Source organism: Aliivibrio sifiae (genome assembly GCF_002954705.1).
Classification (GTDB): Bacteria; Pseudomonadota; Gammaproteobacteria; order Enterobacterales; family Vibrionaceae; genus Aliivibrio; species Aliivibrio sifiae_A.
Window position 1 is genome coordinate 928,033 of the sequence record NZ_MSCO01000002.1, and the last position, 57,671, is coordinate 985,703.

General features: G+C 38.0%; 53 protein-coding genes, 1 tRNA gene and 1 riboswitch (1 of these 55 running past the window's edge). Of the genes, 25 read left to right on the top strand and 29 right to left on the bottom strand.

Annotation, left to right across the window (positions count from 1 at the left end):
* From BTO22_RS15160 to pspA, 9 genes are all read right to left on the bottom strand, one after another.
* Nucleotides 1-695 (bottom strand): ABC transporter substrate-binding protein (locus tag BTO22_RS15160; RefSeq protein ID WP_105056193.1); only part of this gene is annotated, 695 nt, incomplete at its 3' end.
* Between the two features lie 28 nt (nt 696-723).
* The gene (locus BTO22_RS15165; RefSeq protein ID WP_105056194.1) at nt 724-1,542 is read right to left on the bottom strand and encodes an ABC transporter permease; all 819 of its coding nucleotides are present in this window, start codon (nt 1,540-1,542) and stop codon (nt 724-726) included.
* Nucleotides 1,535-2,281, bottom strand: coding sequence for an ABC transporter ATP-binding protein (locus tag BTO22_RS15170; RefSeq protein WP_105056195.1), 747 nt, complete (start codon nt 2,279-2,281; stop codon nt 1,535-1,537). Before BTO22_RS15170 ends, BTO22_RS15165 begins: the two co-directional genes overlap by 8 nt.
* Nucleotides 2,282-2,284: 3 nt before the next feature.
* Nucleotides 2,285-3,139 carry a bifunctional hydroxymethylpyrimidine kinase/phosphomethylpyrimidine kinase gene (gene thiD / locus BTO22_RS15175; protein ID WP_105056196.1) on the bottom strand — a complete coding sequence of 285 codons (855 nt, stop codon included), beginning with the start codon at nt 3,137-3,139 and terminating at the stop codon, nt 2,285-2,287.
* 101 nt (nt 3,140-3,240) lie between these two features.
* Nucleotides 3,241-3,338, bottom strand: a riboswitch (TPP riboswitch).
* 63 nt (nt 3,339-3,401) lie between these two features.
* Complete coding sequence (locus BTO22_RS15180; protein ID WP_105056197.1) at nt 3,402-4,439, bottom strand: YcjF family protein; 1,038 nt, start codon at nt 4,437-4,439, stop codon at nt 3,402-3,404.
* Entirely contained in the window at nt 4,436-5,833 is a 1,398-nt protein-coding gene (locus tag BTO22_RS15185) for a YcjX family GTP-binding protein (RefSeq protein ID WP_105056198.1), read from the bottom strand. Before BTO22_RS15185 ends, BTO22_RS15180 begins: the two co-directional genes overlap by 4 nt.
* 105 nt (nt 5,834-5,938) lie before the next feature.
* Nucleotides 5,939-6,325 (bottom strand): envelope stress response membrane protein PspC, encoded by a 387-nt coding sequence (gene pspC / locus BTO22_RS15190; protein ID WP_017021854.1) that lies wholly within the window; start codon nt 6,323-6,325, stop codon nt 5,939-5,941.
* Entirely contained in the window at nt 6,325-6,549 is a 225-nt protein-coding gene (gene pspB, locus BTO22_RS15195) for an envelope stress response membrane protein PspB (RefSeq protein WP_012551815.1), read from the bottom strand. Before pspB ends, pspC begins: the two co-directional genes overlap by 1 nt.
* Before the next feature lie 33 nt (nt 6,550-6,582).
* Nucleotides 6,583-7,248 carry a phage shock protein PspA gene (pspA, locus tag BTO22_RS15200; RefSeq protein ID WP_023603015.1) on the bottom strand — a complete coding sequence of 222 codons (666 nt, stop codon included), beginning with the start codon at nt 7,246-7,248 and terminating at the stop codon, nt 6,583-6,585.
* 184 nt (nt 7,249-7,432) lie between these two features.
* On the opposite strand from pspA, the gene pspF reads away from it, so the two are divergent.
* The 7 genes from pspF to BTO22_RS15235 all read left to right on the top strand — a co-directional run bounded on the left by pspF (nt 7,433) and on the right by BTO22_RS15235 (nt 14,161).
* Nucleotides 7,433-8,449 carry a phage shock protein operon transcriptional activator gene (gene pspF / locus BTO22_RS15205; protein WP_060992268.1) on the top strand — a complete coding sequence of 339 codons (1,017 nt, stop codon included), beginning with the start codon at nt 7,433-7,435 and terminating at the stop codon, nt 8,447-8,449.
* An 84-nt stretch (nt 8,450-8,533) separates the two neighbouring features.
* The gene (gene sapA, locus BTO22_RS15210; protein WP_105056199.1) at nt 8,534-10,159 is read left to right on the top strand and encodes an ABC transporter substrate-binding protein SapA; all 1,626 of its coding nucleotides are present in this window, start codon (nt 8,534-8,536) and stop codon (nt 10,157-10,159) included.
* On the top strand, nt 10,159-11,121 hold the full coding sequence (locus BTO22_RS15215) for an ABC transporter permease (RefSeq protein WP_105056200.1): 963 nt from the start codon (nt 10,159-10,161) through the stop codon (nt 11,119-11,121). Before sapA ends, BTO22_RS15215 begins: the two co-directional genes overlap by 1 nt.
* Complete coding sequence (sapC, locus tag BTO22_RS15220) at nt 11,108-11,995, top strand: putrescine export ABC transporter permease SapC (protein WP_105056201.1); 888 nt, start codon at nt 11,108-11,110, stop codon at nt 11,993-11,995. The genes BTO22_RS15215 and sapC overlap by 14 nt, the downstream gene beginning before the upstream one ends.
* Nucleotides 11,995-13,008, top strand: a complete 1,014-nt coding sequence (locus BTO22_RS15225; protein WP_105056202.1) for a peptide ABC transporter ATP-binding protein — start codon at nt 11,995-11,997, stop codon at nt 13,006-13,008. The genes sapC and BTO22_RS15225 overlap by 1 nt, the downstream gene beginning before the upstream one ends.
* On the top strand, nt 12,992-13,816 hold the full coding sequence (locus BTO22_RS15230) for a peptide ABC transporter ATP-binding protein (RefSeq protein WP_105056203.1): 825 nt from the start codon (nt 12,992-12,994) through the stop codon (nt 13,814-13,816). The genes BTO22_RS15225 and BTO22_RS15230 overlap by 17 nt, the downstream gene beginning before the upstream one ends.
* A 9-nt stretch (nt 13,817-13,825) precedes the next feature.
* Nucleotides 13,826-14,161 carry a winged helix-turn-helix domain-containing protein gene (locus tag BTO22_RS15235; RefSeq protein ID WP_105056204.1) on the top strand — a complete coding sequence of 112 codons (336 nt, stop codon included), beginning with the start codon at nt 13,826-13,828 and terminating at the stop codon, nt 14,159-14,161.
* 11 nt (nt 14,162-14,172) lie between these two features.
* On the opposite strand, the gene BTO22_RS15240 is transcribed toward BTO22_RS15235, so the two are convergent.
* From BTO22_RS15240 to BTO22_RS15265, 6 genes are all read right to left on the bottom strand, one after another.
* Nucleotides 14,173-15,912 (bottom strand): glycoside hydrolase family 36 protein, encoded by a 1,740-nt coding sequence (locus BTO22_RS15240; RefSeq protein ID WP_105056205.1) that lies wholly within the window; start codon nt 15,910-15,912, stop codon nt 14,173-14,175.
* A gap of 181 nt (nt 15,913-16,093) precedes the next feature.
* Nucleotides 16,094-18,079: a methyl-accepting chemotaxis protein gene (locus BTO22_RS15245; RefSeq protein WP_105056206.1), complete on the bottom strand. Its 1,986-nt coding sequence runs from the start codon at nt 18,077-18,079 to the stop codon at nt 16,094-16,096.
* Nucleotides 18,080-18,512: 433 nt separating this feature from the next.
* Complete coding sequence (torA, locus tag BTO22_RS15250) at nt 18,513-20,975, bottom strand: trimethylamine-N-oxide reductase TorA (RefSeq protein ID WP_105056207.1); 2,463 nt, start codon at nt 20,973-20,975, stop codon at nt 18,513-18,515.
* A gap of 23 nt (nt 20,976-20,998) precedes the next feature.
* Complete coding sequence (gene torC / locus BTO22_RS15255; protein WP_105056208.1) at nt 20,999-22,177, bottom strand: pentaheme c-type cytochrome TorC; 1,179 nt, start codon at nt 22,175-22,177, stop codon at nt 20,999-21,001.
* 57 nt (nt 22,178-22,234) lie between these two features.
* Nucleotides 22,235-22,411: a trimethylamine N-oxide reductase system protein TorE gene (gene torE, locus BTO22_RS15260; protein ID WP_060992256.1), complete on the bottom strand. Its 177-nt coding sequence runs from the start codon at nt 22,409-22,411 to the stop codon at nt 22,235-22,237.
* 331 nt (nt 22,412-22,742) lie between these two features.
* Complete coding sequence (locus BTO22_RS15265) at nt 22,743-23,051, bottom strand: DUF1289 domain-containing protein (protein ID WP_105056209.1); 309 nt, start codon at nt 23,049-23,051, stop codon at nt 22,743-22,745.
* Between the two features lie 87 nt (nt 23,052-23,138).
* Here BTO22_RS15265 and BTO22_RS15270 point away from each other — a divergent pair, with 87 nt between their 5' ends.
* Both BTO22_RS15270 and BTO22_RS15275 read left to right on the top strand, forming a co-directional pair.
* The gene (locus BTO22_RS15270; RefSeq protein WP_105056210.1) at nt 23,139-23,657 is read left to right on the top strand and encodes a DUF2058 domain-containing protein; all 519 of its coding nucleotides are present in this window, start codon (nt 23,139-23,141) and stop codon (nt 23,655-23,657) included.
* A 4-nt stretch (nt 23,658-23,661) separates the two neighbouring features.
* Nucleotides 23,662-23,850, top strand: a complete 189-nt coding sequence (locus BTO22_RS15275; RefSeq protein ID WP_105056211.1) for a DUF2986 domain-containing protein — start codon at nt 23,662-23,664, stop codon at nt 23,848-23,850.
* A 99-nt stretch (nt 23,851-23,949) separates the two neighbouring features.
* Here the strand turns inward: BTO22_RS15275 and yjjG are convergent, their stop codons facing one another.
* The 5 genes from yjjG to BTO22_RS15300 are packed head-to-tail and all read right to left on the bottom strand — an operon-like array spanning nt 23,950 to nt 28,693.
* Nucleotides 23,950-24,630 (bottom strand): pyrimidine 5'-nucleotidase, encoded by a 681-nt coding sequence (gene yjjG, locus BTO22_RS15280; protein ID WP_105056212.1) that lies wholly within the window; start codon nt 24,628-24,630, stop codon nt 23,950-23,952.
* Nucleotides 24,631-24,670: 40 nt separating this feature from the next.
* Nucleotides 24,671-25,765: a molybdenum ABC transporter ATP-binding protein ModC gene (gene modC / locus BTO22_RS15285; protein ID WP_105056213.1), complete on the bottom strand. Its 1,095-nt coding sequence runs from the start codon at nt 25,763-25,765 to the stop codon at nt 24,671-24,673.
* 3 nt (nt 25,766-25,768) lie between these two features.
* Nucleotides 25,769-26,458, bottom strand: coding sequence for a molybdate ABC transporter permease subunit (gene modB, locus BTO22_RS15290; RefSeq protein ID WP_105056214.1), 690 nt, complete (start codon nt 26,456-26,458; stop codon nt 25,769-25,771).
* Nucleotides 26,458-27,192 carry a molybdate ABC transporter substrate-binding protein gene (modA, locus tag BTO22_RS15295; RefSeq protein WP_105056215.1) on the bottom strand — a complete coding sequence of 245 codons (735 nt, stop codon included), beginning with the start codon at nt 27,190-27,192 and terminating at the stop codon, nt 26,458-26,460. The genes modB and modA overlap by 1 nt, the downstream gene beginning before the upstream one ends.
* A gap of 13 nt (nt 27,193-27,205) precedes the next feature.
* Complete coding sequence (locus BTO22_RS15300) at nt 27,206-28,693, bottom strand: cobyric acid synthase (protein WP_105056216.1); 1,488 nt, start codon at nt 28,691-28,693, stop codon at nt 27,206-27,208.
* A 221-nt stretch (nt 28,694-28,914) separates the two neighbouring features.
* Between BTO22_RS15300 and BTO22_RS15305 the strand changes: the two genes are divergently transcribed.
* The 4 genes from BTO22_RS15305 to BTO22_RS15320 all read left to right on the top strand — a co-directional run bounded on the left by BTO22_RS15305 (nt 28,915) and on the right by BTO22_RS15320 (nt 33,486).
* The gene (locus BTO22_RS15305; protein ID WP_105056217.1) at nt 28,915-29,292 is read left to right on the top strand and encodes a YgiW/YdeI family stress tolerance OB fold protein; all 378 of its coding nucleotides are present in this window, start codon (nt 28,915-28,917) and stop codon (nt 29,290-29,292) included.
* 83 nt (nt 29,293-29,375) lie between these two features.
* Nucleotides 29,376-29,915, top strand: a complete 540-nt coding sequence (locus BTO22_RS15310; protein WP_105056218.1) for a hypothetical protein — start codon at nt 29,376-29,378, stop codon at nt 29,913-29,915.
* A gap of 97 nt (nt 29,916-30,012) precedes the next feature.
* Nucleotides 30,013-31,899: a methyl-accepting chemotaxis protein gene (locus BTO22_RS15315; RefSeq protein ID WP_181044667.1), complete on the top strand. Its 1,887-nt coding sequence runs from the start codon at nt 30,013-30,015 to the stop codon at nt 31,897-31,899.
* 168 nt (nt 31,900-32,067) lie between these two features.
* The gene (locus tag BTO22_RS15320) at nt 32,068-33,486 is read left to right on the top strand and encodes an MltF family protein (protein WP_105056219.1); all 1,419 of its coding nucleotides are present in this window, start codon (nt 32,068-32,070) and stop codon (nt 33,484-33,486) included.
* Between the two features lie 75 nt (nt 33,487-33,561).
* Here BTO22_RS15320 and BTO22_RS15325 read toward each other — a convergent pair whose 3' ends face one another.
* The 4 genes from BTO22_RS15325 to nrdD form a co-directional block, all read right to left on the bottom strand.
* The gene (locus BTO22_RS15325) at nt 33,562-34,227 is read right to left on the bottom strand and encodes an ATP-dependent zinc protease family protein (protein ID WP_105056220.1); all 666 of its coding nucleotides are present in this window, start codon (nt 34,225-34,227) and stop codon (nt 33,562-33,564) included.
* A gap of 67 nt (nt 34,228-34,294) precedes the next feature.
* Nucleotides 34,295-35,482, bottom strand: coding sequence for an amino acid aminotransferase (locus tag BTO22_RS15330; protein WP_105056221.1), 1,188 nt, complete (start codon nt 35,480-35,482; stop codon nt 34,295-34,297).
* 90 nt (nt 35,483-35,572) lie between these two features.
* Nucleotides 35,573-36,043 (bottom strand): anaerobic ribonucleoside-triphosphate reductase-activating protein, encoded by a 471-nt coding sequence (gene nrdG, locus BTO22_RS15335; protein ID WP_105056222.1) that lies wholly within the window; start codon nt 36,041-36,043, stop codon nt 35,573-35,575.
* A complete protein-coding gene (gene nrdD / locus BTO22_RS15340; RefSeq protein ID WP_105056223.1) occupies nt 36,043-38,163 on the bottom strand; it encodes an anaerobic ribonucleoside-triphosphate reductase in 2,121 nt (706 codons plus the stop codon). The genes nrdG and nrdD overlap by 1 nt, the downstream gene beginning before the upstream one ends.
* A gap of 240 nt (nt 38,164-38,403) precedes the next feature.
* On the opposite strand from nrdD, the gene BTO22_RS15345 reads away from it, so the two are divergent.
* The gene (locus tag BTO22_RS15345; RefSeq protein ID WP_258132617.1) at nt 38,404-39,288 is read left to right on the top strand and encodes a metal-dependent hydrolase; all 885 of its coding nucleotides are present in this window, start codon (nt 38,404-38,406) and stop codon (nt 39,286-39,288) included.
* 77 nt (nt 39,289-39,365) lie between these two features.
* On the opposite strand, the gene BTO22_RS15350 is transcribed toward BTO22_RS15345, so the two are convergent.
* Nucleotides 39,366-40,538 (bottom strand): tetratricopeptide repeat protein, encoded by a 1,173-nt coding sequence (locus BTO22_RS15350; RefSeq protein WP_105056225.1) that lies wholly within the window; start codon nt 40,536-40,538, stop codon nt 39,366-39,368.
* Between the two features lie 392 nt (nt 40,539-40,930).
* Here BTO22_RS15350 and BTO22_RS15355 point away from each other — a divergent pair, with 392 nt between their 5' ends.
* From BTO22_RS15355 to BTO22_RS15385, 7 genes are all read left to right on the top strand, one after another.
* Nucleotides 40,931-41,875: a TerC/Alx family metal homeostasis membrane protein gene (locus BTO22_RS15355; protein WP_105056226.1), complete on the top strand. Its 945-nt coding sequence runs from the start codon at nt 40,931-40,933 to the stop codon at nt 41,873-41,875.
* A gap of 205 nt (nt 41,876-42,080) precedes the next feature.
* Nucleotides 42,081-42,578 (top strand): ATP-dependent zinc protease family protein, encoded by a 498-nt coding sequence (locus BTO22_RS15360; RefSeq protein ID WP_105056227.1) that lies wholly within the window; start codon nt 42,081-42,083, stop codon nt 42,576-42,578.
* A gap of 80 nt (nt 42,579-42,658) precedes the next feature.
* Nucleotides 42,659-42,749, top strand: a tRNA-Ser gene (locus BTO22_RS15365).
* A gap of 85 nt (nt 42,750-42,834) precedes the next feature.
* Nucleotides 42,835-44,118, top strand: a complete 1,284-nt coding sequence (locus BTO22_RS15370) for a tyrosine-type recombinase/integrase (RefSeq protein ID WP_105056228.1) — start codon at nt 42,835-42,837, stop codon at nt 44,116-44,118.
* A gap of 402 nt (nt 44,119-44,520) precedes the next feature.
* On the top strand, nt 44,521-47,061 hold the full coding sequence (locus tag BTO22_RS15375; protein WP_105056229.1) for an AAA family ATPase: 2,541 nt from the start codon (nt 44,521-44,523) through the stop codon (nt 47,059-47,061).
* The gene (locus tag BTO22_RS15380; RefSeq protein ID WP_105056230.1) at nt 47,058-48,902 is read left to right on the top strand and encodes a hypothetical protein; all 1,845 of its coding nucleotides are present in this window, start codon (nt 47,058-47,060) and stop codon (nt 48,900-48,902) included. The genes BTO22_RS15375 and BTO22_RS15380 overlap by 4 nt, the downstream gene beginning before the upstream one ends.
* Nucleotides 48,903-49,653: 751 nt before the next feature.
* On the top strand, nt 49,654-50,886 hold the full coding sequence (locus BTO22_RS15385; RefSeq protein ID WP_105056231.1) for a sensor domain-containing diguanylate cyclase: 1,233 nt from the start codon (nt 49,654-49,656) through the stop codon (nt 50,884-50,886).
* A 20-nt stretch (nt 50,887-50,906) separates the two neighbouring features.
* On the opposite strand, the gene BTO22_RS15390 is transcribed toward BTO22_RS15385, so the two are convergent.
* A complete protein-coding gene (locus BTO22_RS15390) occupies nt 50,907-51,143 on the bottom strand; it encodes a DUF3389 domain-containing protein (protein WP_105056232.1) in 237 nt (78 codons plus the stop codon).
* A gap of 225 nt (nt 51,144-51,368) precedes the next feature.
* On the opposite strand from BTO22_RS15390, the gene BTO22_RS15395 reads away from it, so the two are divergent.
* Nucleotides 51,369-52,496: an acyl-CoA desaturase gene (locus BTO22_RS15395; RefSeq protein WP_105056233.1), complete on the top strand. Its 1,128-nt coding sequence runs from the start codon at nt 51,369-51,371 to the stop codon at nt 52,494-52,496.
* A 68-nt stretch (nt 52,497-52,564) separates the two neighbouring features.
* Here BTO22_RS15395 and BTO22_RS15400 read toward each other — a convergent pair whose 3' ends face one another.
* Complete coding sequence (locus tag BTO22_RS15400; protein ID WP_105056234.1) at nt 52,565-53,530, bottom strand: S1 family peptidase; 966 nt, start codon at nt 53,528-53,530, stop codon at nt 52,565-52,567.
* A 207-nt stretch (nt 53,531-53,737) separates the two neighbouring features.
* On the opposite strand from BTO22_RS15400, the gene BTO22_RS15405 reads away from it, so the two are divergent.
* Nucleotides 53,738-54,751 (top strand): acyltransferase, encoded by a 1,014-nt coding sequence (locus BTO22_RS15405; RefSeq protein ID WP_105056235.1) that lies wholly within the window; start codon nt 53,738-53,740, stop codon nt 54,749-54,751.
* Nucleotides 54,752-54,858: 107 nt separating this feature from the next.
* Here BTO22_RS15405 and BTO22_RS15410 read toward each other — a convergent pair whose 3' ends face one another.
* Both BTO22_RS15410 and BTO22_RS15415 read right to left on the bottom strand, forming a co-directional pair.
* On the bottom strand, nt 54,859-55,767 hold the full coding sequence (locus tag BTO22_RS15410) for a DUF808 domain-containing protein (RefSeq protein ID WP_105056236.1): 909 nt from the start codon (nt 55,765-55,767) through the stop codon (nt 54,859-54,861).
* A gap of 144 nt (nt 55,768-55,911) precedes the next feature.
* Nucleotides 55,912-56,799: a DUF5666 domain-containing protein gene (locus BTO22_RS15415; protein WP_105056237.1), complete on the bottom strand. Its 888-nt coding sequence runs from the start codon at nt 56,797-56,799 to the stop codon at nt 55,912-55,914.
* An 82-nt stretch (nt 56,800-56,881) separates the two neighbouring features.
* Here BTO22_RS15415 and BTO22_RS15420 point away from each other — a divergent pair, with 82 nt between their 5' ends.
* Nucleotides 56,882-57,547 (top strand): response regulator transcription factor, encoded by a 666-nt coding sequence (locus BTO22_RS15420; RefSeq protein WP_105056238.1) that lies wholly within the window; start codon nt 56,882-56,884, stop codon nt 57,545-57,547.
* Nucleotides 57,522-57,671: the 5' portion of a sensor histidine kinase gene (locus BTO22_RS15425; RefSeq protein ID WP_105056239.1), read on the top strand. 1,107 nt of this gene lie beyond the right edge of the window; 150 of the gene's 1,257 nt are visible here — the first part of the coding sequence; it begins with the start codon at nt 57,522-57,524; its stop codon lies beyond the right edge, outside the window. The genes BTO22_RS15420 and BTO22_RS15425 overlap by 26 nt, the downstream gene beginning before the upstream one ends.

The following is a 57,671-nucleotide window of genomic DNA, read 5'->3' on the forward strand; positions in this document are numbered from 1 at the left end:
TTAAATTTCTTTAACGCATCGGCATCGTACGTTTTTGCGTTTGCAACAAACACTAATTCATCGTATGACGGCACCCCATGCTCTTCTGGGAAGAAGGATTTCGCTTTATAGCCTTCTAGTGCTAATTGATTGGTTTCAAAATTACGTAACCCTCCCCAAATCGCATCTACTTTTCCTGAAGCTAACGACGAAGAAAGCGCCCAACCAACATTGATAATATTGACCTCTGAAAAGTCCACACCTTCTGTTTTTAGCATGGTTCCAATAGTGGCTTCTTCATTACCCGCAATCGCAATACCTATTTTCTTACCTTTTAAATCAGCTAAGGAATTAACCTTACCGTTATCCAACACCATTAAGGTATTTAAAGGGGTGGCAATCAGGGTGGCAGAACGAATTAACGGTAAGCCTACAGCAACATCGATGGTTAAGCTGGTTTGGTACGAAATCGCTAAATCAATATTATTTGCCGCCACTAATTTCGCAGGCATGCTTGGGTCCGCAGGTTCTTGAATCGTAACGTTCAAGCCTTCGTCTTTGAAATAACCCTTTTGTTGTGCAATAACCACTGGCCCATGATTTGGGTTTACAAACCAATCCAACATAAGTGTCATTGCTTTATCTTCCGCACTTGCCATCATGGAGTAGCTTGAAAGGATAAGAGCCGCTGCTCCTTTAATTAATACCTTTTTCATTTTTCGTTGAGTCCTTTTTACTTATAAATTATTTGTCGTGTTGCCACGGTATGAGTTTTTTTATTAATACGTCTGCAAGAAAATACAAGCTGACCGATAGCGCTGCGAGAATGAATAACGCAGCAAACATTTCATCAATCATCATTCGAGCGTTCGCTTGCAGCATTAAATAACCGAGTCCTTCACTTGAACCTACCCATTCACCAACAACAGCTCCAATAGGCGCTACAACGACAGCGACACGGATGCCAGATGCTAAAGCAGGTAAAGCCGCAGGTAGGCGAACATATTTAAGTAATTGCCATTTTGAGGCACCCATGGTGTGGGCTAAATCAAGGTAACCACTTGGGGTATTTCGCAGCCCGTCATAACAGCAGGTGGTTACAGGAAAGAAAATAATCAAGGCGGCCATCACCACTTTTGACGCGATACCATAACCCAACCACAACATCAAAATAGGCGCGATAGCAAAAACAGGGATCGCTTGGCTCGCGATTAAAATGGGTAATAACCAACGTCGAAGTGGATCAAACAACAGCATTTGAAGCGCAAATAACAAACCCATAGAAAGACCCAAGCCAAGACCAAATAAAATCTCTTGAGCCGTTATCCATGAATGAGTAAGTAGTACATCGTATCGCTCTATTAATTTACTAAAGACAGCCAATGGGCTAGGTAAAATGAAACTAGGTAAAGCAAAAACCACCACAATGAGTTGCCATAAACCGAGGATAATAACCACACTAATCAAGACTCTTATCATAGAGCTAATACTTTGTTGCAACGGTTTTACGGTAATAGTATTGGTCGTTAATGACGTTTGATTTATCAGAATAGATTTAGACATAATCGACCTCTAACGTATCAATTATTTGTTGCTGAAGCGCAGCCAGTTCTGCATTTATCTTGCGAGGTATCTGCGAACTTGGTACCGCTAAAGAGACCGCTGAAGCTGGTTGGCCCTGCATAATATAAACCGCGTCACTCAATCTTAATGCTTCTTGTGGATCATGAGTGATCAATAAAACAGTTTTATCTTCTAGCACTTGAGCAGCAAGATCTTGCAGTCGATAACGAGTCACCGCGTCTAACGCAGAAAAAGGTTCATCCATTAATACCATTGGCTTGTCTTGCATTAATGTTCGAGCTAACGCCACACGCTGACGCATCCCGCCCGATAATTGTGACGGCATACTTTGCTCATGACCTTCTAAGCCAACACGTTGAAGTAACTCTATGGCACGAACTCTGTCGTTATTAAGATCAGCAGAAAACTTATGAGCAAAACAAACGTTATCAATCACATTCAACCATGGCATTAATAAATCTTGCTGCGCCATGTAAGCAATATTACCTTCTAAGCTTTCTTTCCCTTCAATATGAACATCACCCGCCCACACTACCTTATCTGACAGTAACCCTGCCAAATAACGAAGAATCGACGTTTTACCGCAACCACTTTTACCGAGTATCGCCGTCCATTTACCTTTAGGGATCGTCATATTCAACCCAGAAATAATAGGGCTGTAGCCATCTTTATATTGCAAAGTAGCATTAGAAATAACGGCACCGATGCTGTTATTCATCACTTACCCTTTCGTATTTAACGCAAAGAAGTGATTCACAGGGCCATGCCCCTGACCAATATTTAATTCATCAGCGTGGATAATCGCCTGAGTAATGTAATGCTTACCTAGTGTCACAGCAGCTTGTAATTCATGAGCTTGAGCTAAATACGAAGCAATAGCAGAAGATAAAGTACAGCCTGTTCCGTGAGTATTACGGGTTTCGATACGTGCCATTGATAAACGCTCAACTGCATCAGCACAAATAAATAAATCTGTGCTGTTAGAGTCGTCTTCTAAGTGTCCACCTTTTAACAGTACTGATTTAGCACCTAATAGGCGAAGTTCATTGATCATAGCGACCATTTCATCTTCATTTTGAGGAACTTTGCTACCAATTAATGCAGCGGCTTCTGGAAGGTTTGGCGTGATCACATCAGCAAGAGGAAGGAGCTCAGATTTAAGGCTTTCAATAGCAGAAGATTGCAGAAGAAGGTCACCGCTGGTTGCCACCATGACAGGATCAACGACCAGATATTGGGGTTTGTATTGTTTGATTTTTTTTGCGACAGAATGAATGACATCAGAATCACTGAGCATTCCTATCTTAACGGCAATAACATTTAAATCAGAAAAGACGGCATCAAGCTGCTGCTCAACAAATTCACCACTGATTGGATAAATAGCCGTAACACCTTGGGTATTTTGAGCCGTTAATGCGGTAAGAACAGAACAAGCATAACCACCAGTTGCAGAGATGGCCTTAATATCAGCTTGGATCCCAGCACCACCACCACTGTCAGATCCAGCAATGGTTAATACAATCGGTGTGGTAGAAGATAATGTAGATAAAAGTTCGGTGTTGTTTAATGAAGGCATACTTATTTTCCCTAACTAACGGTCGGGAAAAACAGTCGAGTGAGAATAAAATACGTATAAACGCGAGACCTCACCAAAAGAAACGGATCGAAAAGATCGTATCAAAAGGACCATTAGTTCCCTACGTCAGTACTAACTGAATCAGGTTCAACGGGTTCGCTATTGCGATCTCAGCCTAATGGCTCCCCGACTAATGGCGACATACTATCATTAATCGATTTGTAAATAGTATGCTTTTTTATGAGAATGCTAACTGTGTTAGTTAATTCTTATTTTGAGAGCTCAATTTGGATGCTAATTGAGCAACGATGGTTTTACGCATATCAGAAAGTTTAGGCGCTTCGCCAATTTGCCATGGTAATGGGCGCATTAAGTTCATGGTTCTTAGTCCAAAACGTGCCGTTAATAAACCAATACCTAAGCCTTGTGCTGCTCTGCTTGATAGTTTTCCGGCAAGCCCAGTAGATAACATATCCACACCAACATCCGTTGCCATTTCTGTTGCCCCTGCAAACGCCATGTTTTGTAATACCATTTTAAACAAACGCAAACGTCCCCAGTAGCCAAGCTCAACTCCATATACTTGGGAAACTTGCTCAATTAATCGAATGTTACGCCATGCAACCAGTAACATATCAACGACGGCTAATGGACTTATTGCCACCATTAATGCCGATTCACTGGCGTGTTTACTGATTAATGCTTTTGCACGCTTATCTTGCTCTGCCACCACCATGCTGTCATACATTTCAAACACTTCAGCGTTATTATGATGTGATTCAATGCTGTTTTTCCAACGCGTATATTCAACGGTATGAGTGGTCGATCCTTTTTTTGCTAAGTCTTCACAAAACGGTTTGGCCTGTCCAATACCATTCCCTTCAATTAACTCAGTTACTTGATGTTGAATTTCTGCTCGGTTTTTAAGCTTACGCAATGTCCATAATTCACGACCAATTGCGCTAACCCCCATGATTGCTGCAAGGCTAATTAACCCAGCCCAACCCAGTGATAAGAAGTCAGCCGATTGAATGGCAGTTACCACATGATCAACACTTTGCCACACCGTTAAACCAAGGAAACCACCAACTAACGTTTTAACACTCCAATGAGTTTTCTTTTTGATTAACGGGGTTTCAATATCCACACCATCCAATTCCTCTTCTTCGATAGCTTGAGGAACAAATTTAACACTCTCTTCAAATAGCTTTTGAGTTTGAAGGTTATCAACGATTTCGGTATCTTGCTCTAGATCTTGAGGAGATGCTTGAAAGATACGCTGCTTTTTTAACTCACTCATACTAACTTATCTCCTAATAAGAACTGCATCGCCTTATCCATTCGGATGTGTTGCAGTGGCTTATCACTTTCATTCTTTAAAGGCTGAAAACTCATAAAATTAAAAGGCTTTGTTTCCCAGTAGGCTTTGCTTGGAATCCGTTTTGGCACTTCACCCGGGAACATCATTAATGGCTGTTGCTCAGAACTCATTCCCGAAATAGCGGCAAACAACTCACCACCCTCATCGATCATTCCCGCAGTGGTTGCTTGAATCGACGCAATACTCATGCATTCCATTTTGATGCCTTCATACGCCGTTTCTTGCCATGTTTGGTGGATCATCTGCTGCAACAAAGACACCATATTTGGGTGTTGCTCAGGTGTCACATGATCGGCTTTGGTTGCGGCAAACAATACCTTATCAATTTTTGGTGAAAACAGACGCTTAAGCATTGAACTTTTGCCATATTGAAAGCTATGCATCAGTTGATCAACCGCTTGGCGCATATCATTAAACGACTGCTCACCGGCATTTAATGGCTGTAAACAATCAACTAAGACAATTTGGCGGTCAAAATGTCTAAAATGCTCGTTATAAAACTTTTTCACCACATGTTGTTGATAATGTTTATAGCGTTTTTTTAACACTGCAATATTCGAATCTTTACTTGCCTTTGATAATTCATCTTCGGTGTATTTATGTAAGAACATAAATGGAAAAAACTGTAATACAGGCGCGCCAGCCAACTCTCCTGGTAATACAAATCGACCCGGCTGTACCCAATGTAATCCTTGAGAATCTTTACAATCATGCAGATACTGAGTAAACAGATCCGCAATATGAGCCAGTTGCTTTTCATCAACTAGCGCCAAAGGGTCGAGCTTTTTCGCTTCTTGTAGCCACGCTTCAGACAATACCTTTCTATGGCCTGTAAGATTCGACTGCTGCTGTTTAGACCACGCTAAATAATCCATATCCAAAAGCGGTAAATCTAATAACCATTCTCCCGGATAATCAACAATATCAACATGCAAGGTTGCGTTGTCTTGTAAATGTTTTAGCAACCCTGATTTAGGTTTGAATTTTATGGCTAAACGCAATTCACTCACATCTCGAGTTGGCTCTGGCCATGCTGGAGGCTCAGCAAGTAATGAATCCATCCCTTCGTCATAAGTAAAGCTAGGAATAGAAAGATTTGATTGAGGAATACGTTTGGCCCCAATAATTCGACCTTCACGAGCAACAGATAACAAAGGCAACTTATCACTTGAAGCGGCATGTAAGCACTGATTAACCAAAGAGGTAATAAACGCCGTCTTACCTGCACGCGATAGCCCTGTAACCGCTAACTTGACGTGACGATCCATGCTGCGACTGACTAATTTATTCATTTCTTTGGTTAATCTACTCATTTTCTTCTCGCTTTGTGTTTTTCAAATGACTACAAACAACAAATGGAGTGTACAGAACTGAATCTGAACACCCCATGAACAAAGTCTTAATTGATGACTATTTAGTTAAAGATTACGAAATTCGCGGCGAACTTTATATTCAGAAGACGTTACATACCCTTCCATTCGACGAATTTTCTCTTCCATTCTCGCCATGTCTTTATCGACTCGTTTAATCACTTCTGATGGTGATTGCCCCGCTTGCCACGGCTTACTTTTTACCGTGTGTTCACGCTTCTCTTCTGTTCGGTAATACATTTCAACGGGTGCTTTATCTAAAAACAACATAGCAGCAAAGTACGCCAACATGACAAGAAAGCCTGCACTAAATAAAGCAGCCGATACCACTAAGATACGCACTATCCAAGGTTCAATACCAAAGTACTGAGCAATGCCAGCACAGACGCCACCAATTTTTCCGTTTCGAGTATCTCTATACAGTTCTTTTGACATTAGCGCTCCCTCCAACTCGGGGATTCTGCATCTAAAATTTTCTCTAATGTTTCAACACGACGCTGCATTTTATCCGCACGTTCCGTCATTGTTTTAAGTAACTGTGTGTCTTCATGCGATAAACCTTGTGCTGTTTTACCTTTGCTTCGGTAATGCAAAAACAACCATAACGGTGCAACAAAAATAAAAAATATAACCAATGGGAAAGCAAAAAAGCCGCTCATTGTTTTCTCCTTAGTAATTTATGTTCAGTCAGATTATGCGTCTTTTTTCATTTGTTCTTTTAGGCGCTCTAATTCTTTTTCAATTTCATCTTGCGCTTGCAGCTCTGCGAATTCTTGTTCTAGTGAGTTCGCTTTACCCATTGAATAAGTGTCTGCCTTTGCATCCAATTCGTCAATACGACGCTCATATTGTTCAAACTTTGCCATTGCACGTTCTGTTTTACCAGAATGCGTATGCGCTTTAATGTCGTTACGGTGCTGCGCTGTTTGTTGACGGATCACTAATGCTTGTTGGCGAGCACGTGTTTCTGTCAGTTTAGTCTCTAGCTCGGTTAATTCTGTGGTCAACTTCTCAATGCTTTCTTCTACAAGAATAAATTCTGTTTTTAAGCTTGATAGCACATCTTGAACTTTCTGTTTTTCTATCAGAGCTGAGCGCGCTAAATCTTCGCGTTGTTTAATCAAAGCTAAACTTGCTTTTTCTTGCCAATCGGTGACTTGTGCTTCAATTGAACCAATTTTACGTGTTAGCTCTTTTTTATCTGCAATTGCTTTTGCTGATGCAGTACGAACTTCTACTAATGTGTCTTCCATTTCTTGAATGATCAAACGGATCATCTTTTCTGGATTTTCAGCCTTATCCAATAATGAAGTAACGTTAGCATTAACTATGTCTGCAAAGCGTGAAAAAATACCCATAATTTATTCCTCTTTTAATCCAAATTCATTTGTTCTAAACCTATTATGACTATTACATAATGCATGCCAAGTTTTCACACATTACAAATCAATAAGTTACAGAAAATCGACGGCATAACACTTTTAAGCTATGATTAAAATAACCATAATTTAGTCATTTTGACCACAGCTCAAACGGTGAGGTATGAGAAAAGACAGTTTAATTGGTGAGTCTGACGCGTTTTTATCTGCATTAGATCATGCCTCTCAATTAGCCACAATTGATAGACCGATTCTTATTCTTGGCGAACGAGGAACAGGGAAAGAGTTAATCGCTCAACGCCTTCACTTTCTGTCAAAGCGCTGGGATGAACCTTTAGTCAGTTTAAACTGTGCAGCGCTAAGTTCAGGCACTTTAGATTCAGAGTTGTTCGGTCATGATGCTGGCTCTTTTACTGGAGCAAAACAGCGTCATCAAGGTCGATTTGAACGAGCTGATGGCGGTTCTCTATTTTTAGATGAGTTAACTACTGCCCCATTAACTGTGCAAGAAAAACTGCTTCGTGTGATTGAGTATGGTGAATATGAACGCGTGGGTGGGTCTCAAACTCTCAAGGCAGACGTGCGCTTGATTTGTGCAACCAACCAAAATCCGCAAGAGATGGTGACAGAAAAGAAATTCAGAGCCGATTTATTAGATAGACTCTCTTTTGATGTAATTCATTTACCCCCTCTACGATACCGCGAGCAAGATGTTCTCCTTCTTGCTGAGCATTTTGCCATCAAGATGTGCCAAGAAATGAATTTAGCGTATTTTGCTGGTTTTTCACGCTACGCTCAGCATCAAATTTTAGATTATGATTGGCCGGGTAATGTCCGAGAACTAAGAAACTGTATTGAACGGGCGGTCTTTAAACATAATCATGAAGAAGCACAAATTGAATCTATCCAACTTAATCCTTTTATCTCTCCTTGGGAAAGCGAACAAGTGAAAACGCCAGCTTCAGCTATAATCAACACTCAAGAAGAACAAACTCATACTGCTTTATTACCTTTGAATTTAAAACAGTTTCAAAGTGAGCAAGAAAGATACCTGTTAGAACAGGCACTACTTAAAACACAACACCATCAACGCAAAGCTGCTGAAGAATTAGGCATTACTTATCACCAATTTCGAGGATTATTAAAAAAGCATCAAATCTTAGACACAAACAGAGGATAATCTTAGATATTTAAGTGCAGAACCAGTCACTTGGGTATAAAATGACAGGTTCATTAATTAAAATTGATAAAAGCTGCGGTCATTATGAAGATTATTGCGCGCATACTCATAACTGCAACAGGATTGTTTACTCTTTCCGGTTGTTATGATGCGGGGATTAAACAAACAATTCATGAAACAGGATTCATTTATTGTGAGTCTGGAGATGTGGATGTCTTTAACCCACAAATATCTGATGAAAATAGCATTCTTGAAGCTATTAGCGCTCAAATTTATGATCGCTTGCTTATTATTGATCCTATAACCCAAAAGCCATCTTCTAACTTAGCAAGTGAATGGCAAGTTGATGATAGTGGAACGATTTATACTTTTACCTTACAGCCAAACGTCGCTTTTCATTCGACGGAATTATTTACACCAACACGCTTTCTTAACGCTAATGATGTTGTCTTTAGTTTTAATCGTATTTTAGATCCAGAAAACACATACCATAACGTTAATTCTGGGAATTACCCATGGTTCGATAGCATCAACTTTTCTCAAACGGTAACGTCTGTTAAAGCTATCAATCCACACCAAGTTCAATTTACGCTTTCTTCACCAGATAATACTTTTTTATCCTCTTTAGCGACCTCTTATGCCGTTATACTCTCAGAGGAATATGCTCAGCAACTTGCAGCATCTGATGATAAAAATATGATTGATTTACTTCCTGTAGGTACTGGTCCTTTTAAGTTATCTCAATTTCAAAAAAATGAGATGGTACGTTTAAAACGACACAATGATTATTGGCAAGGCAAAGCTAAAATGTCACAAGTCGTCTTTGACATATCAAGCCGTGGTACAGGATCATTAGCAAAACTATTACGCCAAGAGTGTGATGTTGTTGTGAATCCGATATCTAGCCAGCTCCCAATCATTATCAAAAATGATGAACTTACGCTGTATTCACAAACAGCGACCAATGTTGCTTTTATTGCTATCAATACACAAAATCCATTATTACAAGATCAGCGCGTTCGTAAGGCTCTTAACTTTGCGATTGACCGATCAAGCTTAATTAACTCGGTGTATTACAATTCAGGTATCGAAGCGAAATCAATTCTTCCACCGGCATCGTGGGCTTATGGCAACGACAGTTCATTTATCCGCTATGATTTAAACTACGCAAAAGGCTTATTGCGAGAAGCAGGAGTTAAAACACCACTCGATCTAATTATGTGGGTTCCTTTAGACAATAACTCTTATAACCCTAGCCCTAAAAAATCAGCTGAAATTATACAAAGTGATTTTTCTAAAATTGGCATTAACTTAACGCTCATCACAAGCGATTTATTAAGCCGTAACGAACTTATTGCTCATGATATTGATCTAGTACTTACTGGCTGGAACGCCAACAGTTCAGATCCTGACTCCATGCTTAGGCCTCTACTCTCTTGTAATGCAAAACAAGCTGGGTTTGGTGTGGCTAATTGGTGTAATGAAGAGTTTGATTTATTATTGGATCTTGCAAAAGAAACCAACCAACCTCGTTATCGCATCAATATTTACCGCCAACTTCAAAATTTATTGAACGAAGAGTTACCTATTATCCCTCTTGCTCATGGCATCAAATATCAAGCGAATCAAGCTTCATTAAAGGGGTTTACCTTGAGCCCATTTAATACATATTCTTTCCATGATGTTGTAAGAATTAAGGAGGAAGAATAATGTGGATTTATACAATTCGACGTTTTAACTTATTCATTATTACGCTATTGATCCTGACTTTGATCGGTTTCAATATCTTACGCCTTGATGCAACCTCAGCATGGTCTCAAACCTCTTTTTTCTCTGGTTGGGTAACCTATTTAGGTGAGTTAGCAAATGGAAACCTAGGCGTTAATCAGTATGGCGTAAACATGCTTGATGAAATTCTACGTGTTTTTCCAGCCACTATCGAACTGTGTTTCTTTGCCTTTCTCATTGCACTAATCATTGGCACACCGATCGGTACTATTGCTGGTATGCGTCAAGGCAAACCCACAGATACCATTGTTTCCTCTATTGCGTTGTTAGGATACTCAATGCCATTATTCTGGATAGCATTGATATTATTAATGTTCTTCAGTTTACATTTAGGGGTTACCCCTGTTTCTGGCCGCTATAGTTTATTGTATGAATTCGATGCAACCACTGGATTCGTATTTATCGATGTATTGGCATCTAAATCTCCTTATCGTGCGGAAATGCTAGAAAATATTATTCAGCACTTAATCTTACCCACGCTAGTATTGTCTATTGCTCCTATGACAGAAGTCATTCGTTTAATGCGTTCTTCAGTAGCAACGGTGATTACTCAAAACTACATTAAGGTCGCTCATACAAAAGGGTTATCGAAATTTGAGATCATGGTAAAGCATATTATCCGTAATGCTCTTCCTCCAATCATACCAAAACTTGGTATTCAGTTATCAGGCTTATTTACCGCGGCAATATTAACAGAATCAATTTTTAATTGGCCTGGGGTCGGGCGTTGGCTGCTTGATGCGATTATTAATCAAGATTTTGTTGCGATTCAAGCTGGTGTTATTACTGTAGCGTCATTTATTCTATTGGCTAATATCTTATCGGATTTATTAGGTGCCGCCGTAAACCCATTAGTAAGGAAAGAGTTCTATGCTCTCAAATAGCGTTTATCAAGAGGAACACATCCCTACTCAAATAGAGCGTTTCTGGTTGAGTTACCGTGCTAATTCATTAGCCATGTTCGGGTTTTGGTGTTTATTGTTGATCATCATTATTACCACTTTTTCTCCATGGTTAAGTCCGTATGACCCACAATGGCAATCTGAAAACCTATTAATGCCGCCATCTTGGAGCTCTGAAGGGGATGTTACTTTTTTCTTAGGAACCGATGATTTAGGTCGCGATATTTTATCTCGACTGCTTATTGGCTCACAACTCACGTTTGGTTATGCCGTTATCGTCGCCCTGCTCTCTGGCTTTGTCGGTTGCGTTATTGGTATTTTTGCAGGTATGACAAAAGGCTTGTTATCAAGCATCTTGAATCATCTTCTTGATACAATTTTATCGATCCCTTCATTATTACTTGCGATTATCTTTGTTGCATTTTTAGGCTTTGGCGAGTTCAATATTTTATTAGCAATTTGGCTTGCCCTTATTCCTCGTTTTATTCGAGCTGTTTATACTGCAGTACATAATGAAATGGAAAAAGATTACATTTTGGCTGCTCGTTTAGACGGTGCTAATGATTTCTATCTATTATGGAACTCTGTGTTACCCAATATCCTTACTATCATTGTGGCAGAGATGACTCTTGCTTTCTCTGTGGCGATTTTAGATATCACCGCCTTAGGTTTTCTAGGGTTAGGCGCACAAGCCCCAAGCCCTGAATGGGGCGCTATTTTAGGTGATTCAATTGAACTTATTTATATTGCCCCTTGGACTGTAACCTTACCGGGTATCGTCATTACTTTCACAGTGATTATCATTAACTTAGTTGGTGATGGGATTCAACGCGCATTAAATGCGGGGACAGAATAATGCCATTATTAGACATTCGCCACTTAACCATTGAGTTAGAAACCCCTCAAGGAATGGTAAAAGCGGTTGACCGCATGAGCCTGACTCTAAATGAAGGAGAAATCCGTGGTCTTGTTGGTGAATCTGGCTCAGGTAAATCTCTAGTCGCAAAAGCCATTTTAGGGATCACTAAAGATAACTGGAAGATCAGCGCAGACAGGATGCGTTTGGGGAATATCGACCTACTCGCTTTATCTCCAAAAGAACGACGCCGTGTTATTGGTCGTGAAATGGCGATGATCTTCCAAGAGCCATCAACTTGTCTTGATCCATCAGAACAAGTGGGCAACCAACTTAAAGAAGCTATCCCATCCAAGTACTTTACTGGTAATTGGTGGCAACGTTGGAATTGGCGAACCAAAGGCGCAATCGCACTGCTTCATAAAGTGGGAATTAAAGATCATAAGCGAATTATGAAATGCTACCCTTATGAACTTACAGATGGTGAATGCCAGAAAGTAATGATCGCTATGGCAATTGCCAATAAACCACGTATCTTAATCGCCGACGAGCCAACAGATGAATTGGATGCGGTGACACAGTCACAAATATTCCGTTTGTTGAGCCGCATGAATCAGGTTAACAACACAACAATTCTGCTAATTAGCCATGATTTAATCACCTTAACACAGTGGGTTGATAGAATTACCGTAATGTATTGCGGTCAATCGGTTGAATCTGCTAGCCGCAAAGAGATCCTTGAGGCACCAAAGCATCCTTATACCAATGCATTATTACGTGCAATGCCAGATTTTAGTAAAGATGGGATCCCTCATAAAGCTAAGTTGGAATCTTTGCCAGGAACCATTCCTCCGTTACAGCATTTACCTATTGGTTGCCGCTTAGGTCCTCGATGCCCTTATGCTCAACGTAAATGTGTTGAAGTTCCTGAAGGTAGAAAAGTGAAAGACCATAAATTTAGCTGCCATTTCCCATTAAATTTTGAGGAGAAGAAAAATGACTGCGCTTCTTGAAGTTACTGATCTTAAAAAAGACTATGTATTTCGCACAGGCTTGTTTCGTAAACAAATTAAAGAGGCCGTAAAGCCTGTTAGTTTTTCTTTAGAAGCAGGCCAAACCTTAGGGTTTATTGGCGCTAACGGCTCAGGAAAATCCACGGTTGCTCGTATGCTAGCAGGTGTTGTTGAACCAACCTCTGGCATCATAAAAGTTAATGGCGAAGTGCTCGATTACAAAGACTTTAAAACTCGTTGTAAGCTTATTCGTATGATTTTTCAGGATCCAAACTCTTCGTTAAATCCTCGAATTCAAATTGGTCGAATTTTAGAAGGCCCATTAAAACGTAATACAAGCATGTCACCAGAAGCTCGAGAACGACGAGTAAAAGACACCTTGCAACGTGTTGGCTTATTACCTGAACATGCTTACTTCTACCCGCAAATGCTTGCAACAGGCCAAAAACAACGTGTGTGTCTCGCTCGTGCGTTGATATTGCAACCTTCTATCATTGTGGCAGATGAGGCATTGAACGGATTAGATATGGCTATGCGTTCTCAGATCATTAATTTGTTCTTAGAGCTTCAGCAAGAAATGGCAATTTCATTTATTTATGTATCGCAGCACATTGGAGTTGTAAAACACATTACAGACAAGGTAATGGTAATGCATGAAGGTGAAGTCGTAGAGAAAGGAGCCACTCAAGACGTATTTGCTAAGCCTCAACACTCAATCACACAACGTTTGTTAGAAAGTCACTTTGATGCTCCAACACACGATAGAAAACAGCGCATCAGTGCAGCAACACCTAAGATTGAGTGCTAATTAATCTCTATGAATAAAAAAGAAATAATAGAAACGATAAACATGACTATTGATTATGAGAGCTTAGTTGTTCTCGTAAATAATCACAGTGATGAAGTAAAGCTAAGCCTCAACGAAGCAAATTTATTATTTCTTTTTTATAGTAATCCAAATAAAATTTACACCAAAGATGAAATTTACTTAGAGTGTTGGCAAGATGGAGCCTTTTCAAATAGTGTCGTTACTCAAACAATTTCGTTATTGAGAAAAAAATTTCTTAAATACAATATTCTTGGATATTTTAGATCTTTTTATAAAAAAGGAGTATTCCTTCTGTTGAAATACCCCTCCTCTAATTTCAAGTGATATAAACGCTTTTAATTAGAAACCAAAATAGCTCTACTACTTAAACCATTTTCTAATGTCAGTGATAACATTTGCATTGGTTCTTCGTTTAATTGCTCACCTGTCCAAAAATCACGCCAAATGGATGGCTGGTCAGCTACTAATGTATGCTCTATTAATTCATCATCATAATTGAATACGCAATGCAGTTCATGTTGATGGTTTAATCGCAAGCTACAATGGCGATTTGATAACGATTTAAATTGTGCTGAATCTTGAGTTAATCGAAGACGGGAAAGCAAATTCTTCCATGTCTTTTTAGCAAAATTATTAAGCTCTGGTAGTGGGTCTCCTGATAATGCCAGCCCCCCAGACGCTAGAATGACATTTCGATGAAACTCATAATACTTTCTTTCAGTACCTTGATTCGACAAAGATGTTAACGTTAAACAATCAGGATCTATTTGCCATAACTTACGATGTTGCCAACTGCGATAAAATATTTCGTTTGCAATTTGCTCAAAGCGCTCTGGGTTACGTTCAACATCATCTGAAATACGCATAGCATCAACAAGACCAAGAGATGGCCACATTGGCGCATTACAGCCAAGAATTAAGGCATCGCCAGCACCATTGATAATCGCCTGCATTCCTAAACGATAAGCTTCTATCCCTGTAATTCCTGATTGAATACGATGCCCTTTTAAGCATCCCCAGAAGTTTGCATCCAGTTTAAATAACTCAACCCCCCACTCTTCTTGCATGGTATGAATAACTTCTGTTAAGTGCCTTTGAACTTCTGGCTTTGAGGTATCAAGAATATACCAAGGTGTACAACGCCAACCTCCATAAGTGATATCTTCCGCTTTTAATAACTCACCATTTTCATGACGTACAAACCAATCTGGATTATTTTTAAAGACTTCTGACTCTGGTTGTACAATAAATGGAGCCATCCAAATCGCTGGTTTTTTACCCTTATCTTTAATCTCTTTAAGTAGTGCTTTAATGCCGTTTGGGAATTTCTCTGATGGTGTTAACCAATCTCCCATAAATGCTTGATAACCATCATCCAATAGCACCCATTCAAAATCTTGTTGCTCTGTACACATAACTTCTACATTATCGAGTACATTTTTTTCAGTCACTTCTGCGTAATAGGCATACCAAGAACACCAACCTACTGGTGCATTCTTTTTAACACCAGGCCTAATTGGGTGCTTCTCTTGAATTTTTACAGCATAAAGCTCATAAAGCTCAGCAAGGGAATCGGCATTGATAACCGTGATTGCTTCCATTTGATTACTTGCCCAATCTTGTGGTCGTGTATGCTCACCATCAAGAAAAGCCATTACATTCATATCACCTTGGTATTCATGAATTTCAAAATACCCAGCAAAACGGTAGCAAGAAGTGAAGCCAAACAAAGTAAAACCATTTGATTGCTCAACGACTAAGTAGTTATAAAATCGTTTTTTCGCACTTTCAGGGTACAAACGATAGCTCGAATTATTATCAGGACAACGACCAATATCTTTTAGCGTATCAACTTGGCCAGCCGTTTGAGCAAGCATTTGAAAGCCATCACCTAAAATTTTAGCATCATGCTCAAGTTGCGTTGGAAATTGTAAGACTAGGAAATGATCATTAATTGGGGAGTTGTGAATGCCAGCAAAACGCATGGTTATTTGATCGTTCTGTAACTCATAAACTAAATCATTTTGAACAGGAATTGTTTCTTGTCCACATAAGAAAAATAATGGGTTCATCATGTACTTCCTATTGTTACTTTCTACGCTAACTCAATCAATTAACGCTTTAATTCACATAGAATACTACGATTAAGGAGACAATCAATACTAACAAGAAAAAGGCAAGACTTTAAGCGGATAAAATAAAAGGAAGAAGCGTGAGGCTGATATTTATATACCAGCCTCTTTAGTTACTTATTATTTATAATTTAAAAAACAACAATTGTTCTCTTTGATTCTCTGATAACTCAGACAAGTGTTGGCTAGCTTGAGTTGACTCTCGAATGCCCTCCACATTTTGGTTAATACTTTCAGTAATAACATTCACGTTTTCACTAATAGATTCAATGGCTCTGTTTTGCTCATTCGCCGCCGTTGCCATTTCTGAGTTTGTCTGAGAAATCGATTCGATAGAATCTGAAATATTTAATAACTGATTATTTGTATCAATACTCATTTGAGCCGTTTTGTGAATCATATCTATTGACTGGTTTACAGCGTCAACCACATTCAATGATTTCTGCTGTAAGTCGTTAATGATATTTTGAATATTTTGTGTTGATTGCTGCGTTTTAGCCGCAAGTACACGCACCTCATCAGCAACTACAGCAAAACCTCGACCACTTTCACCAGCTCGTGCTGCTTCAATCGCCGCATTTAATGCTAATAAGTTCGTTTGCTCTGAGATAGAATCGATAACAGTAATCACTTCACTAATACGGTCGGTCTGATCTTTTAAAATCATCACTTCGCTTGATGTACCATCCATTTGAACGGCTAAATCTTTACTTAACTTAACCCCTTCAGATGCAGATTTAGCACCATCACGACTCATTCCAAGCACTTCTCTTGCTTTGATATCTGCTTGGTTTGCAGACTCATCAACTTGATTTGCAGAAGCCGCTAGTTCAGTAATTGCTGCGGCAATTAAATCCACTTGTGACTTTTGATCTGATGCATTTGCTTCGCTCTGTACCATAATAGCTGCAAGTTCTGTTGAAGAAGATGATACCTCTTCACCCACATTACGTAAGCTACTGATCATTTCTTGAAGTCGAATTACCGTGCTATCTGTATTCTTACATAACTCACCAATTTCATTTTCGTTTGATTGATGGTTTAGCGAATCTAAACGACCATTTGAAATATCAGACATTTGTTCTTGAAGAATCAAAATTGGTTTGGTTACAACTTGAGCAATAATAACACCAATAATCAATGAAACTATTACCGTAATCGCTATCGAAATAAACAGTAAATTTTGACTTTCTGAAATCAAATTCATATTCATTGACGAAATTTTCTGGTTCATTGACGACAAGCGTTCTTTTTCTTTGTTTAACTCTTCATAGATGATACCGCCAAGATTAATCATCTCTTGCTTGTGCTGATTAATACTTGTTGTTGCGTTCCAAAGAATCGCATTCATATCTGATTGAGATTTAAATGCATCCATCATTATTTTTTTTGCGCCTTCATGTTCTAAAGGGGCAATAAGTTTAGCTAACGTTTCAAATTCTCGATTAACAATATCGATTCTTGATGCTTTGCTTACTGATGTATATAAATCGTCATTAAATAAAGACGTCATTTGAATTTCAATACTACCAGCGCTGTTATATACCTCTGGAAGAATTTTATTCCAATAAGCTTTCGCTTCTTCATTTAGATCTGATGCTGATATTAATTCACTCGCTTGTTGAATTGGCGTAGTCAAATAAATAGAGTTTCCCCATTCTTCAACTTTGGCATCATTATGTTCGGCAATTTTACTCGCTAGTTTTTTATACTTATTAATTTGAGATAAAATCTCATTCACTTCTTGCTGTAAGACTTCTGGCGATTTAGCCGCCGCACCAATTTGTTGCAGCGTTCTTTGCTGCTCAACCATACTTGTGAAATTTGAACGTAATTCTGATGATATACCATCAAAATCAATCGCCTTTAATAGTCCAAAATCAGTAAAACTTGCAGACACGCTTAATCTTAAGAAAAGTAAGCGTGACTCAGCAACAGACACGTTACTTAATTGAGTGCTTCTGTATTCTGAAATTTGTACATTACGGTTTGTCGATTCTAGTTTTTGGTTAACTAAAAATATAGCGATTATCATAACAATAATTGTCGCTAAAACTGGCATTAATATTTGATACTTTGTTTTTAGATTCATTAATAATTTTTGCAGCATTCTGGCTCTACTCTAAGCATTTCACCTGTGTGAAATTTTCGGCGAGAGAATAATACATATATTGAAATTCTCATAGTAAAATAGCATGAGTTTCGATAAAAATAATGCACTATAAAAATGCCAAATATAAGAAACCAGATATAATAAATTTAATAATACTTAGTCACTAAAATATGAATGATATATATAAAAAAAGCACCTAAATATAGGTAATGCCGATCAGTTAGTCACTTTATTGAGTAATTATGCACTATTTATTCAATGTCTAATAGATATGGCAAAGTACCCGTTAAGAGAGTGAAAGATAGATACAACAAGGGCTCCAGAATGATTGTAATAAATTCGTCTGAAGCCCTTGTTTTTATTGATGTTCGCTTAACTGACTGGCATTACCTAAATATAGGTGCTTTTTAATTAGTTAACTTTTATTGTCTTATTCAACAATAATTGGACCACCGAATGAAGTTACAGGTGGAACTTTACCTTTGAATTTCTCAAAGTTAACTAGACATGTATTCGCTGATGTCGCCTGAGCAAGCTCAGATGATGGAATATCTTGCGTCAGTGTGTTTGGATCGCCATAAGTACAGATTGCACCCACTTTTTCATTTAGTGGACCGTACCATGCACCTTCTTCGATACGGATAACACCACGAGGGTAACTATCAGTAAGAACAGCACCAGCAAGAAGCTGACCACGACCATTAAATACACGAACTAGATCACCACTCTTGATGCCTTTTTCTTTTGCATCTAGAGGGTTAATGTATACCGGCTCACGACCTTGAACAGCGTAAGTTGCACGGAACTCTTCAGACTCACACATTTGTGAATGCAAACGCTTATCAGGGTGACAAGATTGCATCCAGAATGGGTGTTCTTTAGAACCTGGACCGCCATGTGAACGTTCCGATTTCTCGAACCACATTGGGTGACCTTGACATTCTTCGTAACCAAAGCGCGCAATCTTACGGCTTGTGATTTCAATGAAACCAGAAGGTGTACCTAGTGCATTAACTTCAGGATCTTTACGGAAATCAGCGTGACGAACCCATGGCTTACCTTCACCGAAGTCTAGAACGCCTTTTTCCCAGAATACATCAAATTCAGGCATATCAAATTTGCCTTCGTTTGCTGTGCGACATTCAGCATAAAGTGAACGAACCCACTCCATCTCATCCATACCGCGAGTATATTCTTTATGACGGCCAAAACGACGTGTCAGTTCAGTCATGATCTCAAAATCAGATCGTGATTGATATAGAGGGTCTACAAGCTTGTGCATTGCAATTAAGCCACGCGCAGAGTATGAACCGTATTGGTCAATATCGTTACGTTCCCATTGCGTACATGCTGGAAGTACGATATCAGAGAAACGACACGTTGCAGTCCAAGCAAAATCAATCGTTACAACCGTTTGAAGTTTTTGGAACGCTTTCTTCATTCGGTTACGATCTTGGTGGTGATGCCAAGGATTATTACCAGAGATAACCATCATTTTGAAATCAGGTAATACAACTTTATTACCGTTATAACGGATTTCTTTACCTGGTTCTAATAGGCAGTCAATCCAACGCGCTACAGGAATAGTATTACTGTAACCATTGAAATCGTTGTTATTCCACTTAGGCTCATGACCTTGGTCCACGTTACGTGGGAAACCACCAGGGCCTGCAAAACCAGTAGAAGGAACACCAACACTTGAGTAGTGGTGACTGTAAGATACACCACCACCAGCAAGACCGATTTGACCTGTCATTGCAGATAGAACGGTACCCATCCAGTACGGTTGCTCACCGTGTTGTTGACGCTGGATACACCATCCAAATAGGATTTGTGTACGACCCGTTGCCATCATTTTCGCGAACTCGCGAATTTGCTCAGGTGATACGCCACAGATCTCAGCAGCCCATTCAGGAGTTTTAACTACTTTATCTTTAGTTTCACCAAGTACGTATTGCATAAACTCGTCAAAGCCTAGGCAGTAAGTATCGATGAATGCTTTATCGTACAAATTCTCAGTGTATAGCGTGTAAGCCACAGCTAGCATGAACGCCACATCAGTTTGTGGATTCAAATACATGTGATCGTTTTGTAAGAAACGCTGTGTTTTGTTTTTCACTGGGTCAACAGAAAGTACATTTACTTTACCTGCTGCCACTTTTTCTTTTAGCTTCTCAAGGTAAGCATAAGATTCATGAGTTTCACAGTTCCAACCTACTTGAAGGTTTTTAACTGGATCTGTTGCCCATAAAATAATGTTGTCTGAATGCTCGATGATCTCAGACCAAGAAGTACCTTGTGCGTACACTTCTGTAGAGCCAAGAACGTAAGGCATGATTGTTTGACCTGCACCCGTCGAGTAGTCGCCTACTTTCTTGATGAAGTTACCATGCATACCAACAGCACGTTGCATTTGAGCAGTACAGTTGTGGAAAGAACCGGTTTGGTTCCAACCCGTTTGACCTGCATGAAGCGCCCATGGACCGTAGTCTTTTTGAACACGCTCAAGCTCACGGTAGAATAAATCTAACGCTTCATCCCACGTGACACGTACAAAACGGTTGTTACCACGAGTCTCAGCTGAGTACTTATGTTTTTTCAGCCAATCTAGACGTACCATTGGGTAACGAACACGGCTTGGGCTATAAATAATGCCTTTGATACCATTCAACATGTCTGTTGGATGCTTATCCATTTCTAACGCTTTAATTTCTTGTACTTTGCCACCATAGATGTGCGCACGGAACGCACCCCAGTGTGAGCCAGACATACGCCATGTGCCAGTTGTTTCAGCGGCGTTTGCTTTTGAAGACATTAGTAGGCTTGGACCTACTAAAGATACTGCACTTGTTGTTGCAACACCTTTTAGAAAACTTCTTCTGCTAATAGACATAATGCTATCTACTCCATTAATTCTTAGTGTTTTTCGTCAGAAAAATCTGAAGAGTGTTTTTGTAGGTATTTCAATACAAGTGACTTACTGTCAGTATCGAAGTTAACGAATGCCATCATACCGTCAAACATACCAGGCCATGTGTTAGAGTCGAAATGCGCTTCAGCTGGTTGAGTGTGACATACAGAACAGTTCGTTTTGTATGACTCTTCAGCTTTCTGCCAAACGGTAGTATAGTCAGGTAAGAAATCTTCTTGTTTCATCCATAGACTTACCGTTACACGCTGCCAAGGTAGACCTGTTAGATCATCTTCTTTCGTTTCAAATTTCTCAACAAATTTATCGTTCTGAGCTGCATCTTTAAGTAAAGCACCTACCGCAATGTTCATACCAAAATCTTCTTGGATAACACGACCGAAGCCTTTAACTTTACGCCAACCTTCGATAGCAACTTTCATTGCATCGCCTTTCTCTTCAAGTACAGTTACTTGAGACGCTGGGTTTAATAGGCCCGCTTCAACTGTCAATTTAGCATCTTCATACATAGGAAGGTGACGAACAGATACGTAAGTTTGACCGTCTTCGTATTTAGTGTTACCCGCAAGCTGAGTTAATTCACTCACCATGCCGCCAGAGCTGTCCATATTTGCAGGAAGACTATGAGCAATACCTTTATGGCAATCTACACAACTTTGGTCACGTTCTTTCGCGCCTTGCATTTGGATACGTGCAGTTGGTTGCATTTTAGAGAAATCCATACCGTCATAGTCATGACAGTTACGACATTCAAGAGATTTGTTTGCGCTAAAACGGTCCCATTCGTGCTGGGCTAAAACGATACGACGCTCTTCAAATTTCTCAGGGGTATCAATGAAACCAAATACGTGAGCAAATACTTCTTTACTTGCTTGCATCTTACGAGCAATTTTAGAAGTCCATTCATGTGGAACGTGACAATCAGGACAAGTTGCACGAACACCTGAACGGTTTTTATCGTGAATTGTTCCTGCGTATTCAGGTTGAATATTATCTGCGTGACAGCTAACACAGAACTCTTCTGTATTTGTCGCTTCTAGCGCAACGTTAAAGCCACCCCAGAAAATAACACCGGCAATGAAACCACCAAGGGTTAAAACACCCAAGCTGATATGTACACTCGGACGAGCAAAAACCGCCCAAGCTCTTTTAAGTAATGACATCATAATTGCTTCTCTTTTATCTAATTCTAATTTGTTGTAGCCGCGGGTTCTTAAAAAGAATTAACCACCGTGACCTGGCATACCAAAAAACAGTGCCTGCATTAACCACACAGAAAAACCGTACGCACCAACCACACCCACACTTAGAATTGGGAAAAGAACAACTGTGATGAAGAAAAAGGCTTTCCATTCAGATGAACGTTCAGCTCCATCGTTTTGCTTTATTGCATTGCTCATAATTTTATTCCTAGTTATCTTTCTACTTTATAAATATAGAAAATGTTAACAAGTTGTCGAACCTATCTGACATAGATTTTAATCCCTCACAAATAGTGCTTCAATTAAATTTTGAAGATAAACCCTTTTATCTACTAGTTTTTTGCGTTCATCCAGAGATGTATTTAATTGAAAAATAATGTATAGAATTATTAACACTTGTGACAAATTAATTTTATGTGATAATTGTTAATAATGTTAATTACCTCTAAAGGATAGGTAAACTTAGTAACTTTACTAATTGATCTACATCAATTTTAGCACCTTATTACATTAAAGTAGCACGTAAAAATCACGCTATAGGCTTCCTTGATAAACAATGCTGACATAAGCACTCTGAGTTCTCAGAAATGATACCTACATCACGAGTTTCAATCTCAAAACACCAACACGTTTCCTTACCCATTTTGATGTCACATTGAGCTGGTTTTGTGCATTCGGGACACGTATGAGTGGATGATTTACCTGATAACCGATCCATTACATTTCCTCTCTCAATATCCGTCATTGATTTCCATTCTATTATTTCAGTGATTGTACGTTTACAACCAATACAGATACCGCCTTCGTTTTTACAAGCCGCAATACAAGGTGTTTTCATCTTTACTTCTCTCTATTGTCCTTTAAATCCCATACAACTCATGGGATAATCGTCAGAACTCGACATCGTTATTATTAGGAATTATTTATGGCGCTAAGCTTACAAGAGCAAATGCTAAAAGCTGGGTTAGTGAACCAAAAGAAAGTAGCAAAAGCAAAGAAAGCTTCAAAAAAATCTCGTGTTCAAAATCGTGAAGCAAAAGCGGCAGTAGAATTGAACAAAGCAGCTCAAGCTGAAAAAGACAAAGAACTAAGCTTGAAACACAAAGCCGAAAAAGATCAAAAAGAATTAACAGCTCAAATCAAACAATTGATCACTGCAAATAAACTTGATCGTACTCATGGTGACATTGGTTATAACTTTACTGATGGAACACTAGTCAAAAAAATGTATGTTGATAAAACAATGCAAACACAATTAGTTGCTGGTCGTTTAGCGATTGTACATTTTAATGAAGATTATGAAGTCGTTCCTGCTGGTGTTGCAGATAAGATTACCTTACGTGATGAATCAGTTGTTGTGCTTAACAACGTAATAGCGGAAGATGCACAGGATGAAGACGACCCGTATGCGGAATTCGTTATTCCTGATGATCTAATGTGGTAATACAATGAGCCGTAAAAACAAAGTTAAAGAGACTCTTTTAAAGAAACACCGCAGAACCCAAACTAAAAACAGCCGTTCGCATAACAAGCCAAAATACATCAGTAAAGCTGATCGTGAAAAAATGGCACTTGAAGCAGAACAAGCAACGGTAGAGTCTGAAAACACAGAACAAGTAACACCATCAGAAGAGTAATATTTCTGGTCAAGTGATACAAAAAAGCCTCATTGTTATAATAAACAATGAGGCTTTTTTATAATAGCAGCACAGTAATTTTACTGCGTAAGAAAACTTCTAAGCGCTATGTAGCAGCTCTTGTAAATCATTAAGTGTCTTAACGGTATATGTTGGCTCAACACCTTCAGGGCATGTTTGTTGGCTTGCATTTAGCCAGCATGTATCAACACCGGCATTCATTCCGCCAAGAACATCAGAATCAGGGTTATCACCAACCATTAATATGTTTGATAATTCAACCTCACCCATCATAGAAAAAGTATGTTCAAAAATACGTTTATCCGGTTTAGCTACACCCACTTGCTCTGAAATCGTAACTAATTCAAAGTAATGACTAAATCCTGTTTTTTCTAAACGGATCTTTTGCAATTCAGTAAAGCCATTAGTGATAATTCCCATTTTCACATTGTTTGCTAACAATGAATCAAGTAAGGTTTTAGCGCCATCCAATGGCGCACAAATCTCTGCCATTGCCATCATAAAAGCTGTGTTCATTGCCTTTGGGGTAACACCGACCTCGTTTGCCCAATACTCAAAACGTATTTCTTGTAGCTGTTGTGCTGTGATCTCATTATCTTGATATTGTACCCACAGCGGTTTGTTCACTAATTGATATTCAATAAACTGTTCTTTACTAAAGTGAATGCCGTAACCTTCAAACATACGTTGCAAACCAGCAAACGCATCAAAATGAAATAAGGTTTCATCTGCATCAAATAATATCCATTGGTACTTCATATCTACTTCTTCCTTTATGGTGCTTATTTTTAAAATATCATTATTTCGAACATAAATCGGATTGAGTCACACTTACACCTTTAATTTGTGCAAACCATTTTTGCCCAGGTGCTAGTACCAACTCTTCTTTTGCCCAACGTGTAATATTTGCCCACAACACGTGTCCCGATAAATTCAATTTCACCGCCACTACATCGTTTTCTTTGTCTTCAGTTAGACTTTCTATAACAACAGGGAGAATATTTCGAATAGAACTAAACTCTGGTTGTTGCTTAATCAAAGACACATCATTTGCTCGAATACGTAAACGAATATTTTGTCTTTTCTCCGTGCAATCACACGGTGACTTAACCCAAATGCCTTGCTGTGCGTTTTTTAAAGTCACCAATGTCATCGGGTGATCTGGATGCAACTCTGTTATCGTCCCTTCTAACAAGGCAGAATGCTCTGACGCATTTAACCAAGGACGCATTAATGGAGAGCTCCAAACTGAAGTAATATCACCAGATAAACTTACTGAGCCGTCATTAAGCAGAACCATATGATCTGCTAATCGTAAGATTTCATCTAAACTGTGTGACACATAAATAATTGGCGTTTGGATCTCTTTTGCTAACCTTTCTAAATAAGGCATTACTTCATGTTTTCTTGGTAAATCCAAAGAGGCTAATGGTTCATCCATGATAAGTAATGCCGGCTCAGAAAGAATTGCACGTCCAATCGCGACTCGTTGTTTCTCACCACCCGATAAAGAGTGCGGATAACGTTGCAGTAAAGATTCAATATCTAATAATTTGACGACATCATTAAAGCGAGAGGTTCTTTTGCCATGACAGCCATAAAGTAGATTCCCTTCCACTTTATAATGAGGAAATAGACGTGCATCTTGAAATACATAACCAATATGGCGTTGCTCTGGCGGTACAGAGACTCCCATACCTGAATCAAATAACACTGTGTTATTAAGACTGATTCGCCCAGAATTTGGGGAGCTAAGACCACTAATTATATTAGCAAGTGAAGACTTACCTGCACCCGAACGTCCGAAAACTGCACTGATCCCAGATGAGGGTAACGTTAACTGAACATCAAGACTAAAATCATCTAATTGTTTTTTTATATCAACGACTAACATGAATTAACCCATTAACCTTTTCTTGCTGGCACGCGCTAACCATTCTGAGAGTAATAATGAGATTAAAGCAACAATAATAGAAATAACACATAGGCGTGCAGCCTCCATTTCTGCCCCTGGGATTTCAATATAGCTAAACATGGCCAATGGAAGCGTTCGGGTTTCGCCTTCAATATTAGAAACAAAACTAATGGTTGCACCAAACTCCCCTAAACTACGAGCAAAAGCCAATACTGCTCCCGTTAAAATACCAGGTAACATTAAAGGAAGCGTGATAGTAGAGAATACTTTGGTGCGTGAAGCGCCGAGTGTTCTTGCCGCCTGTTCTAATTTTTGGTCGACTGATTCTAAAGCAAGACGAATCGCTCGAACCATTAATGGCAACGCTACAATCGCAGAGGCCAACGCAGCCCCTTTCCAATTAAAGCTAAATGTTAAACCAAATAACTCATACAACCATTTACCAATAACACCTTGTCGGCCCATTGAAATGAGCAGTAAGTAACCGATAACAACAGGTGGCAGCACTAAAGGTAAATGAATTAAACCATCGAGTATGGCTTTACCTTTAAACTCACAACGCGCGAGTACCCAAGCCAAAAGAATGCCAATAGGTAGAGAGAAACCTACAGCTATGCCTGCAATTTTTAAGCTTAATAGTAAGGCTTCTACTTCATAATCCGTCAATATCATTAAATTGTTGTAAACCCATAAGAAACAAAAATATTTTTTACTTTTTCAGATAATAAATACTGATAAAAACGAGTGACTTCATCTGATGTTTTATCTTTAATTATAGCCATAGGGTAAACGATAGGATCATGGGAATCCTCTGGAAACTCTTCAACTACCGTGACATTTTTTGACAATAATGCATCCGTTTTATACACAATACCTAACGGTGCTTCATCACGCTCAACAAACAGTAAGGCTGAGCGAACATTGTTACCTGAAGCAATATGATCTTTTATTTCTGGCCAACGAAACTGTTTTTCTAAACTTTGTTTACCGTAGATCCCAGCTGGCACATGCCTCGGATCCGCCATTGCGATTCGGAAGCCTTTTTGCCCAATAAACCACTGCCATGTATTTTCTTTTGGTGTGCTTCTCGAGGCAATTAAAACCAGAGTGTTTCGTAATAAATCCACCTTGCTTCCAACTTCAACTTGATCTTGTTCAATCAAGTAATCCATCCACTTAGTGTTTGCTGAGAGATAAATATCAGCAGGCGCTCCATTAGCAATTTGTCGAGCGAGTGACGAAGATCCAGCATAACTCACACGAACTCTTTCACCTGTTTCATCTTGGTATGCATCGACAATATCGTTCATCACATTGGTTAATGATGATGCAGCATATACGGTGACATTCGCTGAAACAGACAAAGAGCTAAACAGCAATACAAAAAATAACGTAATTCGAGACATATTCATTCAGTCCTTAATAGGCAGCTTTCTTTTCAAACAAACTTGGCCATAGTTGAGATAAATCTAAACTTTCTTCAATTGAATCCGCAATACGTTCGATCGCCTCTTCTTGAATTTCATTCATATCAATGGCCTTGCTTTCTTTTAAACCAGCCCAAGATAAAATCGCTTCAAAGGCTTGTGGTTCATCAAAAATACCATGTAAGTAAGTACCAAAGATCGAGCCTTCTTTATTTACTGTACCATCACGTCTTATTGATTGTTCACTATTAATCACAATAGGCGATTCATTTTTTACAGAGTCAGTACTTACTCCTGCATGAATTTCATAACCAGTAACTTTTACAGCTACTTGCTCTGGTAGAATTAATTCTCCTTCTACAAGAGTAAGTTGTTTCTGTTTTTTTAACTCAGTAGAAATTGATAAGTAACCTAACCCATCAATGGATGAAGCTTCCCCTTCAAGACCTAAAGGATCTGAAAGACGTTCGCCGAGCATTTGATAACCACCACAAATACCCATGACTTTGCCACCAAAACGAAGATGCCTTTCAATGTCTTTATCCCAACCTTGCGATTTAAGATAATTTAAGTCGGCTTGTACTGACTTACTGCCAGGAAGAATAATGAAATCAGCACCTGATAATGATTGCCCTTTACCAACAAACTGAAGATCTATTTCTGGATGTAAACGTAATGGATCAAAATCAGTATGATTACTAATACGAGTAACAACTGGAACTTTTACCACAAACTTCCCCTTCTCTTGCTGCTCACTCTTAATTGCATCTTCTGCTTCTAAGTTTAAACCATGCAAATAAGGTATAACGCCTAATACTGGTTTACCTGTTTTTTCTTCTAGCCATTCAAGACCGGGAACAAGTAAAGAGATATCACCACGAAAGCGGTTAATCACAAACCCTTTCACTCGCGCTTGCTCTGATTCAGATAATAGCACTAATGTGCCATATAGATGAGCAAACACACCTCCGCGATCAATATCAGCAACAATAATAACCGGAACATCAGCCGCTTCAGCAAACCCCATATTTGCTATGTCATTCTCACGTAAGTTAATCTCAGCAGGGCTTCCCGCCCCTTCAACTACAACGCACTGATAATGTTCATTCAAATATGAAAAAGATTCTAAAACATAAGGCATTGCCAGTTTTTTATAATCTTGAAAACCCCATGCGTCCATGGTTTCAATTGCTTTTCCTTGCACAATAACCTGTGCACCGATATCTGTATTTGGTTTTAATAAGATAGGATTCATATGAACATGAGGCTTTATTCTTGCGGCGTCAGCTTGCAAAGCCTGAGCTCTACCAATTTCACCACCGTCTTCTGTCACAGCACTATTCAGTGCCATATTTTGAGGTTTAAAAGGGGCAACTTGGATCCCTTTATTTGCCAACACTCGGCATAAGCCTGCCACCAGTACTGTTTTACCGGCATCAGAAGTGGTTCCTTGAACCATTAACGGAGATAAAGCCTTCATAATTCCATCTAATTTCGTTGTATATCATGCCGGTAATATTAACATTGTTCTCACTTGAGAGGCTAATTATCCCCACTCTTAATTTCTTTGTCTTACTCCTAATAACTAGATGAATAGAATATGAATGCATTAGTCACGATAGATTCAGCTAGCCTTTGCTTTAATAGCGTTATCGAAACAAAGTGCAATCACTAACTGATTATCAAATAAAGGATTAAATTATGAAAAAGACAATCATTGCAATTACAGCAGCCCTAATTTTATCTCCAACTATCGCTTTAGCTGATAATGGCGGTCACAACCAAAAACACGTTCAATTTAATTACACAGGTCCAGTAACAACAACGACCATCGCTGAATTATTAAAAGACACGAGCATGTTTGCCGAGCAAGATGCGACAATTGATGGACGTATTATTCGTCACATCCGTAAAGATAAATATCTATTCTCAGATGGAACCAATGAAATTCAAATTGAATTAGATAATGATATTTCAATGCCAACCGCAATTAATGAAACCACTAAAGTTCGTATTTTTGGTGAATACGAGGGCGGTAATACTCCTGAAATAGAAGTAGATCGTTTACAAACATTATAAAATAAATCATCAATAGATAATCTGGCCTGCTTATTGCAGGCTTTTTCATAGATAAAATTCATGAATATCAGGTTAACTAAGTTATGGAATCAACTAAGTACATCAAAAAAGCCCTTCTTTTAGCGACAGCGCTGACATCTTCAACGGCAATGGCGAACAATTTCCCTTATAGTTTTTTTGAAGCTCGTATCGGTACAAGTCCTGGTACCTATGGTGTGCAAGTTAACCAACAATTCACAGAAAACTCTCACCTTGTAGCTAAAGTAGATACTGAATTTTCAGGTGATTGGGATGTGGCTGGTGGTATCGGTTTTAATGGCCCAATTAATGAATTTTCCGATATTTACGGTCAACTACTTCTTCATAATGTAAAAGACAACAGCAGTGATAAATTCGGTGATGAGATGCTTACTGAAATTAATATTGGCTTTAGATTATGGCTAATGCAGCAAATTGAAGTAGGTGCTCAATACGGTCAACTATTTAATAGTGACATAAGTAAAGACATTGGCAGTGTTCATTTCCGTTTCCACTCCACCGAACAATTATCAGTGGGCGCTGAAGCTAAGTTCAATGGTGTTTATGGTGGTCAAATGATGATGACTGCACGATTTACTTTCTAATGTAAGTTGATCAATTACCTACACATACTTAGTAAAAATAAAAGCATTGGACAACATTACGTTGTTCGTTATTAAAGGATTAATTAGTGGTTTTAATATGTTGAAAAATATCTCAATTAAAAACAAACTTACACTTATGTTTGTGACTGTCATTTTAATTATGGCGTCGATTCAAATAGTAATGACTGGACGTCAACTGCTTGCGGAAACCTATCACTCTGTGAATCAATTTTCAACGGTACTTACCAAAACAAATGTGTCAGGTCTTGAAAAATGGATAAATGGAAGAATAAGTATTGTAGAAGCATCAACCCGTTCTTTTACTCACTCTGACGCGCCTGTTGATTACTTAAATCAATCCCAAAGAGCTGGACACTTTATTATTAATTACGCAGGGTTAGATACTGGTGATTTTATCCAAAGTAACTCCGACAACCCTGTTCCTTCAGATTATGATCCTCGTCAACGCGGCTGGTACCAAGAAGCATCATCAACTTCAAATGCTATTGTAACAAGTCCTTACGTTGATGCTAGTAATGGCGATTTAGTGGTAACTATTGCTAAAGCATTCAATATTAATGGTCACCATGGCGTTGTTGGTGCAGATGTAAGCATTCAATCTCTTGTTGATGATATTTTAGCAATAAACCAAGATGGCGTATCTGCCTTTCTTATTGATGGTAACGGTAATTTTGTTGCTCATCCTGATAGAAATATGGCGATGAAATCGGTTTCTGCGCTTGGTAATGAATTTTCATTAAATAAAATTCAGCAATTAGCAAGGACTAACTCTCAAAGTGAAACTTTGGTTAATGGTAACGAAGCTTTCTTAACCGCTGCCAAAATACCTCAAACAGATTGGTACTTTATTGTTGTCGTTGATAAACAACAAGCCTTTGGCTCAGTTCGTGATGTATTACGTGATTCTACATTGATGACATTATTACAAATTGCCATCATTGCTGCCCTTGCTATGTATTTAATTCAGAAAGCGTTAGCTCCTCTCAATATATTAAGCAAAGCAATGAAAGACTTATCAAATGGTAACGGTGATTTAACTCAACGCATTACTGTAGAATCAAAAGATGAGATTGGAATCTTGGCTACTCATGTCAACGGCTTTGTAGAAAAACTACAGACCATTGTAAAAGACATTGCAACCTCATCTTCAGAACTTGATTCACAATCAAAAGTAAGCACAAAAGTAGCACGCCAAACTAGCGATGGATTAGCGATTCAATTAAATGAAATCTCTCAAATAGCGACGGCTGTTCATGAAATGTCAGCAACAGCTCAAGAAGTCGCGAATAATGCACAAATAACGGCAGATTCTGCAGTCAGCTCAACTAAGAATTGTGAACAAGGTAAACAAGTGATCATGCGTAATCAGCAATCAATCACTAACCTAGCCTCTCAAGTGGACAATGCCTCAGGGATTATCCAAGAGTTAGATAAAAATGCACAAGACATTAATACTATTCTTTCTACTATCAGAGATATTGCAGAGCAGACCAACCTCCTCGCTTTAAATGCCGCCATTGAAGCAGCACGAGCTGGTGATCAAGGTCGAGGCTTTGCCGTTGTTGCTGATGAAGTTCGAGTGTTATCACAAAGAACTCATAGCTCAACTGATGAAATCAGACATATGATTGAGACTTTACAGCGTAATACTGCAAATGCAGTTCAAAGCATGGATGAAAGTAAAGTCTTTGCTCAATCAAGTGTTGATGATGCGAATAATGCAACTCAAGCTCTAGAAGAAATTTCCATATCAATAATGCAGATTTCAGACATGGCAACACAAATATCTAATGCAGCAGCAGAGCAAAGAACGGTGACAGATGAAGTTAGTATGAACATACAATCAGCCAATGATGTCTCTGACCAAATGTCAAATCAAGCTGAAAACTCTCAAAAACTGTCTGAAGAATTACGTGGCATTTCTAAGCAACTTAATAATCAGGTTAATTTATTTAAATACTAACCATTTAAGCAGATTTTAGAAAAATAAAAATAACGCCAGTGCATTTATAATGAATGTACTGGCTTTTTGTTTTATTAATGAGAATTAAACCAATCTATATCAAAGAACTTGATTTCGTCTTCTTTTAACCCTAACTTGTTATTATGTTGTTAAAAAGGATGTTGCGACATGATGTTTTTACATAAATATATTTTGTTATTCTTCTTCTTCCCTAGCATAGTATTTGCTTTGGAACTCTCTCCATTGGCACAAGTCCCTTATACTGGAGATCTTGATAGCCTAAAGAAAAAAGGAATTGTGCGTGTTCTTGTTTCTGCTGATCTCGGTTTTTACTATATAGAAAAAGGACAACCCAAAGGGATTATTGCCGAGTTTATTCATCATTTTGAATTATATTTACACAAGAAAAAGATAAATGTGAATGTACAGGTGATCCCTGTTCCAAGAGACGATCTTCTCAACGCTCTCGAAGCCGGTTTTGGGGACATTGCCGTTGCCAATTTAACCATTACTCCTCAACGATTAAAATATGTTGATTTCAGTGATCCTATCATTAGTAACAGCCAAGAGTGGCTTGTTACCTCAAAATCAATACCAAAAATTACGTCATTTGAAGAACTGTCAGGAAAAGAAGTCTGGGTACGCGCAAGCTCGAGCTACTTTGAGAGTTTGCAGCAAATTAATCAGCAACTCTCTTCTGACGATATCCCTCCTATCCACGTTCAATTCATTGAAGAGAACTTACAAGATTACGAATTAATGGAGATGATCAATCAAGATATCCTCCCTATTACTGTCATCGATAGCCATAAATCTCAGCTATGGACAAAAATCATGAACAATATCGTTATTCATGAAGAACTCCCTATCCGCACTAACGCGAGTATCGGCTGGGCAATGAGGAAAAACAGTCCTCAATTGAAATCAGAAGTAAATCTATACGCGAATAAAATCAAACAAGGTTCTTTTTTAGGTAATGTTATTTACAATAAATATCTCGATAACTCTAAATGGTTTAAAAAAGCATTAAACCCAAATACAGTTAAACAATTTAACAGCCTTGCCGTATTATTCGAACAATACGCCGAACAATATCAGTTTGATTGGCTAATGATTTCAGCACAAGCGTATCAAGAATCTAGGTTTAACAATCGTTTGGTTTCTCACATGGGCGCTGTTGGGATTATGCAAGTACTACCTAAAACAGCAAAAGAACCTTATATCAATATCAAGAATTTCAGGCAGCTAGAACATAATATTCATGCAGGTGTTAAGTACATGAATTTTGTACATAAGCGTTACTTCCAGAAGCCTGAAATAACAAAAGAAAATCAAATGTACTTTTCGTTAGCCGCTTATAATGCAGGGCCTGCAAATGTAAGGAAAATGCGCAGAATGGCAGTAAAACATGGTTATGACCCTAATGTTTGGTTCAATAACGTCGAAATTATGGCTCGAAAGTACGTCAGCAAAGAGCCTGTCCATTACGTTACCAACATCAGTCGTTATTATGTTATCTATAAGCAGATAGCTCTATTACAAGCTCTCAGAGAACAACAAAACGCATCTAATTATAAATTATTTTAATAAAGTCCAGCAGTATCAATAAAAACGCCCAAACATTATGTTTGGGCGTTTTTATTTCATTACGATTTATTCAAGTTATTTCTCTAACTTTACTTTTGGTTGAATAAATTTCTTACTTACATCAACAACAGCTACATCACGAAAAAAAGTTCTTCCAAGCAATACAGGGAATGTCATGTGTGTGCGGTCATTAAGCGTAAATTCTGTTTTCGTTTTTAAGTCACCAATTTGTACCCATGCTTCAATCACTGGACGATCGGTGCGTTTTTCTGTACTTGATTGACGTATAGTTACAATACGTGAAACTGGAGATTCAAATTCCTTAGTTTCTTTATCATTATGAGCCAGTTTAAACTTAACCCAATTTTTCCCATCACGCTCAAACATTTCAATATCAACCGCTGAAATTGAAGACGTCGTCGCGCCAGTATCTATACGAGCTTTCGCGTTATGGTTAATCGCTTTAATGTACATCCACTCTTCTTCACCTAAAATTAATTTACCATCAGCTGTTTTTAGGCTTGTCGCCACTGGAGGTTTAGGGTCAATTTGTGGTTTTTGCTCTGGCTTCACTGCTGGTTTTGTTTCTGGTTTAACCGCAGGTTTTGTCTCTGGTGTCAACGGCTGCTCAACTGCAGGTTTATCTGTTGTACCCGTTTCTGGTGTTGTAGCTGTTGTTGACATACAACCAGCCAGCAAAATAGGTAAAAATAACGTTGACCATTTTTTTGTTATCTTCATGCGTTTTCCTTTACTGTCTTATCTGTAATCGTTCATTCTATTATAGTAATAAATCTCAAAATATCTGTTACTTATTTGCAACAGAGGCAACAGATTTAGCAATATAATCAATATGCTGCTCTTGCATTCCTGCGATATTAATACGACCATCTCCTACCGCATAAATTCCATGTTCAGATTTTAATGCCGCCATTTTCTCGCTATTAAAACCAATGACAGAAAACATTCCCTTGTGATGTTCAATAAAATCAAAATCTGTTGATTGAGTTTCATTACGTAATGCAGCACAAAGATTCGTACGCAAACCAAGCAGGCGCTTTTGCATCGTATCTAGCTCAGTACGCCACGATAGTGTTAATGCTTCATCATTTAAGATCCTACCTACAATAGCCGCACCATGATCTGGTGGCATGGTGTAAGTTGCTCGTGCCATTTGCAGCAGTTTAGCTTTTGCATTCATTGCAATTTCAAGGTTTGCTGCAATCACCATTGCTGCGCCTGTTCTTTCACGGTACAAACCAAAGTTTTTTGAACATGAGGTGGCAATAAACATTTGAGGAACACGGTCTGCCATAAAACGTAAACCTGCCGCATCTGCCTCTAAGCCATCACCAAATCCTTGGTAAGCAATATCAACAAAAGGAATAAAACCATTTTTTAGGGCTAATTCTGTAATCGCAATCCAATCAGAAAGACGAATATCGGCTCCTGTTGGGTTATGGCAACAACCATGCAATAGGATAATGTCTTTAGGACCAGCTTTTGCTAAATCAGCCATCATAGCTTCGCTATCAACTTGTTTCGTTGTAGGGTTAAAGTAATTGTAGTGTTTAACCTTTAAGCCCGCTGCTTCCATTACTGGTTGATGATTAATATAGCTAGGGTTACTAATCCAAACCGTTGCACCCGACTCTGTTGATTTAATCAAATCGGCAATCATACGTAACGCACCACTTGCCCCTGGTGTTTGAATCGCAGAAACACGCTCATATGCTGAAGTATCACGTAAAAGAAGATCAACCATGCTTTGGTTAAAAACTTCACAACCAGCAAGACCAACATACGCTTTAGTTGTTTGCTCTGCTGCAATAGATTTCGCAGAATCACTAACCGCTTTCATGATTGGGGTTTGACCTTGGTCATTACGATAAACACCAATACCGAGATCCACTTTGTTAGCACGATCGTCAGCACGATATTCAATAGAAAGAGAAAGAATCGGATCTTTAGCAGGAGTTGCTATATTTTGCAGCATATTTTCATATCCTTATGATCTGTAATGCATTTAAATTACCATTCAGACAGGAAAATATCACGGTTTATTGTTTATTTTTTCACAATTTCCTTACAATACATTAATTGTATGAATGATTTGATTGCTCGAACCACGCCACTCCAATGACGGATCGGCTTTATCTTGCTCAAAGCGACCATCAATTAGTGTATCAATAAGAGCCACTATTTCTTTTTGTGTTTCGTTAAGCTCATTTAATTCGTAACCCGTCCACATCCAAATGTCTTTATTTTCGCATTCAGATTTGACTCGCTTTACTAACTTAAGTACTGCTTCGCAGTTCATTGGGTGCAAAGGATCACCGCCTGATAACGATAATCCTCGACGATAAATACGCGTATCATTCAAATCAGCAATGATCTTATCTTCTAATTGCTGACAAAATGCATGTCCGGAATTTGGATTCAATGTGGACTTGTTGTAGCACCCTTTGCAATTGTGCTCACAACCAGAAACAAACAGGGTACAGCGTGTACCCGGCCCGTTAATCACATCAATCGAATGATAAACGTGATAATTCATTATAAATGCTTCACTCGGCGTTGAACTTCTTCTTGCTTGCCAAAGTTAAATGGACGCGCATCTGGGCTACCTAAATAGCCACATACTCGACGAGTTACTGATACTTTGGTTGAGTCATGGTTACCACATTTAGGACAAGTAAAGCCTTTACTTGTACATTCAAACTCGCCGTTGTAACCACACTCATAACATTCATCAATTGGTGTATTTGTTCCGTAATAAGGCACACGGCTATAGCTGTAGTCCCATACATTTTCTAACGCTTCAATGTTGCGTTGCATGTTAGGGAATTCACCATAACAAATAAAACCACCACTTGAGATCTCAGGATACGGCATTTCAAAATCAATTTTATCGTACGGATTTACTGTTTTTTGCACATCTAAATGGAAACTGTTGGTGTAATAACCCTTATCTGTCACTTTATCGATAACACCGAATTCTGTGTTATCTAGCTTACAGAAGCGTGAACATAAGTTTTCACTTGGTGTTCCATAAAGACTAAAGCCAAAACCTGTTTCTTTTGTCCATACTTGAACTGCATCTTTTAGATACTGAATAATTTCTAATGCTTTAACTTGAAGGTCAGCATTGTCATATAGGTGGTCATCACTCTTGAATAGCGCTTCAATTGTCTCATGTACACCAATATAGCCTAATGATACTGACGCTCGGCCATTTTTAAAGATGTTAATAATGTCATCATCTGGATTTAAGCGAACACCACATGCACCTTCCATATAAAGGATTGGGGCAACGCGCGCTTTAACGCCTTCTAAACGAGAAATGCGAGACTCTAAAGCGCGACGACAAAGAACAAGGCGCTCATCAAGTAATTTGTAGAATGCCGTTACATCCCCTTTTGCTTCAATTGCAACGCGAGGCAAGTTTAAACTTACTACGCCAAGGTTGTTACGACCATCATGAATTTGTTCGCCATTTTCTTCATATAAATCTAAGAAGCTACGACAACCCATCGGAGTTTTAAATGACCCAGTAATTTCAACTACTTTGTCGTAGTTAAGAATATCTGGATACATACGCTTTGACGCACATTCAAGCGCAAGCTCTTTAATGTCGTAATGTGGATCTGATTTTTTATGGTTTAAGCCATCACGAATAGCGAAAACTAATTTAGGGAATACCGCTGTTTTACGGTTTTTACCTAAACCTGCAATACGGTTCGCTAATATAGAACGTTGGATTAATTTTGATTCCCAACTTGTTCCTAAACCAAAACCAAACGTTACGAATGGCGTTTGTCCATTAGCGGTATGTAGTGTATTTACTTCATACTCAAGAGATTGAAATGCGTCGTAGCATTCTTTTTCTGTTTGTGCTTGAGCAAATGCTTCTGAATCAGGAATGCCCCATTTCTCAGCTAATTTTAATGCCTTTTGATAACTAATTGTTACGTATGGTGCAAGAATTTCATCAATACGGTTAATCGTAGTTCCACCGTAGATATGACTTGCTACTTGCGCAATAATTTGCGCAGTAACAGCAGTTGCCGTTGCAATCGATTTTGGCGTATCGATTTCCGCATTACCCATTTTAAAGCCACCTGTTAACATGCCTTTTAAATCAATCAGCATACAGTTGAACATTGGGAAGAATGGTGCGTAATCTAAATCATGATAATGGATCTCACCACGTTCATGTGCTTGTACAATATCACGTGGTAAAATATGGCGTGTTGCGTAGTGCTTAGCAACAATACCCGCTAATAAATCACGTTGTGTTGGAATAACTTTACCGTCTTTATTTGCGTTTTCATTTAATAATTCAGCATTACTTTGTTCAATTAGGCCACTGATCTCTTTATTGAGCACACTGATTTTTTCACGAGCAATATCACGATCATGACGATACTCAATATAAGCACGAGCTAATACTTTATGTGGTCCTTGCATTAATTCGTTTTCAACCAGTTCTTGGATTTGACGAATACCCACTTCTTGTTGTCCCTGTAAAGCAACCTCAACAGCATGAGCCACTAACTGTGCATAACTCTCAATCTCAGGCGTTACCTGCTCTGATGCACCTTTTACAGCGTCAATAATACGAGAATTCTTATAGGCTGCACGACTTCCATCTCGTTTGATTACAGTTATATTCACAGTGGCTCCAAATACTAAATAGTGGGGGTATTAGACTCGCTAACACAAGATGTGGTGTATTAAGCTCGATCTGAGAATAAAATACCTTGATCTAGATCAAGGTAAATCTGAGGGTGATTCTAGTTTCACCACTGCTTTTAGATTGTTCTCACTTTCGTTGCAATGTATGAAAATGAAACATTTTTTTGTGTGCTATCTCGGTATTTTTTAATTAAACTGCTTGCGATTTCAGGAGGACTTATGAATCAAAGAATTACTCACTTACTTAGCTTTTACATACTTATTTTTAGCTCATTTACTAGTAACGCGATCACATTATCGACATGGAATATGGAGTGGTTAACGCTCAATTCTGTTGAGAAATTTTCTTCCTCCGAAAGACACGAACAAGATTTTGAGCAACTAAATAATTACTTTGTGCAATCTAATAGTCAGATTTTAGCTTTTCAAGAAGTAGACTCTATCAAAGCAATCCAAAGAATCGTGGGCAATGATTATCAAATTTTCATATCTGACCGTTCTTCTAATTCCAAAAAACAGTTTAACGATATAAACCAATACACAGGATTTGCTATTCATACATCAATTTCAGCCTCTGATCCTAGAGATTTTTCTCTATTACCAAAGAAAAAAAACAGTAAATTACGCTATGCAACTTACGTTATTGCGACCATTGATAAACAACCTGTCCACCTTCTTTCTGTGCATTTAAAATCGGGTTGTCTTGGGCAAAAGAAAAAGAACTATGCTTGTTCAACATTAGAGCAACAAACCCAAGAATTAACCGATTGGATAAACGCACGAGAAAAAAATCACGACGCATATCTAATATTAGGAGACTTTAACCATACCCTTGCTCACCCAAGAAGCTGGTTATGGAAAAATATCAATAATCAAACAACAGAAACACCTTATCTATTAACAGAAAAGACAAAAGGAAGCTGCACGGTTAAACAATGGAAGCGAGGCTGGCCAAAATACACGACTTTTACTCGTTTAATAGACCATGGTGTGACAAATATGTCTGAGAAGCGTTTTAATGTCATCCAACAACAATTTGAGCAAGCTGACGTTAAAAAATACCAACTAACTGATCATTGCCCTATCCTTTTTGAGTATAACTAACGCCAGATTAATCGAACCATAAAAAAGGAGCACAATAAAGTGCTCCTTTCTATTAGATAGAAAACATCATACTTCTATTAGAATTTTGCAGCGCCATCCATTTTAGTTTGACTAAAATTAATGCTTTCCTTCTTTTCTGCTTTATCTATTTCCTTTGCGTTCACATCTTCTTGCTGTGAACTCTTTTCTTTTTGTTCATCATTAGACTGATTGGGGACCCCTCCACCAACCACAAACTCATTGCTATCTGGGAAATAACTTTCACGCTGATATAACTTATCTAATGATTTTATAATTGCATGCTTTTTCAATTTGCTCTTGGCCATTTTCTCATGAAGTGGTTTTACCATACTCTGTAAACCAATAACAGCATCGACCCCAACAAGATGACCAACATGATCTCGTCGCGATATTGCAGCTTCAATACCATTCTTTGCTGCTAACCATAGCCAGATATAAGCAATAGAATTCCCTTTTTCGTTCGTATCTGCGCCCATCTCACCAGCAAAATATTGAGCTTTAGCGTCACCAGCCTCTGCTGCAAGCTCTAACCAATAAGTTGCTTTTTTAGGATCAACTTGAACCCCACGACCTTCAGCATATTGTTTTCCAATACGAATTTGAGCTTCAATATTATCAAGCATTGCTGCACGTAAATTCCATTCAGCAGCCAACTTAGCATTTGGTTGAGGGTTTGATTCAGCAACATACCAATCAGCAACAAACAGTTGAGCAGGGATATAGTCTAACTCAGCGGCTTCATTAATTAGGTTAATCCCTTTATCAATATTAACGTCAACACCATTTCCCTGCAAAAATGCAATGCCTAACGCTAACTTATCTTCCGGTCCACCTTCTTGAGCAGCAACAACCTTACTCCAGAAAATAGACTTTTCTTTTAATTCGGAGTTTTCACGCTGGCTATCGCATAGACGGATCACTGAGCGCACTGCAATATTATTATCTAATTTCGCCGCCATTTCATACCAATGCAGAGCTTCATCAAAGTTACTCATTTCAGCTTCTTTAGCTAAAAACAATTGAGTCGATATATGACCAGTTTGTGCTTTATAAACACGTTCTTGACGCTCTGCTGCACGAGCTTCAGCTAAAGCTCTGCGATAAGAGCTGGCCTCTCTTTCTTTTTGTTTCTCATGCTTCTTTTGTTTACTGTTTGCAAAAAAGAAATTAATACACACTAATACGAGCAAGGTAACTAGCCCACCGACAGCAATTTGAATCCAATTCATGTTACACCATTTATTCTATTTTTTGATATCACCCCTATTATCGACGAAAAAGAAGAAAACATGAGAGAAATTTTCGTGATTTATGTTAAAAATATTCACACCTAATGCCCTTGATTTATAAATTACTTTCATTGCGATAATTTTTGTTTGTAAAAATTAAAAATCAGGATTAATATCCAGATCTTGGGGAGTAGTCACAAGGTTTAATACTTAACTTTGTTCAGATATCGTCATCCCGAAGCTTCGGCTTCCGGTATCTGTAAGTGGGCAAATGAATGCCAATCACTTTGACAAGACCAAAAACCATAACATTAATGTATTTTGTTTATGGTGGAAGGTTAATACTCTCTAATATTGTCAGTATTCCTTTCACCTATTTGTAAGGAATAATTATGTCACCGTTAACTTGGGAACTGTTTAGTTTCGTTGTTCTCGCTCTATTTGCTCTAGATATGTTTCAAACAAGAAAAGAAGCACCTAGCTTAAAAAAAGCTTTAGTGTGGTCACTTTTCTGGTTCGTACTTGCTTTTATTTTCTGTACAGCTCTTTATGTTTACTGGCCATTAATGGCTCCAAACAGCACTTATTCACCAAAAGACGCTAGTATTGCCTTTATTACAGGTTACTTACTTGAAAAGATGCTTAGCGTAGATAATCTATTCGTCTTTGCATTAATCTTTAGCCAATTTGCCGTACCTGAATCAAGTCGACCTCGTATCTTACTATGGGGGATTATCGGTGCACTTGCATTACGTGCTGTTATGATCTTTGTTGGCGCTGGTTTACTCGCTCAGTATCATTGGATTTTATACATCTTTGCAGTGTTCTTGATCATTACTGGTGTAAAATTGTGGTTTGCTAATACTGAAGAAAGCAATGATTTCTCATCATCAAAATTGGTTGTTTTTGCAAAGAAATACATTCCATTTGATGACAAATACGATGGTCATAAATTACTTACCAAAATAAACGGGAAGAGAATTGCAACACCATTAATGTTGGTTGTTATTGTTATTATGTTTACCGACATTATGTTCGCTTTAGATTCAATCCCTGCAATATTTGCAATCACTCAAGAACCATTCTTGGTATTTGCAGCAAATGTATTTGCATTACTGGGTTTACGTTCTTTGTATTTTGTTCTTCAAGGCATGTTAGATAAGTTCTGTTACTTACAACCTGCATTAGCATTTATCTTAAGCTTCATCGGTATTAAGATGTTCTTAGTCGGGACTGCTTATGAAGTTCCTACTGTGATCTCATTACTGACAATTATTGGTATAATTTCATTAGCCATTATTGGGTCAGTAGTTAAAAACCGCTCTCAAAACGCTTAACTCGACAACGGCGATGTTCACTTGAACATCGCCGTTTTCTTATATCAATTTAAATAAATTATATGTATTCAATAATCTATTGAGATTGATATTAGATCTTTGCATTAATTTGTCCTACCTTTTACATATAAATGAACTCATAAGACATTAAAGCGTCTATTCTTTATTCGCGTTTCATTATTGTATTTAATTATTAAAGGTTCTCATGAAAAAACTCATAATTTCACTCTGCTTTTTATTACTCTCCGTACCAAGCTTTGCTAATGAAAGCTGCTCAAACAAAACAATTGTTGGGCAAATAGAAACTATTCATATCAAAGAACTGAACACCAATTACAAAGCTCGTATTGATACAGGTGCAGCCACAACTTCAATCCATGCGACCAATATTGAAATCGTCGGGCAAGAAGATGAAAGTGATGATATGCGAGACCATTTGGGGGATACGGTTAAATTTACTACCTATAATGAAGACAATATAGCAACGAAGCATACTGCTCGTATCATTAAAGTCAGTCAAATTCGTAACGCTCAAGGAGTTGAACGTCGCTATGCTGTACGAATGCATTTAACATTTGATGGTAAAGAAAAGAAAGTAGCTGTAAACCTTCGTGACCGCAGTAAATTAGATTACAAATTATTGATTGGTCGTAACTGGTTAGAAGGTGATTATTTAGTAGATGTAGACAAAAACGCAGAATAACGTTTATTTTTTAAACGCTTAACCGTTTTTTGAAAAAGTGCTTTACATAAAAATCAAAGCTGACTATTATTCACCGCACTGGAGGGATGGCTGAGTGGTCGAAAGCACCGGTCTTGAAAACCGGCAACCGTTAATAGCGGTTCTAGGGTTCAAATCCCTATCCCTCCACCAAATTAAAAGATTAAACCGCTGTTTTTACAGCGGTTTTTTTGTATCTGTACTATCGAAAATCACCTTGCACAGAAAGGTGGCACAGATGTACTTATTAAGACTCCCAAACAGCGTGTACTATACTCGTATCGCCACTCCAGTTTCACTCCGTGAAAGTGGTTATCCTAACGAACTAAAATTCTCCCTACTGACTCGTGAGCGTAAAACCGCTTATCGTCGAAACGTTGAGCAAGTTCAATTACTTCATACATTGTTCGAAAAAGCCATTACGCTCTCTTTAACGATTATCGAATTTAAAACTGAACTGGCTGAGTCAATTAACACCCTACGAGCCGCTTATAACGCACAACCTGAGACTCAAACTAAAGCCCCTAAGCTTGTAGCAGAGCCTTCACCAAAAATAAAAGTTGCTACACCGTCGCCTGTTATCACCTCAAATACGCTCACTGATTTTATCCAATCTAAACAATTGGAAGGTGTCACACAGCTCACTCTTAATCAATTAGAACAACGGTGTAATGATTTTCTAGGCTATCTAAATGAATTAAATGCAGATAAGCCCACCAATAGCATAGCAATGCACTATAGAGACCGATTACTCAAACGAAAATTAAGCAGTAAGACCTTAAAAGACTACATTGCGGCAAATAGACAGTTTTTTAATTGGTGTTTAGCTCATGAGCTTATTACGGCTAATCCATTTGCTGTCGTCAAAACATCCTCTAAAAATGCAAAGAGTGCTCAAGAGCAAAGACAACGTTGGAAAACTGAGGATTTACAGAAATTATTCTCAAACGACGCTTATCGCAAACAAAACACGGACTTTAAGTGGATAACCTTATTGATGCTTTATCAAGGTTGCAGACCATCAGAAGCTTGTCAGCTTCAAGTTCGGGATATCAAGCAAGGCGAACTGCCTTGTATACAGTTCTCGGACTCTGGTGACGCTCAGAAGCTGAAAAACCAGTTATCTAATCGAACCGTACCCATTCATCAAACATTGTTAGATATGGGCTTCTTAGCCTTTGTGAAAGCTCGCCAGCGAGCAAAAGAAACACAGATCTTTAATGTCAAACCTCGCGGTGCAGATAATGATTGGTCAAAGGATTACAGAAAGACATTCGGCAACATTCTTAATGACGTGGGCTTTAAAGCAGGACAACGAGCAACCGCCTATTCATTCCGTCATACCTTTATTGATGAGTTAAAACGTGCAAATGTCGAAGAGCATGTGGTTTCTGAAATTGTAGGCCATAAGCATCAAAACATGACCTATGGAAGATATGGTAAACGACTGGAGCCAGAGCAGCTTGTAGAGGCCGTAAATCTATTTCATTTAGACGACATAGATATCAGCTTAAGTGCATAGACAAGTATTGAGGACAACCTCGAAATAGGCGTTCACTGAAAGTGTGACGACAATGCAACCCGCTGCGCTATCGTCACACTTTTGCTACGCAAAAGATGCACGATAGCTGCGGGCAAGAGGAAACCTAATCAGCTACTTAAATTAAGTCAAATTAATACCTGTAAGGGTGTTCAATCTGAGCATATAATGCTATTCATCTAAGTATTTACAGTAAAGTTCTCGGGAATTTAATTTCTATTATTTTACATCATATCAACAACCTAGGTATTGATAACTTTCACATTAGCCCTTGGCCCTTTTATTATGATCTAAGTCTCATATTTTTTGATATTAGATATATCCATAATTAATTCTATTCAATAAAATACCTACCTATAAATAAGTACCTACGATAGAGATAATATGGATAAGCACCGACAGCAACAAAATGAAAGACGAGTTATTTGTGTGATTGAAAGAGGTTATAATAACTCTGATAGTGATGTTGGTAAGTTAAGAGCCTTTTTTGAAATTATCTCTCCAAACGAAATAGTCCCAATCAATAGCACTGAGATGTTCTGTGAAACTGAACAAGTGTTTGTTACAGGAAAATTCTCAGAGCTAAAAGAAAAGTTTAGCGATAAACTTTTTGAAGTTTCTTGTATAGAAACTTCCTTTGAACGCCGCGATGGTGACTGCCGATATGTTACACGATTTGACTCCTGCGTTGATATCAAAGGTCTATCATGTTGCCAAGTCTTCGAACAACCTTTACCTAGCGTTACAGACCCAGTTATTGTGCTCACTTCTAAACCATTAACAAAATCAATATTATTTAGAAATGAAGACTATATTTATGGTCCATTTGAGTATACCAATAACAATGAAACTACAGATGGAAATCCGTGCTATCAAGTAAAAGCGATTACAACGCCTATTAACACAACAATTCCCTCATTTCATATTGGTAAGGTATCTTCACCACAGTATATAAGTTCCCTTTATGAGAAAACCCATCAACCAATATTACTCGGAAATATTAAAAGATGCTTTGATTCAGCTGAGTTGATTGACTTTATATCTGATGACCAAATTATCACCACTTATGGGGCTAAAATAGCTCAAAACTCTGAAATTCGTAGTTTCAATAAAGGGACTATCACACAAATTAGAAAGTCTTTTGCGTCAAGCATCGACCAAAGAAGGTTTCCCGACCGTTTCAAACGTTTATTTGAAGCTCTCGATAAATCAAACTCTTGGGAAGGACATCGTCAGGAGCTTATCGATAGTTTCTTGACTACAAATTCAGGAAAAGACATCGTAAATAATTATATTAGAGTTAACCGCGATGATTTTTTTAAAGGGGAGAAGCAATCTTATCTTGAAAAATTAGATAGAGAGTACAAAGACAAACATGTTGAAATCGAAGATTTAACATCAAGAAAAGAAGTGATCGAATCAGAGATTCGTAAGCTGCAAAGAGCGCGCGAGCAAGTTGATCTAAATGCAGTTCAAACCAGTGAATCAAACGAGAATTTAGAAGCACTAACTCAGGAACACAAGGCTCAATTTGAAGCTGAAATTCAAGTTAAAAAAGGAGAATTAGATCATCTTTCCACCGAATTAGCTGACCTTCAAAGTAAATACAGTAAATTTAATACAATGGAGTCTATTGAAGACGAAATAAAAGGTTTAGAACGGGATAAAGACCGAGCTAAAGAACGCTTGGATGGCATGAAAAAACAAGTTGTCGAAGTCCAAAAAGAACTAAAAGATACTAATGAAAACTTAACTGCAAGATTGTTGAAATTAAAACCAGATGTAGACGCACTATCGGGAATTGCACCGAGAAAGAAATCAGAGTCGGTTAGTTATAGCACACCTATCCAATCAACTAAGTCTGATGATTTAGATGATATTCGTGAAGAACTTATTGACCGTACATTAGATGCATTAAATAAGTTAGGCCGTAAAACAGACTATAACACTGTTACCAATATACTTACGACCCTTGCCCAATCACAATTTACGTTATTTTCAGGTCGTCCAGGAACAGGGAAAACTTCCTTAGCTAAAATGTTAGGATCCAGTTTAGGCTTGCAAAATCGATTATTAAATATTCCTGTAGCAAGAGGATGGACCAGTTCTAAAGACGTTCTAGGGTTTTACAATGCTCTTTCTTGTTCATTTAACCCCGCGGCAACTGGGCTTTATGAACTTTTAACGCAACTGGATAAAGAATCTAAAAAAGGTGGAAACGGAGCACCAGCCATTTGCCTACTTGATGAATTCAATTTAAGTCAGCCTGAGCACTATTTCAGTCCATTCTTAGAAATGTCAGACCCAGAGTCTAACCGAACTATCGCGACTGGAGATCAAGATAGACCATATCTAAAAGTACCTCATTATTTTCGCTTTTTAGGCACTATTAATCATGATGAGTCTGTACAATCTTTAACTCCAAGAATGTTAGATCGAGCGGCTATAATTAGTTTCGATGAGATTGAACCTGACTATGATTTATCATTAAATACGCCTATAAGCTTAGAAACATTAGATATTGTCCCAATTTCAGGTAAAACGTTTATTGAAGCATTTGCCCCTAAATCACTTGTTCTACCTCAGGAGATTGAACGTACTCTAAAAGAGATTATAGATACCCTTAGGGATGATAATGTAGAATTTGGTTCTACGGTAAATGTTTCGTTTCGAAAGCTAAAAGCCATTAGAGCTTATCACAACGTGACCTCTTCTATGTATATTGATAGTAGGTTTGCAGCTTTAGATTATGCAGTGAGCCAACATATTATTCCTCTTCTGAATGGTTATGGTAAAAGCTTCGGTAGACGATTAGAGCAGCTTAAATCCTGTATTCCTGATGAGATGGAAATTTCACATAAAATGCTGCATAGAATAATAGGAAATGGCAACCAGAATATGTTCACATATGGTTATAATCTATGATTGAATGGTATCTCGATATTTTTTACGGGGAAAGTGAGGCACGATATGACCTTACTTTACCTCAAGAAAGTCGAATAAGTATCCGAGAGACCAGTAATATCAGATTTTCTGTATCAGTTGAAGAGACTGAGTTTCATAATTTTGGTACTCCTTACCTTGTGATTTCGGATATACCTGTTGAGATGAAATTCAGCCATGACAATGATGGGTATCGAGTATTTGAATCTATTGATCCTATAATGTCTCACTCTTCTCGTTATTTTTATAACTTCTTTGGAGAGAGTGAAATCAGTTTATATTTTGACCTGCGTACATCTAGTGCATTCTCTAGTCATACAGTAAACATCTTAGCAAGGCGAGCTAACGCTGAACTAGCAAGCGAGATGTTAGAACATATAACGTCAAAGCTAGATGATGCTATATCTATCTGCTTCTCTAGAAGTAAAGTCCCTGTAGGATTCGATGATTCTCAGACTTTTAACTTTAGCCGTTTAGACATCATTCAAAACGCTATTACATATCTATCTGAATCCTTACCTACATTTTTACGAGAGCATAAATATACTTGGAAGCCTAAGATGGAGATGACTGAGCGAGGACAACCTACAGGTCCAGATTCTGTTCATTGGGTATTAAATAACCTAGACAAACTCTCACCTGCGAGTGTTGATGATGCAAATTTAGTATATAACAACAGAGGTTATCGCCTTGATATGTTACCAAAGGAAAGTATTGTAAAGGAACAAAATGTATATGAAAATCAGGTAATTCATACTTTCTTACATAATATGATTCTGTTGCTTATCGATATTAAAGAGCAATATAGCATTGAAAGTTTAGTTCACGGTAACGATGTTGTAGATCTAGAGTATGTGCGATTTGATCATACAATGAGTAAGTTCACCCAACTAGCTCTAGCTCATAAGGTTAATCAAATTGACTCTTTAATGGTGGCAATTGAACAACTCAAAAGAGTTTTTAAATCTAAGCTTCCAGCTAGTCTTGTCCCTGGAATCCAGCCAAGAGTTACATCATATGTAGCTAAACACCTTCACTATAGAAACACCTTTCTACTAATAGATAAGTGCTATAAAGCACCATCTCCTAGTTTTGAAGGTGCAAGTTTACTCTTGGGCCTAAAAAACTTATCTATCGTATATGAAACATCCTCATTGTTACTGCTTCATGAGTCTATTAAACGATGTTTTGCCGTTAAATTAGATGAAATGTCTTATAGAGAACACTCTGAGTTTCATCCATTTGGCGGTGTTCACAAAATACGTCCTCAAGGAAAAGTAAATAACTATTTCAGGTTTGATAGTGAATTATTTACGGTAGAGTTATTTTATGAGCCTAAAATTTATCCATTTTCAAAAAATAGCTCCGAAGGTGATCTTGTTGATACGAGTTATTCAAGAAGAAACAAATACGGTTTGCATCATTTCTGTCCTGATTTTGTTCTTAAAATTAAGTCACAAGAGTGGACAAAACCTGCAACAATCATTTTGGATTCTAAATATAAAGATGCATCAACAATTCAGCAATACGATATCAATACTCTAACTCAAAAGTATCTTTTAAATATTCACCAAGTAAATTCAAATGGTCGTTTAGGTGTTTCAGCAGTAAATTTATTACTTTTGTTATTCCCACACTCACGAAACGGAAACGTAGTCAGGACAGTAGCTCGCCAGCATTGTCTTGATGGCGAATATCCATTATTACCCCAATCTAGTGCAATACTGGTTAAACCTACAGAAGCTGAACTATTAGATGACCATCTATCTTCTTTCATTGAAGTTATGAATGAAGACGCAAAAATAGTAGTGGCTAATTTATAGAATTAAAATTGTTTGCTATTTCTAGTCAAAGCGTTTGTATTGCTTGTTCTAAGTATTGAGAGATAATAGGCGTTTGTTAGTAACGTTTGTTCCGAACAAACATTACTAACAAACAAACTTACTGAACATTGACCGATGCATCCTCAAACATATAATACAAACAATCTTGAAAAACACCGATTACCCTTAATTTACCCCTAAACCCGCAAACATCAGATAAATAATCGGATTTCCTTGACGATTAACCATTTTATCGCTATTAATATGTACCAGACATACGGTTAAATTGATTTTTGAGAAAAACAGATAACCCATTGTAATTACAGCACTTTTGATTGATAGGTGTAGCATTCAAATCCCTATCCCTCCACCACTTTTCAAAATTCAGATAGAATCTGAGTTTTAAAAAATTGGAGTGGTAGTTCAGTTGATTAGACTCTTTATTGGGGAGTTAAGCGGCCTGACACGCCGAGGGACGTGCTGCTCTCAAGGTGGAGATAGAAAGTCCCGCCCGCTCCACCAACACAACGAAGCCTTGTCAGAAATGACGAGGCTTTTTTGTATCTGTTGAATATAGAAATAATTACTTTTTGAAAATTCGATAGCGTTTGGGCTTTAATAATTAGAGTGATAATGTTTATTAGGCCTTTCTTCTTATTTTTGATCCAGCCTCTCTATTTCTATGTCATAGGTTTATTTGTTTCCAGCAAAAAGATAACATGAGGTTATGGTTTATGAGCTAGGATACGTAATGGATAAAGTTCACGTCGACTCAACTTATGGTGTGGTCATACATCGTAATTTTTCTCCCCTTTATGTCGATGAAAAATATGCGCAGATGTTTGGTTTTCAATCTACAGAAGAAGTCATGAATCTTAGTTCATTATTTGACATTATTGATCCTAAGTTTCACAACTCAGCATTACATGTTTACAACGCTGTAATTCAGGGGAAAGAGCCTCCGAAAGTTCGATCTTATGTTAATCAAAATAAACATGGTAAGCTTTTCTCTGTTCTTACTGTTGAACATGTCGTTGATTGGGAAGGAGAACCCGCACTTCAAATTACCGTTATTGATATGTCACAAATCGATCGTGCAAATCAACAAATTATCGAACAAGAACAACGCTATAAAGATCTTATCTGGAATTCATTACAAGGTATTATTGTCCATCGTAATTTTAAACCATTAATGGTAAATCCTTCATTTGCAAAAATAATTAAAGCAAAATCAGTCGATGAAGTCATGTCTCTGGATTCCTTTCTATGCGTTGTTCCGGAATACAATAGAGAAAATGCGAAGAATCGCTACCAACAATTGATTTCAGGGGAAGTGAATGCAACGAATTCAATAGTAGAAAACATCACTTTTGATGGTCAACAACGTTACTTCCAACTTTTTGAAAGTGTCATTAATTGGGATGGTGAGCTTGCAGTTCAAAGCTCAATTATAGATGCGACCGATAAGTACCACCTAGAGCAAAAAATTCAATACCAAGCCTCTTATGATGATTTAACCGGTCTATTAAATCGGCGCGCCATTATTGAAAAATTACATAAAGAAAGAGCGCCTGAATCATGCCCTTCTGAAGTATGCTTATTAATCGACATTGATAATTTTAAGTATATTAATGACCACTTTGGCCATAGTGCTGGAGATGAAGTAATAAAACGCTTTTCACAACAATGCAAAGAGGTCGTTGGCGATTGCGGGTTAATCGCTCGGTGGGGCGGTGAAGAGTTTATTATATTCCTTTTAGAACGAAGCATAGAAGAAGCTAATATTATTGCTCAGACTATTCTCCATCGCTGCGAACAAGAATATTACGAATTTTCTGGAACAAAGCACAGCGTAACTGCCAGTATTGGTATCAGCAAATGTTCTCCTGAACATTGCAATATTGAACATCTCATTCAAGCTGCCGACAACAATATGTATCAAGCAAAGCAACAAGGTAGAAACCAAATTGTTTTACCTGATTAGCCGCACGTATTCCATAATAATTAATAAAACTCAATAGCAATACCTATCTCTTGAGATAGTTGCTTTAATTGGGCCTCATCATCTAATTTAAGCGACCATTTCATACCACTACCAACGGCACTGATCACGTTTGCTCCACCAATTAAAGTCAGAGCATCAACTTCTGCTTGCATTGTGATCCTCGAATTATTTTTTAAGCGAACAACAATCTCATGTTGAGTTGCTATGATATCGCCTTCTGAAAAAGTAATTTTCATTCTAATTTTCTTCTTACGTTATTTAATGGCTCCAAATTATACCCTCTTTATCTTCACTTCAAAGTAACTATCTCTGTCTTATTTATTTGTCTGAACAATGAATAATTCATAAAATTGAGATTACCTCATCACATTTGTTACATATTCCTACCTTACTCTTCTTGACTAAAAGAACGACACAAATTATTCTAGCGCACAACTGTACGCTTAAATGGAATCTTTATTATGACCCAAGGATCTAGACCTCCAATTATTTGGTTAAATGTATTTGTCTTTACATCAAGTTTGTTACTTGCTTTTGTTGCTACCCCTATTTATGCCTACTATCACGGTTTAGGTGGAGAGCATTGGTTATGGCTTCTATTGGCTTTTAGCTTTTGCAATCTATCCATTACAGCTGGCTATCACCGCTTATGGTCACATAAAGCATATAACGCTCATCCTGCCTTACGATTTATTTTTGCTTTAGGTGGTGCTTTTGCCCTGCAAAACAGTGCGCTGCATTGGTCTTCTGATCATAGAGTTCATCATCGCCATGTAGATAATAATGACAAAGACCCCTACTCAGCCAAGCGTGGGTTTTGGTTTTCTCATATTGGTTGGATGCTACGTCATTATCAGCCAGCAACTTACAACGATTACGCAAACTGTCGCGACCTGCAAAAAGATGCCGTTGTAATGTGGCAACATAAGCATTACGTCTTGCTTGCTCTACTAATGAACTTTGGTATTCCGTTATTATTAGGGGTCATTTATGGGGATATTATCGGCATGCTGTTAATGGTCGGCGCCGTACGTTTAGTATTAAGCCACCACACAACTTTCTTTATCAACTCACTTGCTCATATTTGGGGTTCTCAGCCCTATACTGAAAAAAACACCGCGCGTGATAATGGCATTTTAGCTGTATTTACTTTTGGTGAGGGTTACCATAATTATCATCACATTTTTGAAAATGATTACCGTAATGGTATTTACTGGTGGCAATATGATCCTACAAAATGGTTTATTAAAAGCTGTTCATGGTTTGGCTTAACCACTAAGTTACGAGTTAGCCCTCAAGCTAAAATAGAAAAAGCTAAAGCCCTTATGTTACGTAAGAAAGCGGAAGATAAAATTGCATCGCTTCATAATTATCATGCAATTAAAGAACATTTAGAAGCTGAGTACGATGCGCTGATTGAACGTATGTCAGAGTATTACGACTCGAAAAAACAGCTTCTTGATAATAAGAAAAATGTCTTATCGAAAAAATATGAATTGGCAGTTCTTAGTGTTCAACATAAACAAATTAAGCTACAGTTTGAGCAACAAAAAAGAGCATGGGACAACCTTGTTTTACAATACGTTTAATTTTGTTTTAACGTAAATAAAAAGGGCAGCCAATAATTAGCTGTCCTTTTTTACGATGTCCAATACCATCAAAGTGATTTTTTACGGTAGATACTAAGCATAAGTAGCCCAAGCAAACTACCAAAAGCAAATGCACCACCCGAGCTATCACTTAAATCTGTCGCTGTTCTTGTTGCAGATATTTCACCATTCTGCGCTTTACGTATCCAATCCGCATATTGACTAACATCGGTAAAAACTGATTGTGCAACCAGTGCTCCATCACCACAAACACTAGGCCCAAAACTAACAATGCCTATTTGTGTTTTTACACCGTTGTTATCCCAAATTAACGGACCTCCAGAATCCCCCTGACATGTTGCTGTCACTAAATTACTGTCATCAAAAGAGCTTCCTGTTGCGCAAACCTGCTTAGTTGATGTGGTAAAATTAGTCCATATATCGCATACATCAGGGGGAACGTATGTAACCGTCGCTTGCATCAAATCAACTTGGCTATTTGCTGCACTTGAATTTAACCGGCCATAGCCGATAATTTTAAAGTCTTCCGCGGGGGGGATTCTATACTCCTGGCCTTGAACTGTAGAGTCACCTAATATTGCAGCATGTATTGATGTATATGTAGGTAAAGGTTGAGATAATTCAAGCACTGCCACATCATTAAGTAGCGTTGAGTTATTATAGTCACTCGGATAGTAAATATTTTTTACTGCCACTCTTTGTGCAGCCAGCATTCCTTGCCCATCATTCGCTTCTATGGCAACTTTCATATTCCCAATACGGTAAGAAGCCACGTCATAAACGCAATGTGCTGCCGTTAAAATATGAGTACTATCTAATACGGAACCACCACAAAATGGATAAATAATCCCCGGTTGACTCTCATACTCAAACATCAGGGACGCCATAAATGGGTATTCAGCTACATTGACAGAATCCCCTCCGACAATATATGGGGCGATATTAATGTCTTCTGCTTGTAGAGCAAAAGAGCACAATGATAATGGTAATACCAAACCAAGAACTGCTTTCATCTTTATTCCTTGATACGCAGACAATATATGTTAATAATATACCAATAAGTTGTTTTAATTTTAGCTTATGTTTGTTGTTTTATCATCTTCAGTAACACTTTACGTTGCAGTTAACATATTTCAATGTCCTTACATAAATCAGACACTTTATAGCGATATTTAAAGTACAACTAAGCTAACCAAAATAAATAATGAGTAGGAAATACGATGGAAAGAGTCTTCTTTTTTGATTTACTAAGATGCATTGCCGCAGTAGCGGTAGTTGCCATTCATGTACTTGCCCCCTATAGAAATGAACTTAACATAATTCCGTTTGAGCAATGGGCAACCGCAGTATCAGTAAATAGTTTAAGTCGCTGGGCCGTACCAGTGTTCATTATGATTACTGGTGCACTGATGCTAAGCGATAAACGAGAATTTAATGCACCTTATTATGTAAAAAAACGGTTAGGGAAAGTACTCGTACCTTTTCTTTTTTGGTCCGTATTCTATGCCTTACTATCAGGGTTAACCGCTCAAGGGTATAATTTTGAATCAGCAAAAAGCGTTCTTATCGACCTTCCTTTTGAATATACCTATTACCATTTAGGGTTCTTTTATTATTTTATTCCCCTCTATATTGTTATTCCTTTCTTGCGAGTAATCGTGCAAAAACTGGATAACACAGCATTATTTTCCATTATTGGGATATGGTTGCTAACAACCTGTTTCTTCTTAGCTAAATTTGAAGGTCCATGGAGTACTGAGATCTGGCTATACAGTGGCTACTTATTATTAGGTTATGCTCTATACCAACGAATAGAATTAAACAAAAAGAACACCATAATCGCACTTATTATTGGACTTACCGCCCTAGCAACGACCACTTATATGGTGATCAGCCAAAGTGTATTACTGGATGAATATACCGTAGGTAAATGGCTATCTTACAAAACCATTAATACCGTTGCTGCCGCTGGTATGCTGTTCTTTGTATGCCGTTACTATGGTGAATCACTGTCTGATAAATCCCGCACCATTGTTGGTTTTATTAGTACCTATAGCCTAGGCATTTACTTACTTCACCCATTATTCTTATGGCCTATGAAAAACTTTGAATGGTATGCAGGCCATAATCCAATGTGGGTCATTCCTGTTTGGGTTGTTCTAAGTGGTGCAGGCGCACTTGGTTTGAGCTGGCTGCTGTCTAAATCCCCAAAAACGGCATGGCTTGTACCTTAATTTTTCTGGCTGCGATAATCAATTATCGCAGCCATTTGTTCACTTTATTATTTTCAAGCCCACCGATAAAAAATAATGCCAATATAATTACTAAAATTGGTATAACTCTATCGAGATTTAATCTTCTGATAAGTGCTAATTACACCAAGAAGAAGAAAGCCACTAAGTAAACCTATAATCCCATTCCCAACAATTGGGTATGTCGCAGCAACATAAGGAAGGCTAGGAAGTAAGCTAACAACGCTTTCTAGTGCATGGTGAACAAATGGAAGGCTGTGAACAACAATCCCACCACCCACTAAAAACATTGCGATGGTACCGACAACCGTTAGAAATTTCATTAACTTTGGTGCCATTGCAACTAAACCATTACCAATCGATAAAGTCATACCTTTACCTTTGCTTTTTCGTTGTAAATAAAAGCCTAAATCATCCATTTTCACAATGCCAGCAACTAAGCCGTACACAGCAATCGTAATTAATACTGCAATAAAACTCATTACCAATACTTGAGTAATAAACGGATGTCCTTGAACCGTTCCAAGAGCAATGACAATGATCTCAGCTGAGAGAATAAAATCGGTACGAATGGCCCCTTTTATCTTCTTCTGCTCATAATCTTCAATATCTTCTGGGTTTGTTTGCTTTTCTTTTTCACGCTCTGCTTTTGCGTCATGCTGATGAAAAAATTTCTCATGAATTTTCTCAGCACCTTCAAAGCAAAGGAATAAACCACCAATCAATAATAATGGAGTAATCAACCAAGGCGCAATTGAACTAATCAACAAGGCTGCTGGTACCAAAATTAACTTATTCTTAAATGACCCTTTAGCAACGCCCCATACCACCGGGATCTCTCGCTCAGCCCTAACGCCAGACACTTGTTGTGCATTAAGCGCTAAATCATCGCCCAATACACCCGCCGTTTTCTTTGCTGCCACTTTTGACATCAAAGCAACATCATCAAGTACTGAGGCAATATCATCTAATAGTGTTAGTAAACTTAACCCTGCCATTTTGTTTCCTTATTTCATCATTCTTAACTAAATAGTAATCCTAATTTGATTCTTGTCATGATTTATTTTTTAGATCATGCACAAGAAACAAAAAAACCACTGACTCAGTTAGAGTCAGTGGTTCGTTTTTAATACATAATGTCTTTAATCAAATTCGATTTCAGAGGCTTGTAATTGACCTGCGTTATTAATCAAATCAACATCCACTTTAGAACCAACTTTCAATTGTTCTTTAATTCCATCTTCAAAACGAGTATTTTCAGTAATCGCAACCACTGTTTTACCATTTAATGTCATCGATGTTTTATTAGCATCAAGAGCAGTTACATAACCTTCAACTTCAGCATTTGCTAGATCAAGCTCATTTTCCACATCAACGTCTGTTGCATCGAAATTTTTTGAAACTGTATTATAAGAACCTTCAATCTCAACCCAAACACCATCACTTAATTCAGATTCATCGTCATGATCTAAGAATGAACCTGAATAATCTACAACTACATCATCAATTTTAAATGTTTTAGTATTTAAATTTAAAACCGAGATCTTACCTTCATGTAAAGCTTGGGTTGTAAAATCAATCTCATTAATAGCAGTAAGAACCCACTTAGGTGTAGCGTCCATATAACCAGAAAGCATCACCCAATCACCAGTTACAATATTTGAAGCATCCAAATTAGAAAAAATAAAAATCTGCCCATTTACTTTAATACTACCTGCTTGTATTTCCTCAACCTCTCCGACAATCTCAGGATCAAGTTCAATTTCATAAGCAGCACCATCATCGAACTCAACATCAGCCTGCATACCTGCTGCAAGATTGTTTTTATCAACATAATGCCCATTCAATTCAACACGAGCACTTGCTAAATTTAATGGCATCGAATTAATTGTCATCGTATCGGCATTCGCATCAACCGCTTCAATAGCACCAATATATGAACTTGATGCACGACTGTCTCCAGACTCATCAGACCCACCACAACCCGTAAGAACAACACTTCCTAATAATAAAACAGCAACTTTCTTCATTTTTTAACCTAATTATTACAATTAATCACACTAATGAGAGTAATATAGCGACAAGAAAGTGAAGGATTCGTGAAGAAGATAAATGAAAGTATTAATTGTTGAAGATAATCACCACGTAGCAGAGACCATTGCCGATTATTTAGAGTTGGTAGGCATAGATATTGACTGCGCTTATCACGGCGTTGCGGCGATTGAAATTCTAAAAAAAGAAAGCTTTGATGTCATAGTAATGGATATCATGATGCCAAAATTAGATGGTATCAGCACTGTTGAATCATTAAGAAACGATCACGCTTGTAGTACTCCAATTCTGTTTTTAACAGCCAAAGACACCCTTGAAGATAAAATTCACGCCTTTGAAGTGGGTGGAGACGATTACCTTGTAAAACCTTTCGCTATGGAAGAATTACATATGCGGTTATTGGCACTCTCTAAACGCGGCCGCCGTACCGACATTGGTAAACTAACGTTCAAAGATATGGACATGGATATCAAAGCTGGCACCTTATCTCGTCAACAAAAATTAATAAAACTGGCCCCTATTCAATTAAAAATTATTGCATTATTAATGAAAAAAGCGCCTGATATAGTCAGTAAAAATGAACTTATCGAACATGTTTGGGGTGATGAATCACCATCAAGTGATGCATTGCGAAGCCATTTATACACAATTAGAAACGCCATTGATAAAGGCTTTAATACACCAAGACTAGAGACGATTCATGGAAAAGGCTACCGACTTAAATAGCACAATAAAACACCCAAGTTTCTTCAAAAAGATACGTTGGACGTTTGGCATATTGACGTTTTTAATGTTTGCTTTATTTTGGTCTGTTATCTACATAGCGGAAGACCAATTAGAAATAATTAGT

Coding starts and splice junctions, on each gene's coding strand:
- BTO22_RS15165 (WP_105056194.1), bottom strand. CDS start 1,542: ATGTCTAAATCTATTCTGATAAATCAAACGTCATTAACGACCAATACT.
- BTO22_RS15170 (WP_105056195.1), bottom strand. CDS start 2,281: ATGAATAACAGCATCGGTGCCGTTATTTCTAATGCTACTTTGCAATAT.
- thiD (WP_105056196.1), bottom strand. CDS start 3,139: ATGCCTTCATTAAACAACACCGAACTTTTATCTACATTATCTTCTACC.
- BTO22_RS15180 (WP_105056197.1), bottom strand. CDS start 4,439: ATGAGTGAGTTAAAAAAGCAGCGTATCTTTCAAGCATCTCCTCAAGAT.
- BTO22_RS15185 (WP_105056198.1), bottom strand. CDS start 5,833: ATGAGTAGATTAACCAAAGAAATGAATAAATTAGTCAGTCGCAGCATG.
- pspC (WP_017021854.1), bottom strand. CDS start 6,325: ATGTCAAAAGAACTGTATAGAGATACTCGAAACGGAAAAATTGGTGGC.
- pspB (WP_012551815.1), bottom strand. CDS start 6,549: ATGAGCGGCTTTTTTGCTTTCCCATTGGTTATATTTTTTATTTTTGTT.
- pspA (WP_023603015.1), bottom strand. CDS start 7,248: ATGGGTATTTTTTCACGCTTTGCAGACATAGTTAATGCTAACGTTACT.
- pspF (WP_060992268.1), top strand. CDS start 7,433: ATGAGAAAAGACAGTTTAATTGGTGAGTCTGACGCGTTTTTATCTGCA.
- sapA (WP_105056199.1), top strand. CDS start 8,534: ATGAAGATTATTGCGCGCATACTCATAACTGCAACAGGATTGTTTACT.
- BTO22_RS15215 (WP_105056200.1), top strand. CDS start 10,159: ATGTGGATTTATACAATTCGACGTTTTAACTTATTCATTATTACGCTA.
- sapC (WP_105056201.1), top strand. CDS start 11,108: ATGCTCTCAAATAGCGTTTATCAAGAGGAACACATCCCTACTCAAATA.
- BTO22_RS15225 (WP_105056202.1), top strand. CDS start 11,995: ATGCCATTATTAGACATTCGCCACTTAACCATTGAGTTAGAAACCCCT.
- BTO22_RS15230 (WP_105056203.1), top strand. CDS start 12,992: ATGACTGCGCTTCTTGAAGTTACTGATCTTAAAAAAGACTATGTATTT.
- BTO22_RS15235 (WP_105056204.1), top strand. CDS start 13,826: ATGAATAAAAAAGAAATAATAGAAACGATAAACATGACTATTGATTAT.
- BTO22_RS15240 (WP_105056205.1), bottom strand. CDS start 15,912: ATGATGAACCCATTATTTTTCTTATGTGGACAAGAAACAATTCCTGTT.
- BTO22_RS15245 (WP_105056206.1), bottom strand. CDS start 18,079: ATGCTGCAAAAATTATTAATGAATCTAAAAACAAAGTATCAAATATTA.
- torA (WP_105056207.1), bottom strand. CDS start 20,975: ATGTCTATTAGCAGAAGAAGTTTTCTAAAAGGTGTTGCAACAACAAGT.
- torC (WP_105056208.1), bottom strand. CDS start 22,177: ATGATGTCATTACTTAAAAGAGCTTGGGCGGTTTTTGCTCGTCCGAGT.
- torE (WP_060992256.1), bottom strand. CDS start 22,411: ATGAGCAATGCAATAAAGCAAAACGATGGAGCTGAACGTTCATCTGAA.
- BTO22_RS15265 (WP_105056209.1), bottom strand. CDS start 23,051: ATGAAAACACCTTGTATTGCGGCTTGTAAAAACGAAGGCGGTATCTGT.
- BTO22_RS15270 (WP_105056210.1), top strand. CDS start 23,139: ATGGCGCTAAGCTTACAAGAGCAAATGCTAAAAGCTGGGTTAGTGAAC.
- BTO22_RS15275 (WP_105056211.1), top strand. CDS start 23,662: ATGAGCCGTAAAAACAAAGTTAAAGAGACTCTTTTAAAGAAACACCGC.
- yjjG (WP_105056212.1), bottom strand. CDS start 24,630: ATGAAGTACCAATGGATATTATTTGATGCAGATGAAACCTTATTTCAT.
- modC (WP_105056213.1), bottom strand. CDS start 25,765: ATGTTAGTCGTTGATATAAAAAAACAATTAGATGATTTTAGTCTTGAT.
- modB (WP_105056214.1), bottom strand. CDS start 26,458: ATGATATTGACGGATTATGAAGTAGAAGCCTTACTATTAAGCTTAAAA.
- modA (WP_105056215.1), bottom strand. CDS start 27,192: ATGTCTCGAATTACGTTATTTTTTGTATTGCTGTTTAGCTCTTTGTCT.
- BTO22_RS15300 (WP_105056216.1), bottom strand. CDS start 28,693: ATGAAGGCTTTATCTCCGTTAATGGTTCAAGGAACCACTTCTGATGCC.
- BTO22_RS15305 (WP_105056217.1), top strand. CDS start 28,915: ATGAAAAAGACAATCATTGCAATTACAGCAGCCCTAATTTTATCTCCA.
- BTO22_RS15310 (WP_105056218.1), top strand. CDS start 29,376: ATGGAATCAACTAAGTACATCAAAAAAGCCCTTCTTTTAGCGACAGCG.
- BTO22_RS15315 (WP_181044667.1), top strand. CDS start 30,013: ATGTTGAAAAATATCTCAATTAAAAACAAACTTACACTTATGTTTGTG.
- BTO22_RS15320 (WP_105056219.1), top strand. CDS start 32,068: ATGATGTTTTTACATAAATATATTTTGTTATTCTTCTTCTTCCCTAGC.
- BTO22_RS15325 (WP_105056220.1), bottom strand. CDS start 34,227: ATGAAGATAACAAAAAAATGGTCAACGTTATTTTTACCTATTTTGCTG.
- BTO22_RS15330 (WP_105056221.1), bottom strand. CDS start 35,482: ATGCTGCAAAATATAGCAACTCCTGCTAAAGATCCGATTCTTTCTCTT.
- nrdG (WP_105056222.1), bottom strand. CDS start 36,043: ATGAATTATCACGTTTATCATTCGATTGATGTGATTAACGGGCCGGGT.
- BTO22_RS15345 (WP_258132617.1), top strand. CDS start 38,404: ATGAATCAAAGAATTACTCACTTACTTAGCTTTTACATACTTATTTTT.
- BTO22_RS15350 (WP_105056225.1), bottom strand. CDS start 40,538: ATGAATTGGATTCAAATTGCTGTCGGTGGGCTAGTTACCTTGCTCGTA.
- BTO22_RS15355 (WP_105056226.1), top strand. CDS start 40,931: ATGTCACCGTTAACTTGGGAACTGTTTAGTTTCGTTGTTCTCGCTCTA.
- BTO22_RS15360 (WP_105056227.1), top strand. CDS start 42,081: ATGAAAAAACTCATAATTTCACTCTGCTTTTTATTACTCTCCGTACCA.
- BTO22_RS15370 (WP_105056228.1), top strand. CDS start 42,835: ATGTACTTATTAAGACTCCCAAACAGCGTGTACTATACTCGTATCGCC.
- BTO22_RS15375 (WP_105056229.1), top strand. CDS start 44,521: ATGGATAAGCACCGACAGCAACAAAATGAAAGACGAGTTATTTGTGTG.
- BTO22_RS15380 (WP_105056230.1), top strand. CDS start 47,058: ATGATTGAATGGTATCTCGATATTTTTTACGGGGAAAGTGAGGCACGA.
- BTO22_RS15385 (WP_105056231.1), top strand. CDS start 49,654: ATGGATAAAGTTCACGTCGACTCAACTTATGGTGTGGTCATACATCGT.
- BTO22_RS15390 (WP_105056232.1), bottom strand. CDS start 51,143: ATGAAAATTACTTTTTCAGAAGGCGATATCATAGCAACTCAACATGAG.
- BTO22_RS15395 (WP_105056233.1), top strand. CDS start 51,369: ATGACCCAAGGATCTAGACCTCCAATTATTTGGTTAAATGTATTTGTC.
- BTO22_RS15400 (WP_105056234.1), bottom strand. CDS start 53,530: ATGAAAGCAGTTCTTGGTTTGGTATTACCATTATCATTGTGCTCTTTT.
- BTO22_RS15405 (WP_105056235.1), top strand. CDS start 53,738: ATGGAAAGAGTCTTCTTTTTTGATTTACTAAGATGCATTGCCGCAGTA.
- BTO22_RS15410 (WP_105056236.1), bottom strand. CDS start 55,767: ATGGCAGGGTTAAGTTTACTAACACTATTAGATGATATTGCCTCAGTA.
- BTO22_RS15415 (WP_105056237.1), bottom strand. CDS start 56,799: ATGAAGAAAGTTGCTGTTTTATTATTAGGAAGTGTTGTTCTTACGGGT.
- BTO22_RS15420 (WP_105056238.1), top strand. CDS start 56,882: ATGAAAGTATTAATTGTTGAAGATAATCACCACGTAGCAGAGACCATT.